Annotated in this window: 32 protein-coding genes (2 of these 32 only partly in view); 31 read left to right on the top strand and 1 reads right to left on the bottom strand. The window is 36.3% G+C overall.

What is annotated here, in order from left to right:
- The 3 genes in view from ACY0M5_RS10855 to ACY0M5_RS10865 are tightly spaced (at most 44 nt apart) and all read left to right on the top strand, a layout consistent with a single transcriptional unit that may run on beyond the window.
- Positions 1-1,140, top strand: partial view of a RagB/SusD family nutrient uptake outer membrane protein gene (locus tag ACY0M5_RS10855; protein WP_461629116.1) — the 3' portion only. 267 nt of this gene lie to the left of the window's left edge; only the last 1,140 of its 1,407 coding nucleotides appear in the window; its start codon lies beyond the left edge, outside the window; the stop codon is at positions 1,138-1,140.
- 44 nt (positions 1,141-1,184) lie between these two features.
- Positions 1,185-3,149, top strand: coding sequence for a TlpA family protein disulfide reductase (locus tag ACY0M5_RS10860; RefSeq protein ID WP_461629117.1), 1,965 nt, complete (start codon positions 1,185-1,187; stop codon positions 3,147-3,149).
- Positions 3,146-4,246 (top strand): alpha/beta hydrolase family protein, encoded by a 1,101-nt coding sequence (locus tag ACY0M5_RS10865; protein ID WP_461629118.1) that lies wholly within the window; start codon positions 3,146-3,148, stop codon positions 4,244-4,246. Before ACY0M5_RS10860 ends, ACY0M5_RS10865 begins: the two co-directional genes overlap by 4 nt.
- A gap of 232 nt (positions 4,247-4,478) precedes the next feature.
- Here the strand turns inward: ACY0M5_RS10865 and ACY0M5_RS10870 are convergent, their stop codons facing one another.
- A complete protein-coding gene (locus ACY0M5_RS10870) occupies positions 4,479-5,168 on the bottom strand; it encodes a hypothetical protein (RefSeq protein ID WP_461629119.1) in 690 nt (229 codons plus the stop codon).
- Between the two features lie 1,077 nt (positions 5,169-6,245).
- On the opposite strand from ACY0M5_RS10870, the gene ACY0M5_RS10875 reads away from it, so the two are divergent.
- The 28 genes from ACY0M5_RS10875 to ACY0M5_RS11010 all read left to right on the top strand — a co-directional run.
- A complete protein-coding gene (locus ACY0M5_RS10875; RefSeq protein ID WP_461629120.1) occupies positions 6,246-6,800 on the top strand; it encodes an RNA polymerase sigma-70 factor in 555 nt (184 codons plus the stop codon).
- 276 nt (positions 6,801-7,076) lie between these two features.
- Positions 7,077-8,249, top strand: a complete 1,173-nt coding sequence (locus ACY0M5_RS10880; RefSeq protein ID WP_461629121.1) for a FecR family protein — start codon at positions 7,077-7,079, stop codon at positions 8,247-8,249.
- A gap of 98 nt (positions 8,250-8,347) precedes the next feature.
- Positions 8,348-11,947, top strand: coding sequence for a SusC/RagA family TonB-linked outer membrane protein (locus tag ACY0M5_RS10885; RefSeq protein WP_461629122.1), 3,600 nt, complete (start codon positions 8,348-8,350; stop codon positions 11,945-11,947).
- Positions 11,948-12,089: 142 nt separating this feature from the next.
- A complete protein-coding gene (locus tag ACY0M5_RS10890) occupies positions 12,090-13,439 on the top strand; it encodes a RagB/SusD family nutrient uptake outer membrane protein (RefSeq protein WP_461629123.1) in 1,350 nt (449 codons plus the stop codon).
- Positions 13,440-13,607: 168 nt separating this feature from the next.
- Complete coding sequence (locus ACY0M5_RS10895; protein WP_461629124.1) at positions 13,608-15,611, top strand: TlpA family protein disulfide reductase; 2,004 nt, start codon at positions 13,608-13,610, stop codon at positions 15,609-15,611.
- A 1-nt stretch (position 15,612) separates the two neighbouring features.
- A complete protein-coding gene (locus ACY0M5_RS10900) occupies positions 15,613-17,199 on the top strand; it encodes a S41 family peptidase (protein WP_461629125.1) in 1,587 nt (528 codons plus the stop codon).
- A 5-nt stretch (positions 17,200-17,204) separates the two neighbouring features.
- Positions 17,205-18,344 carry a redoxin domain-containing protein gene (locus tag ACY0M5_RS10905; protein ID WP_461629126.1) on the top strand — a complete coding sequence of 380 codons (1,140 nt, stop codon included), beginning with the start codon at positions 17,205-17,207 and terminating at the stop codon, positions 18,342-18,344.
- A gap of 302 nt (positions 18,345-18,646) precedes the next feature.
- Positions 18,647-19,120: a protein-disulfide reductase DsbD domain-containing protein gene (locus ACY0M5_RS10910; protein WP_160463394.1), complete on the top strand. Its 474-nt coding sequence runs from the start codon at positions 18,647-18,649 to the stop codon at positions 19,118-19,120.
- Positions 19,121-19,724: 604 nt separating this feature from the next.
- Positions 19,725-21,728, top strand: coding sequence for a protein-disulfide reductase DsbD family protein (locus ACY0M5_RS10915; protein ID WP_461629127.1), 2,004 nt, complete (start codon positions 19,725-19,727; stop codon positions 21,726-21,728).
- Positions 21,729-22,160: 432 nt separating this feature from the next.
- Positions 22,161-24,959: a M16 family metallopeptidase gene (locus ACY0M5_RS10920; protein ID WP_461629128.1), complete on the top strand. Its 2,799-nt coding sequence runs from the start codon at positions 22,161-22,163 to the stop codon at positions 24,957-24,959.
- 146 nt (positions 24,960-25,105) lie between these two features.
- Positions 25,106-26,386, top strand: coding sequence for an L-cysteine desulfidase family protein (locus tag ACY0M5_RS10925; RefSeq protein WP_124991384.1), 1,281 nt, complete (start codon positions 25,106-25,108; stop codon positions 26,384-26,386).
- Between the two features lie 21 nt (positions 26,387-26,407).
- Positions 26,408-27,361, top strand: a complete 954-nt coding sequence (gene trxB / locus ACY0M5_RS10930) for a thioredoxin-disulfide reductase (RefSeq protein ID WP_124991385.1) — start codon at positions 26,408-26,410, stop codon at positions 27,359-27,361.
- A gap of 358 nt (positions 27,362-27,719) precedes the next feature.
- A complete protein-coding gene (locus ACY0M5_RS10935) occupies positions 27,720-30,650 on the top strand; it encodes a helix-turn-helix and ligand-binding sensor domain-containing protein (protein WP_461629129.1) in 2,931 nt (976 codons plus the stop codon).
- Between the two features lie 352 nt (positions 30,651-31,002).
- On the top strand, positions 31,003-34,002 hold the full coding sequence (locus ACY0M5_RS10940; RefSeq protein ID WP_461629130.1) for a SusC/RagA family TonB-linked outer membrane protein: 3,000 nt from the start codon (positions 31,003-31,005) through the stop codon (positions 34,000-34,002).
- Between the two features lie 27 nt (positions 34,003-34,029).
- On the top strand, positions 34,030-35,592 hold the full coding sequence (locus tag ACY0M5_RS10945) for a RagB/SusD family nutrient uptake outer membrane protein (protein WP_461629131.1): 1,563 nt from the start codon (positions 34,030-34,032) through the stop codon (positions 35,590-35,592).
- A 74-nt stretch (positions 35,593-35,666) separates the two neighbouring features.
- Entirely contained in the window at positions 35,667-37,073 is a 1,407-nt protein-coding gene (locus tag ACY0M5_RS10950) for a PKD domain-containing protein (RefSeq protein ID WP_461629132.1), read from the top strand.
- A 71-nt stretch (positions 37,074-37,144) separates the two neighbouring features.
- A complete protein-coding gene (locus ACY0M5_RS10955) occupies positions 37,145-38,485 on the top strand; it encodes a family 16 glycosylhydrolase (RefSeq protein ID WP_461629133.1) in 1,341 nt (446 codons plus the stop codon).
- A gap of 18 nt (positions 38,486-38,503) precedes the next feature.
- On the top strand, positions 38,504-39,340 hold the full coding sequence (locus ACY0M5_RS10960; protein WP_461629134.1) for a glycoside hydrolase family 16 protein: 837 nt from the start codon (positions 38,504-38,506) through the stop codon (positions 39,338-39,340).
- Positions 39,341-39,479: 139 nt separating this feature from the next.
- The gene (locus tag ACY0M5_RS10965) at positions 39,480-42,941 is read left to right on the top strand and encodes a hypothetical protein (protein ID WP_461629135.1); all 3,462 of its coding nucleotides are present in this window, start codon (positions 39,480-39,482) and stop codon (positions 42,939-42,941) included.
- 77 nt (positions 42,942-43,018) lie between these two features.
- Positions 43,019-43,909, top strand: a complete 891-nt coding sequence (locus tag ACY0M5_RS10970; protein ID WP_461629136.1) for a glycoside hydrolase family 17 protein — start codon at positions 43,019-43,021, stop codon at positions 43,907-43,909.
- Positions 43,910-43,932: 23 nt separating this feature from the next.
- Positions 43,933-44,886 carry a glycoside hydrolase family 17 protein gene (locus ACY0M5_RS10975; RefSeq protein WP_461629137.1) on the top strand — a complete coding sequence of 318 codons (954 nt, stop codon included), beginning with the start codon at positions 43,933-43,935 and terminating at the stop codon, positions 44,884-44,886.
- 26 nt (positions 44,887-44,912) lie between these two features.
- A complete protein-coding gene (locus tag ACY0M5_RS10980; protein ID WP_461629138.1) occupies positions 44,913-45,986 on the top strand; it encodes a glycosyl hydrolase family 17 protein in 1,074 nt (357 codons plus the stop codon).
- Positions 45,987-46,031: 45 nt separating this feature from the next.
- A complete protein-coding gene (locus tag ACY0M5_RS10985; RefSeq protein WP_461629139.1) occupies positions 46,032-47,516 on the top strand; it encodes an MFS transporter in 1,485 nt (494 codons plus the stop codon).
- A 62-nt stretch (positions 47,517-47,578) separates the two neighbouring features.
- A complete protein-coding gene (locus tag ACY0M5_RS10990) occupies positions 47,579-48,541 on the top strand; it encodes a hypothetical protein (protein ID WP_461629140.1) in 963 nt (320 codons plus the stop codon).
- Between the two features lie 264 nt (positions 48,542-48,805).
- Positions 48,806-50,167, top strand: a complete 1,362-nt coding sequence (locus ACY0M5_RS10995) for an MFS transporter (protein WP_461629141.1) — start codon at positions 48,806-48,808, stop codon at positions 50,165-50,167.
- Positions 50,168-50,405: 238 nt separating this feature from the next.
- On the top strand, positions 50,406-53,366 hold the full coding sequence (locus ACY0M5_RS11000) for a two-component regulator propeller domain-containing protein (RefSeq protein ID WP_461629142.1): 2,961 nt from the start codon (positions 50,406-50,408) through the stop codon (positions 53,364-53,366).
- 206 nt (positions 53,367-53,572) lie between these two features.
- Positions 53,573-55,075, top strand: coding sequence for a glycoside hydrolase family 30 protein (locus tag ACY0M5_RS11005; protein WP_461629143.1), 1,503 nt, complete (start codon positions 53,573-53,575; stop codon positions 55,073-55,075).
- Between the two features lie 58 nt (positions 55,076-55,133).
- A protein-coding gene (locus ACY0M5_RS11010) for a carbohydrate-binding protein (protein WP_461629144.1) crosses the window boundary here: on the top strand, positions 55,134-57,671 show its 5' portion. 219 nt of this gene lie beyond the right edge of the window; the window shows 2,538 of its 2,757 coding nt (coding positions 1-2,538); it begins with the start codon at positions 55,134-55,136; its stop codon lies beyond the right edge, outside the window.

A 57,671-nucleotide genomic window follows, 5' to 3' on the forward strand; every position in this document is an offset into this window, starting at 1 on the left:
ACCTGGCAGTCAGAAATTTATCCGTTAGGCAGATATCAGACAGATTACAGTTGGAATGCTATGTATAATAGCATTGCCTACGCCAATATCGTTATTGGTGAAGTTATGGGCAGCAAAGGTGATGAAGCAGAAAAGCGTGCCTTGCGAGCCGAAGCCTATGTGCACCGTGCCGATGCATATTTGATGTTGGTGAATACCTACGCCAAACCTTATGATGGATCTACAGCCCATGTCGATTTGGGAGTTCCGTTGGTTTTAAATCAAAGCTCTGCTCAATCGCTGAAGAGAGCAAGTGTTGAAACTGTTTATGCACAAATCATTAAGGATTTGAAAGAGGCAATTCCCGACTTGCCGGAATCTCAGTTGTTCAACACTTTACCATCTTTACCTTCGGCTTATGGCGAATTGGCGCGAACCTATTTGTATATGAATGACTTCTCCAATGCCAATGCCTATGCAGATTCGGTTTTGATGTATCGAAGCACCTTAAATGATTTAGGCGCAATCAGCTACATTTCTACATCTACTTATCCACTGCGTATTAATGATCCGGAGATCCTGCTTTCAAAAATTGCTTATGGCAGTGTTCTTTATTCTCCGACTTCGTTTCGTTTGAGCGATGATTTATTGGCGGTACTTGGAACAACTGATCAACGTTATAACCTGTTTACAGCCCCGGGCGATGTGGTTTCATGGTCTTATTCGGCTGAGGATGGCCGATATTTCTATCGCGACTATGCCGTGTATGAAGGGCGTAATCTGGGACCGAATGTTCCGGAAATGTACTTGATCAAAGCGGAATATTATGCCCGGAACAATAATCCTTCAGAAGCCATGCTGTGGGTGAACAAATTACGTGAAAAACGTTTCAAGCCGGAAGACTATACTGCAATGACAGCTACGGATGTTCGGGATGCTCTTGAGAAAGTTATTGATGAACGCAGGCGCGAATTCTTTGGACGTATGCTTCGTTGGTGGGATATGCGCCGTCTTGCGTTGGAAGGATTGTATACCAAAACGATCACCCGTACTTTTGGTGGAGAAACTTTTACGTTGTCGCCAAACAGCAATCGTTACGTGTTTCCTATTCCAGCCTATCAAATTCAGTTAAACCCTGAAATTTCACAAAACCCGAAATAACAATTGAAAATATAATGATGCACTCTTTAAGATTCCTTTTGATTATGGGTTTAGTCTTCGGACTAAACCTGCTTTCTATTGCTCAGGATACTAAAACGATTACTGTAACACCTGAAAAACCGGTGCAGGGAGAGATAATTCAGATTAAATATAATGCTCCTAAAATTACTACAGATAATTGGCCTGAAGCTGTAATTTATCTGTTTCGAGATTACCAATGGACTGTAGATGACCTTCAGTTTAAAAAAGAGAGTAACAGTTGGATTTCAAATTATAAACTACCAGAGGATTGTGGCTTTTTTGCATTGAAGTTTTCGGAAGACAGCTTGCTTAATACAGACAAATTAATGGATAGGGTGAGATTTGTTATGGACAAAAACGGAGGTCCTGCCAGTGGAGCTTATGCGGCATGGGGGCTGATGAGATCGCCTGATTATGGTTACATTATTCCCAGTTATATAGATTTGTCAACGGAATCAATTAAAGATACGGTTACCTATTACTGGATCAGTCAGGAAATCTCTTATCACCAAAAAGAAGCAGCACCAGTACTTGCCTACGTTTATGCAAAATCATTAAAAAAAGCACAGATGGCTGATGCTGATGTGAAAATTCAGCGCTGTTTAAAATTTTTAATGAATAATCCTTCAGAGCAAAATTTACTCAAAGCTGAAGCAATTTGCCGGGTGGTTTTAGGAGAGATGGCAAAGGCTGATTCCATTCGCAGCATTAATAGTGAAAAATATCCATCAGGTGCAATTAATCGTTTAAAGGCTTATCGCAGCATAACAACAGAAAGAGATCAGGAAGTTAGCATAAAAAGGACAAAAGATTTTTTAATAGATTTTCCGCAAAAATCTGAAGATGACTTATTCAATGTCAGGAATACGATTTCATATGATATGCTTTATCAAAATCTTCTGATCTATGAGATTATGAAGGATCATTACGATGCTTTGTTCGAATATCTGCACAAATTTTCATTTGCGGGATTAAATACCATTTATTATAAAATCATTGAGATTCCACATAGCAGAAAAGATAAAACCGATGATTTTTTGTATCCCTATGCTAAAAATATTGTAGAAAGGATTTTAGCAAAAAAAGAAAACAGACCCGCACAATACAAGTTGTTGTCGCCAAAAGAATGGGATCGTGAATTCGAACATCTGATGGCGCGTACAATTTGGGTTCCTCAGGCAAACTTACTACGTAACTCGGGCCATCCTAACGAAGCTATGGAATTTGCTGTCAGGGCTCAAAAAACACTGAACTTTACAGTTGCAGATCTAAATGAAGATCTTTGTCATTTACTGCAGGATGCTGGTAATATAGAAGAGCTGGATGAAGTGCTTCGCAAAAGTATCTATAACAATCAGGTTAGTGTATGGATGATTGATCTGTTGAAAAAACGATATGTTGAGAAAGTTGGTTCAGAAGATGGTTTTCAGGTTTATTTCGAATCGTTGAAGAAACCGAAACAACAAGGTAACATTTTGGAGAAAATTCAGAAGGACAAACGGCAAGGTAAAATGCCGGAATGGGAAATGACGGATGCTGCCGGCAAAAAAATTAATTCAAAAGAATTGCGTGGCAAAACTTATGTACTGGATTTCTGGGCCAGCTGGTGTGGCCCTTGTAAAGCTTCATTTCCAGGTATGCAATTGGCCGTGGAGCGTTTTAAGAATGATACTGATGTTGCTTTCTTTTTTGTTGATACAGGTGAATGGAGCGCTAATTATAAGGAACGGGTCAATAAATATATTACCGACAAGAATTATCCGTTTTATATTTTATTCGATAATAAAGTTGAAGGAGCCAAGACGAATGATGAAGTTTTTAGTCGAATCTGCAAGCAGTTTACCATTTCAGGTATTCCGCAGAAAATATTTGTTGATAAAAACGGAAATATTCAATTTATTTCTGTTGGGTACAATGGAAGTGCCAGCGAGTTGGCCGACGACATCTCACTTTTAGTTGAAGAAACTAAAAAAGCAGGAGAGGAATGAAAAATGTATTAATAGTGATAATTTTTTTATTTCTTGGTGGTTGTGTGGCTCGTAAGCATTCTGTTACAGATGCTCAAACAGCGGAAACGACAGCAGATAGTGTTCATTTTTGTAATGCAGATTTCAGCATCTGTTTTGGTGGAACATTGTTGATTCCGCAAACGGAAAAACCAAATCCTGTTGTCATTTTTGTATCCGGCTCTGGGAAACAGGATAGAGACGGCACTATGGCCGGACACAAGATGTTTAAAACCATTGCCGATTATCTGGCGCAAATCGGAATTGCTTCTTTGCGAATAGACGACCGTGGGGTTGGCGAAACTGGTGGTATTTATGAAGAATCAACAACGGCTGATTTCGCAGCCGATGTGTTGACAGCTATTAATTACTTGAAAAGCCGGAAGGATATTGACTCAAAGCACATTGGATTAATCGGTCATAGCGAAGGAGGAGCAGTAATTTCCATTGCTGCCACTCAATCAAGCGATGTTGCATTTTTAGTAAGTCTAGCTGGTTTAGCCTCTGATGGTTTGGATGCTTTGAAAAAACAAAATCGTGATCTTGTGGAACAATCAGAACTACCTGATTACGATAAAAAGCGTTCCAATGAAATTAACGGGCTAATGTTTGAAACCGCTTACCGTTACGCAGATTCAGATAGTATGGAATATAAATTGAATTCAACTTATGATGAATGGAAAATTAAAGATGATAAATATTTTAAAAGCTTAAATATCGAATTTGATCATTTTCGCTTTCCGGTTTATTCGTATGTTAGAACAGCTGTCAGTCCTTGGTACCGGTATTTTTTGCGTTATAATCCCGAAGAATTTTTAAGTCAGATAAAAGTTCCGGTACTTGCTCTTAACGGAGACAAAGATATAATGGTTTCGTATAAGGACAATTTGACTAATATTGAAAATGGTTTAAAAGAAGCCGGAAATACTGATGTTACAGTAGTTGTGTTGCCAGGTTTGAATCATCTCTTTTTGCATTGTAAAACAGGTGCCAGACGGGAATATTCGGAATTAAAAGAAGAATTTGCACCTGAAGTTCTTCAGTTGATTGGAGACTGGATTTCCAAGCGAATTGAATAAACAAGAATTAGTTTCCTATTCAGAAATATTACCTGTTGAAGCCATCAGGTTTCCAATTGGCTGCCACTTTTTGCCAATTGGGCACCAATTGTTGCCTCGGGAAGCCATCAGATTACTAATTGACGGGTACAACTTGCCAATTGGACGCCACAAGCTGCCGATTGAAAGCAAAAAAGTCCTGAGGGAAGGGTGAGACCTGCCTCGGGACTAATAAAATCGGGTGTTTCAGAATTTAATCATTTAAGTATTTATTCCTTCGCTCCTCATTTTTCCAAAATACATAGCGGCCACACTCACGAATTGAGCTTACCCGCTCCATAAGTAAAGTATAAGCTTTATCGCGTAATAATTTATTCGGACTGCTTTCATCTTTTGAACCATTTGAAACAGCCAGTAATTCAGACATTGCATACGAAGTTGCACGGGCATTCTGTAAAGAGGTAAGATCGAAACCAATCTTAGTTAAAGGATCTTGATTTTTCTCACCTAAAACGGCCAATTCAAGCAAATCCTGAATCATATCGGCATGTCCGCCACCTTCACGAATTCGCATAACTTTCTTTTTAACAGCAGCATTGTTACGAAATGCAAAACTGAAATGATGCAGCATTTCATCTCTTAGATCATATGCGGCAGGAGATTGTTCCAGCCACTCTTTTTGAGCTTCCTGCCTGGCCTGGTATTCACTCATCCAATTAGCCTGACAGTATCTTGTTGCTCCGGAAAGAGAAGGGATCTCATCAATAAATGTTACGTTCAGTCCGGCCTTTGCAAGTTCTTCTCTGTCTTTAAGAGACTCTACGGCGAGAGTTTCCGCGCTGGCAGTTATCTTGTCGATAGGTTGGTTTGGCAATTTCACTTTCGAAAGCGACAGTGCTTTAATTTTTTCTTTCCATGTTTCAAAATCGTTTTGATAGTCCACGATATTAATGTATTAATTGTATATTTCAGAGCCCATCGGCCTCCTCTTCCAAACTCGCGTCTCAAAACGATCCGGTTGATGATCAGCCGATGGGTTGTCTGTTTTTACCCGAAACAGATCTTTTCCATTTCAACAAGTGTGAAATTAAGTAAAATCTGTATTTTAATAAAGTGTCAAGTTTGCCATGTTTTACCGATTCAGTGAAATTAATGAAATTTAACAAATGGTTCGGGAGACTGTTAATGGAATTTATTTGGTTTGTGCGCAGATGTAAGCTGCCTGTGTGTATGTTTGTTTTTATTAGAGGTTGAACTAATAATATGCATTTGCAGATGTGCTGGCAGCAGGGGATGTAAAATAGGGTAAATTTCAGAACTGAATTCAGTTTGTATAAATGTTTAATAGGTTGAGCCAGGTTTAAGCCAATTGAGAATAAATTATTTTGTAGAAATCTGTATATACAGAGCAAAATCTTTCTAAGTCTTATACCAATTTAATTTCAAAACAGACTTTAAATAAAATGAATTAATTTTTAGCTGTATCGAGGCAAAAAAGTAAAGCACAGCCATGTTGCGATGCATCTTTTTTAACGAAGATATAATTGAAAAGAAACATTTTATAAGGCATGTTTTGATGTTAATTTGGTATTGCCGGTAAAGTTTTCCAGGTTCTCAATTTTTCGGGTGATTTGCTTATTGAATGTTTCGGCGAAAAATTTGAAACGTAATCGTGTTGTAAATCAATCCAATATTTCATGTCTGATATTCAGCGATCTATTGCATGAAGCATGTGCCTGTAAATTTTTCATGAAATTATCTATGCCTTATCAACCCTGTGTTTTTAGCTGTTTTTTGAAGTGCTTGCAGCTAAATTTCAAGATGGAGTGAAATTTACGGCTGCAATTAATAATGATTGACTCATATTTAACCAGGCGAGTGTTTTTTTTGATTATTACTGTCCTTGTAAACTCATTTTATTTGCAGCTTTTAAGCGACATGCGATCCAGTTTCAATTTTGGAAATATCATTTCTATTTTTACTTTTGAAAAATCTTAACCACAGCCCATACCCACAATCCATGACCACAAAAAGCCAATTTCAAAAAATAAAATCGGGAGATTCCAAAGCATTCGAAGCATTATTTAATCAGTTGTATCCTTCGATGTGCGTGCTGGCCCGCGAATATGTGAAGGACGATGGAATGGCTGAAGATATAGCTCAGGAAGCTTTTGTTAAATTGTGGAATGCCCGTGACCGATACGAAGATATCACCTCTGTTAAATCATTTTTGTACGTGATGGTTAAAAATTTGAGTCTTAACTCTTTAAAAAGAGATAAGTTGGGCAGCAAATTTACAGAAAGTCTCGACAAAGAAGATTATTATTATTTCAATAACCGTATTGTAGAAGAAGAAACATACAGGATTTTGCAGCAAGCTATCGATGAATTGCCTCATAGGAGTGCTGCTATTATGAATCTAAGCTTGCTGGGGGTGCGAAATCATGAAATTGCCGAACGCCTCGGAATATCGGTTAATACTGTAAAAACGCTGAAATATAATTCGATGAAAACTCTTAGAGTTAAATTAGAAAACTACTTTTTTATCCTTCTTCTTTTACTCGGGGAAATTTAATTTATTCAAAGGAATAATTCTCACGAAGTAAATTTCTAATTTGTTTATTTGTAATAAACAGGTTTAAATTCAGATTTACAGCTTGCTGCAACAGCCGTTTGTTTATCTTCTCTACACTCTATAGAGTAAATAATTCTCTATCCATTTCTTTAAGCGATATTATTACAACCATTATGCTCATGGTATTTGAATGTGATATAGCTAATATTTTTTTTAATCCCATTCATCTACTTTTAAACCCCGATTGTTTTTATAATTAGAAATGAAACCTTAAACATGAAAGAATTGCACCGTGAATATCAAATTGCTCAATTGATCTCGAAAGAGATTGTTGATGAACTTTCTGCTGATGAAGTGAAAAAACTTGAGACGTGGAAGTCCGAATCAAAGGCAAACAAAGAACTATACGAAATTATTAAAAGGGGAGAAAAAAGAGTTGAAAGAAATAATTACGCCGCAAATCTGAATGTGAAGTCGGCTTTTGGAAAGGTAAAAGATAAAATTAAACCCCAACAAAAAATCATTCGTTTGAAGGAGTGGGGATTGAGGATTGCCGCTGTTTTGGTAATTGGCGTATTGGTTGGAACACTTTATCATATTTCAACGAAAGATCTAAAATATGAATCTGAATTGGTCTCTTCGACCATTGAGCCAGGATCTTCAAAAGCTGTATTGCAGCTCTATAACGGTGAAACGTTGCAGTTAGAGAATAAAAGTAATGACAGTATTGTGGAAAAAGATGGAACCTTCATTAGTAATTTAAATGGAAAGTTATCCTATACCGCAAATGAAGATGTTGCATTGCAAACAATTTATAATACGGTTAAGGTTCCGGTTGGAGGAGAGTATCAATTGACACTTTCAGATGGAACTAAAGTAATGCTGAATTCGGAGTCGGAAATTAAGTTTCCTGTTCAGTTTAATCAGAATAAGAGAAAAGTCTGGATTGCAGGGGAGGTATTTTTCGATGTGGCGCACAATAGAAACAAGCCGTTTATTGTGGATGTTAAGAATGTTGAAATTGAGGTTTTGGGAACCGAATTTAATGTAGAAGCATACCATGATCAGAAATCGGTGGTGACCACACTGGTTCGGGGAAGTGTAGAGGTAAGAAAAGGACAGGAAAGTGTCATTATTAAGCCCGATCAGCAAGCCTTTATTTCGGATGGGGGAGAACAGTTTGCAGTGAAAAATGTAGTTGCTGAAAATTACGTACTATGGAAAGATGGAGTGTTCTATTTTGAAGAAGCTGACTTGGGAACAATAATGCAAAAATTGGAAAGATGGTACGGAATAAAAGTATTCTATATGAATCAAACAATAAAGATGAAACGCTTTTCTGTTGAAGTGAAAAGGTACGAAGAAATTGAGGATGTGCTGAACATGTTGGCGAGAACAAACAAAGTAAATTTCGAGATAAATAAGAATGTAGTAACTGTTAAAAATTAAAATAAAAAAAGAGCAAAAGTTAGTGAGATAACTTTTGCCCGGTGAGTAGTAACCCAATTCCCGCACGGAATTAAATTATTAACCCTAAATGCAAATTTATGAAAAAATGTGAAACCCGGAGTTTTTGGCGCAAGAAACTCTACAAACCTTTATTAGCAATGAAAATTACCCTGATGCTAATAGTGTTGAATGTTATGCAGGTGTCTGCAAGTGTCTATTCGCAAAACACAAAACTCGATTTGAATATGACCAATCAATCATTGGTTGAAGTATTTAAAGAGATCAGAAACAATAGTGATTTTACTTTTGTGTATGATTTGGAAGATGTAGAAACAGTTAACAACCTGGATATCGACCAAAGGGGGGCTACTGTTGAAGAGATTCTTGATAACTGTTTTCTGAATACGAACTTAAGCTACGAAATTGTCGATAAAGTAGTAATCGTTAAACAGAAACCAATTGTTGCACCTAAGCCGGTTCAGCAAGAAAAAAAAGAGATTAAAGGAAAGGTTACCGATAGAAACGGGGTGTTAATGCCTGGAGTTTCGGTGGTAATTAAAGGAAGCTATTCTGGTGTTGCAACAAATATTGATGGAGAGTATTCCATTGAAGTATGGGATGGTGCCATTTTAGAATTCTCATTCGTGGGTAAAGAGACTCAGGAATTTGAGTACAACGGACAATACATTCTGAATGTTGTATTGGAAGACAATGTTGAGATTTTGGGAGATGTTGTAGTGACTGGTTATCAGAGTATATCTAAAAATGAGGCAACGGGTTCATTTGGAACTATAAAGGCCTCAGAGATTGAAAAATCACCTGCGCTAAATATAATGGAACGTTTAGCAGGAAAGATTCCGGGTGTAGATTTTGATGCTCGAAATAATAAAATTGCTATTCGCGGACAAAATACATATGGAGTAAACCCCGGGCCACTAATTGTTGTTGATGGATTTCCATTAATGGAAGAACAAGACGGAACTCAGAAGTTGACTAAATTCACCAATGGCCAATCTTCCGGATACAGTCTTATTTCCAGAGTAAATCCGAATGACATAAAATCCATCACTTTTTTAAAAGATGCAGGATCTGCCTCTGTGTGGGGATCGAGAGCCGCCAATGGAGTTATTGTAATTGAAACTAAAAAAGGAAAAAAGAGAGCTCCAACCATTACATTTAATACCAGTATTGGAGTTTCTTCACCGACGGATCTGTCTAAGATTAAGACAATGAATAGTGCTCAGTACGTTGATTTTGAAAAGGAGCTATTTGAAAAAGGATTTATAAACGATCCTGCAACATGGTATCCCGGGTATTATACTTTTAACACCAATCCTAATACAAGTGAAGCATTGGAATGGATGTTTCGGGTGAACCGTGGAAGCGCAACAGAAACTCAACGGGATTCTGCATTGTTGGTTCTTTCGGGTCGGGATAATAAAAATCAGATAAAAGATTATTTGATGCAAAAAGCGATTTCTCAACAATATAATTTGTCTGTAGCAGGAGGTGGTGAGAACAGTACTTATTATATTTCGGCCAATGCTACTGATGATCGTTCAGTTTATAAAAATAACAATGCAAAAAGCTATAGTTTTACGGCCAATACAACCAGCGATCTTTTTAACAATCGTATAAGTTTAAGTACTGGTGTAAACTATACTAAAACTTCAAGCAGGAATAATACTGCCGCTAATAATGCTATAGGGGCTTCTACATTGGGGCTTAGGCCTTATGAAATGTTGAAGGATGGGAATGGGAACAATGTTAACAGATATCTTAGATTTCGACCTGAAGTAATAGATGATTTTACCGATAAAGGATATTTGCCCTGGACATATAATGCTATTGATGAGCTTAATTACTCCAATGTTTTGAATAATGAAAATTTAATCCGACTTAATGCTTCGCTTAAGGCCCGGATATTAGATTGGTTGTCTTTTGATTTATCGGGTACCTATCAAACGAATATTAGTGATGTTGAAAACGAAGATGAATTACAGAGTTATGCAACACGTGACAGACTGAACAGAGCTACAAGTATATCATCTAACGGACGTTTAGTGCATGGTATCCCTTTGGGAGGTATTTATAGAACATCCGATGCTAAAAGTAAGGATTACTCTGTGCGTGGACAGATTAACGTGAATAAAATCTGGAATAATATTCATTCTTTAAGCATTATTGCAGGATCGGAAATGCGGGAGACAAAAAGTAAAAATTATTCGAATACCTTGTATGGTTTCGATGATGACACCTATTTATCTCAGGTTGTAAATCCAACAGAATACTACCAAACTGTTTTCCCATGGGAAGAACAGATTGGGAGCTACGATAATGCGGTCAGAAATTCTAAAAAAAGATATCTTTCTTATTATTCAAATGCAGGATATACTTTTCTTAATCGATATACAGCAAGTGCATCAATTAGGTACGATGATAACAGTATACAAGGAGCCAAAAGAAAGGATAGAGCAAGACCATTTTGGTCTGCAGGGTTAAGATGGAACATAAAAAAAGAAGCTTTTCTTGAGGCTGTAAAAGTAATAAGTAATTTAAATCTTCGATTTAGCTATGGTATTGGAGGTTCTATTCCTACAACATCAGGTGCTTTTAATTCAACTATTATTACAATTACAGGAAATGATAATGTAACAAATAGAACCCTTGCTTCTATTATTAGACCTGCAAATGACAAGTTAAGCTGGGAAACCACGAAGCAATTTAATGCAGGAGTAGATTTAGGATTATTTAAAAATAGTGTAAATCTTAATTTTGATATCTATACCAAAAAGTCGTCAGGCATTTTGTATAATATGCCTTTTAATGGTACTTATGGTTATTCCAATTTAATGTATAATGCAGCAAGCTTGTATAATCACGGGGTTGAGTTGGGAATTCAGACGGCACTTTCTAAAAATAATTTTAGTTGGAATTCTAATTTTACTTTTGCTTATAATACCAATCAGGTAAAAGATACTCGTTTCCCCAAAAATGAGTACCTCGGATCTGTAATTGGTGGTGGTTCTCCAATTAGCGGACATTCGTTGGATTATCTTTACGTTTATCGTTGGGCCGGCTTGGATGAGACAGGTCAATCGCAGATATACAACAAAGATGGAGATGTTATTAAATCAACGGATTGGACTGCAAAATTAACTTCGGATGATTTGATTTACGCCGGACGAAGAACAGCGCCTTTTGTAGGTGGATGGAGCAACGATTTTTCTTATAAGAATTTCAGTTTAAATGTACACATGTCTTATTATTTGGGACATAAATTCTTGAAATCTTCTGTTGAGAATTATCCTGATTATGCAGGTTATAATGGGGTGATAGGCTCGCAGGAAGATATAGCAAAAAGATGGAGAACGCCTGGTGATGAAATGACTACCAATGTTCCTGGTTTGAGTGATATCAACTATAATAGTTTAAATCGATATAAATTTTCTGATTTACTTGTTAGAAGTGCCAGTCATGTTCGTTTGCAACAGATTGCATTATCATATATTGTACCTCAAGCCTTTCTTAAAACATCATTAATAAAAAGTCTTTCTGTAGGTATAAGCGCTCGTAATCTTGGAATTTTATGGAAGAAAAATAAGGATGGAATAGATCCTCAATATGTAAGAACAAATACATACAATAATCTGGCACCGGCCAAAACTTTTGTATTTAGTCTGAATGCGACTTTTTAAAGAAATATTTGTTGTGCTGGCATATAGCTTAGCTTTTTAAAAAAATATAATAGTATGAAACGTCCATATATAAAGCTTTCTACACACAGAGAGATGATTATATGGTAAGTTTCATCTGACAAAAATTTTAAATTATAAACAGATGAAAAAATATACAATTGTCTTGCTTGTAATATCGGCCTTGTTTGTCATATCATGCAGTGATTATGTCGATATAGAAGACCAAACAGGAACGCGGATACTGAAGTACACCTCAGATTATCAATACTTACTAAACAATACTTCCACATTTGAGTTTTCTTATGGTTATCCACTGCTTACCAGCGATGATGCAGGAATAGAGGATCCAACTTATCAGGAAAGCGTTGTTGCACAATGGGGTTTGGCTTACACATGGAGTGAAACTTTTGTTTTAGATGAGCAGGAAGATTCGGATTGGAATCGTTTTTACAAGCAAATAAATGTTTGCAATCAAATAACAGATGGGGTTAGTGATAGCGAAAAGGGAACAGTAGAAGAAAAAAAGTCAATTCTTGCTCAGGCAAAAGTACATCGTGCATATGCCTATCTAAAGTTGGTTAATTTATATGCTCCGCCATATAATGAAGCAACAGCATCTAATGATCTGGGACTTCCGTTACTTACCACAGCGTATTTGTTTAGTAGTTTGAAAAGGGTTTCTGTAGAAACCATTTATCAACAAATCATTGCAGACCTTACGTCGGCTTTACCAAATTTGCCTGATTTGCCTGATTACAACTCAGACCCGTCGAAGGTTGCAGTATATGCTCTTTTGTCCGAAACAAATCTTGAAATGAGAAATTTCACTAAAGCAAGTTTATATGCTGATTCTACCTTATCGCTGCAAAATACGATAATAGATCTTAACGATTATGCCAGCTCACCTCAAAGCTTACCAAAAAAACTACAAGATCCGGAAACTATATTTTCAAAGCTTGTAGGGGGGAATTTTTACTCTGTTATTTTAAGTAGTGATTTAATAGATTTTTTGGGAACAAAAGATTTACGTTATCAATTATTTACAGAAGAAAATTATAATGGATATGGTCGTTCGTATTCTCGTCAGAATTACACCTACGAGGGGGTATATATTGGGCCTAATGTTCCAGAAATAATGCTGATTAAAGCTGAATGTTTAGCAAGGGGCGGTGATTATACTGCTTCAGTTGATTTACTCAATAATTTGAGAACAAAACGATTTAGGTCTGAGGATTATGAAGATCTTACAGTTTCCTCAGCCGAAGAGGCACTTGCGCTGGTTATTAATGAGCGTCGCAGGGAATTGTTTGGACGTGGATTTCGCTGGTTCGATATGCGTAGGTTAAATCAGGACAGTGCATTTGCAAAAGAATATACCAGAACCTTTAAAGGAACTAAATATACTTTGCCTGTAAATAGTAATCGTTACACCTATGCCATAGGCGGAAAATATATTTCATTGAATCCTGAAATAGAACAAAATCCAAGATAATAAATAAGCTTTATTGGTTATCGTATTTATCATCTCAAACTTCTATAGGAAATTAATCTTCAATCTGTGCCAATGTATTTATTGGGGAAGATTTTGACAGAAGTTTGGGATGATTAAATATCGATGTGACAATATGTTATTGCTATTACTTAAATAAACACACTAATAATGAAAAGAATCGTATTGCTTTTTTGCCTGTTTTGTTGGGTGCTAACTACTACAGCTCAAGAGTTTTCCGGAACGTTAAAGTTGCAGCCCGAAAAACTGATTGCAGGCAAATCAATTGATATTACATATAATCCGGCAGGAAGCAACTTTACACGGGGTAAAGCTATTTCTGCAGCAATTTATTTGTATAATAATTATCACTGGTCTGTAGAGGGTGTTACTTTAGAAAATAATGGTGAAATATGGCAGGCAAAATTTAATTTACCAAAGACATGCGCCTTTGTTGCTTTAAAATTTTATCAGGGTTTATACGAGAATCCTGATGCATTTGATAACAACAATGAGACAGGATATAAGTTTTCGACTTTGAATGATCAGGGTGAAAAATTGCCTGGAGGAGCTATTGCATTGGCTCTATTCGATATGCCGTCGTTATATTTCGGGTTAAATTATTATCAGAATACTGATAAAAAGCTTTCTAATGAAGTTTTATCGCAGTTATTAAAAGAAGAGGAGAAGATCAAACAGTCTGATCCAAAATACTATATCGAATCGTATGTTGCAATTCAAAAGATTCTTAAAGGGGATCGCTTTAAAGTTGCCATTACCCGATGGCTTGATAAATTGGCTAAAGATCCTTCTTTAAATGAGCGACAATATCTGAGCATAAAGAATATCTATCAATTTGAATTCAAGGATAACGCAAAAGCAGATTTTTTGGAAAAGATAATACTTAAAAAATATCCTAAAGGTGCACATTCACGTTTTTTGACTTTTCATAAAAAAATGAATGAAGTATCAGGAACTAAACAATCAGAAGTTAATGCGATAGAATCATACGAAGATTTTTTAAAAAGTTTTCCAATAACAGAATGGAAACAATCACCACAAGAGCAAGGGTATATTTATTATCAAGTTCATTGTTATCTTGCGACAGCTTATTTTAATGCAAAAAAAACAAACTCCTTTTTAAGTCTTGTTTCTGGGTTAGATTTCAAAACTCTTAATGAAGTATCTCGATGGAATATTGGGCGGGCTTATGCATTTAAAACCATGGGATTAGATACTTTGGAGAGCATTAGTGCGCCTATAATTAAAAACCTGATTAAAAAAGTTACTGATGGTTCTTACAAGGAAGAATTTTTTTCGAAGAAAAGAGCCGAAAGTAATGCATATGTGCAGCTTGATAATAGATTGGCTACATATATTGCCATACTGTTTGATTTAAAACAATATGATGAAGCATTAAAATATTTTGAAAACCTATCAAACAAAGGCAAATTAGGCAATCCGGAGCTGAATGAACTTCACATGCGTATTCTGGAAAAAACGAATAATAGTAAATTAATAAAACCATTTCTTGAATCTTGTGTTTTGGTAAATTCCATTACCCCAAAAATGTTTGATAAAATTAAAGATTTATATCTCGGGCAGCATGAAGATTTATCAGGTTACGATGCGTATTTGACTGCATTGAAATCAAGTACCGAACAGGAAGAATTAAAGGCAGAGATTAAACAAAATCTGACGAATAAGGAGTACATGCCATTTGCATTACGTGGTATGGATGGTAAATTGGTACGTTCGAGCGATTGGGAAGGTAAAATTGTAGTTCTTGATTTTTGGGCAACTTGGTGTAAACCATGCATAAATGCTCTTCCTAGTATGCAGGTAGCTGTAGATAAGTATGCAAATGATTCTACTGTAGATTTTTATTTTATAGGAACCATGCAAAATGGAGATTATAAAGAAAAATCTGAAGCTTTTGTTAAAAGGAAAGGCTTTCGTCTTAAGTTTCTTCACGATAATATAAATCCCAAGTCAGGAGCTCAGAGTGCTGTGTTTTCAAGTTTTGTTCCATTTTTTAATTCTTCAGCAATTCCCCGAAAGGTTATTTTAAAAGATGGTTTTATGCGCTACACTTCAGAGGGATTTTCAGGAAGTACCGGTAAACTTGTTGACGAAATCTCATATGTAATAGAATTATTAAAAGCAGAAAAATAAAATGAGTTTAAAAAGATGTTGGGTATTGGGAATTGTTTTGGCTGGTTTTATATCCATTGCAACAGCTCAGGTAAATCCAAAAGAGAAATTTAGTGCGGTATTAAAAGCCCTTCAAGACAACTATGTTGACGATATTGATGATGAGCAGATGGTTGATGCGGCAATTAATGCAATGTTGCAAAATCTTGATCCTCATTCGAAATATTTTAGCGGAAGGGAATCCGAGCAGATGAGAAAATCTATGCACGGAAGTTTTGTGGGTGTAGGTATTCAGTTTGTTAAGCAAAACGATACCGTTTGTATTACACAGGTAATTTCTGATGGACCTGCTGATAAATGCGGTTTGCTTTCGGGAGATCGTATTTTAAAACTAGACAAGGAACCGGTTAGTGGTGTTAGCATGGCTAGTATTGATATCGTGAACAAAATGAAAGGGGAAAAGAACTCCACTGTTGATTTTGAGATTTTACGACAAAACAAACCAACTCCTGTATCAGTAAAAGTAACAAGAGGTGATGTGCCTGATAAATCGGTTAAAGCAACTTATATGCTAACGAATAAGATTGGGTATATTTCTTTAGGTATTTTTAATGAAACAACGCGTAAAGAAATAGATGCAGCCTTGATTCAGCTAAAGAAGGAAGGGATGAAGGATTTAATTCTGGATCTTCAAGGCAATGGGGGAGGATATGTTCAAGCGGCCATTGGTGCAGCAGATGAATTCTTGAAGAAAAAGCAAATGGTTTACTGCAGTATTGGTAAGGATCGTGGCAAAGATTATTATTATACTGCAGGACTGGGACAATTTATGGAGGGACGTTTAGTTGTTCTTATCGATCAAAATACAGCTTCGGCGAGTGAGATTCTTACAGGAGCTTTACAGGATTGGGACAGAGCCGTTATTGTCGGTCGAAGAAGTTTCGGGAAAGGGGTGATGCAGCGTCCGGTGCCTTTGTTCGATGGTTCTGTTTTACAGTTAACCATGGCGCGTTACTATACTCCTTCCGGACGATCTTTACAGAAACCCTATAAAAATTTAAATTATCACGAGGAAATTAACAATCGATTTAAAACCGGTGAAATGTTTGATGAATCATTCATTGTAAAACCCGATTCATTAAAATATACCACACTCATTAACAAACGCACCGTTTATGGTGGAGGAGGCATTATTCCAGATCTGTATGTTCCTATAGATACCACTAAATCTAATGAATGGCTGCAGATTGTTTTTAACTTAGGTTTGGTTAATATGTCGTCTTTCGGGTATGTTAATGATCATCGGGAAGAACTGAAAGAAAAGTATTCAGATATTAAGAAGTTTGTTAAAAAGTTTGTTGTGCCGGAACAGATCATTAATAATATTATTGATGAAGCAGATCGGAGTGGAATAATTATGTCCGCTGAAAATAAAACAAATGAAATAAATATGCTCTCGTTACAAATTAAGGCTCAAATTGCCAGTCAACTATTTGAGGGGAATTCATCCTACTTACAAATCATTAATCAGGACAATCAATGTTTGCTAAAAGGGATTGATGTACTTGAAAGATCGTCTCTGTATAATCAACTACTAAATAAAAAATAAATCAGATGAAATTTATAAAAATCGTATTATTCGTTATGTGCTTAATGCCATTATTGAGTGTTGCACAAGTAGGATATAACATTAAGTGTAAGGTTGGAAAGTTAAATTCACCAGCAAAGGCATTCCTTAAATATAAAATTGCAGGAGAAGAATTCTTAGATTCAACTTTAATTAAAAATGGGAAATTCGAATTCATAGGGAAAGTAGGAGCGCCGCATGAGGCTCACATTATGGTTCAGCATGATGGTCTTGCTAATGATCCAACAATGTTAAGAACTTTTGATGTTCTTGGTTTTTTCATTGAGGATTCAAATATTACCATAACAAGTAAAGATTCAATTTGTAATGCTAAAATTTCGGGGTCGGAATTAAATGAACAGAATACACAGGTAACAGCTCTTTTGAAGCCTCTCTACGAGAAGTTGGATGTACTGAATAAAGAATTTGAGGCTCAACCTGAAAGTAAGCAATGGGATCCAATTTATATAAAATCGCTGGAAGATCGGGCAAGCGTTATTCAAGAGGAAATTGTAGGTGCAAAATTCAAATATGCCGAGACTCACCCGAACTCTTATATGGCTATAGTAGCACTAAACTCAACTATGGGACCAGAGTTTGATGCTGTCGCTGCAGAAAAGATTTTCAACCAATTATCCTTGGAAGTTAAGAATACGGAACTGGGACAAGCATCACTTGAGAAAATTTTAAGTGTTAAAAGTACTCAGAAAGGTGTTAAAGCACCTGATTTTACTCAGAATGATGCAAATGGAAATCCCGTGAAACTTTCTGATTTTAGAGGTAAATATGTGTTGTTAGATTTTTGGGCTTCTTGGTGTTCTCCTTGTCGACGCGAAAATCCAAATTTGGTAAAGACTTATAAAACTTATAAAGATAAAGGATTTGAAATTTTAGCTGTTTCACTAGATAAACCAGGTGATAAGGATAAGTGGTTAAAAGCAGTTGAGCATGACGGATTGTTATGGACTCAGGTTTCTGACCTTAAGGGATGGGATAATGAAGTTTCGGCATTATATGATGTAAAAGCAATTCCTATGAATTTTTTGATTGATCCTAATGGAATAATAATTGCTAAATATTTACGAGGAGAGGAGCTTGATGCTAAACTAAAAGAACTTTTTAAATAAATCGCGTCGTATTATTTTATTTTTTAAGGAACTGTTTTTTACAAGCAGTTCCTTTTTAATTTTCCAAAAAGACTGGTAGTAATAGCGAAAGCTTTAGAGAACCTCAATACTTTTCTGACTAAGAATGCAAATGTTCGTGTAGACAAATTGAAAGCAGATATTGATAGTATATAATCGTTTGTTGAATAGGAATTTTTTTATGCCTGCAAATTCACCCTATTTACACTTTAGATTGTCTTTAAGGTAAGAAGAAGGCTTAAAAGTAGTCTGAGAGTAAAAATCACGTTTAAATACAAATGAAAATGAATAGAAAAATTACACTTGCTGCACTCTTACTTATGATGCTAAGCAGCATTTCGTTCGGACAAATTTTAACTCCATCGAAATGGAAAGTAGAGTTATCAAAGCAAGATATTAAGGTGGGCGACAAAATTGACATTGTTTTTAAGGCGACAATTGATAAAACATGGCATTTGTATTCAAATGATTTTGACCCTGACTTAGGACCTATTTTGATTGAATTTGATTTTGAAGAGGATGCAAGTTATGAGCGTATTGGTAAGGTGAAACCTATCAACGCAAAAAAGCATTTCGATGAGATTTGGGATGGGGAAGTGAGCTATTTTGAAAATACGGCTGAAATGCGTCAGCAAATAAAGGTGAAGAGCCTGCCATTAAAAGTGGAGGGAACCTTTGACTTCCAAACCTGTTCCGATGTAAGTGGACAGTGTGTAATGGGAGATGATGAGTTTGATATTACATATCCGGCTAAATAAAATAGAATTATTGTCAAAATTTTTAATCACACCAATACTTTAGCAAGAGTTTAATTAATTAGCATATCGATTAAGTTCTGAATTTAAAGCCACCTCAGGTGGCTTTTTCTTTTGCACATAAGCTTGAATATGGAATTCAGTAGGAAATTATTTTTTTTTGGTAAAAACAGAGATGATCATTTTAAAATCAGGAAGAAGTTAGTTTCACAAGCAAAGCGCAGGCATATTTAATTAAAACGAACCAAAATACACCTTTAGTTACGATTCGATTAAAAATATCACTAAAAAGGGGAGTCTTTAATGAATCGTAATTTTTATCTAATCTAGATTGAAAGTATTTTTGATTCGTATAGATTATCAGACTAATTACATTGAATTTAATAAACAAAATAATTGTAAAGATGATAATCCAATGTTTCGTAAAAGCTTAGTAATTAACAAATATTAGCGAATTTTTTCATTCTGTCTTTCACCCTATTGTGTATTTTGGTTGTCTTTACAGTAACAATACAGAATTACAAAGAAGAATCAAATAAACTAAAGCAACTCAATTACATTGGGTAATACTTCTGTGGGAGGACCCAATTAATAAAAAGATTAAAAAATGAAATTGAAATTTACATTTCTTGCCATTCTAGTGGTAGTGTTTAGCGGATTTTCATTTGGACAAGTTTTACAACCAGCCAAATGGAAAGTTGAGTTTTCGAATAAAGAGGTTAAGGTAGGTGATCAGCTGGATGTTGTTTTTAAGGCTGCGATTGATAAAACTTGGCATGTGTACTCAAACGATTTCGACCCTGAGTTGGGGCCGGTATTAATTAAATTTGATTTTACAGAAAATTCCAGTTACGAAAGAATTGGTGAAGTAAAACCAATAAATGCTCATAAGCACCACGATGAAATATGGGGTGGTGAAGTAAGCTATTTCGAAAATGAAGCTGAGATGCGCCAAAGTATTTTGGTGAAGGAACTGCCCTTGCATGTAAAAGGAACATTCGAATACCAGACTTGTTCCGATGCTACGGGACAATGTGTAATGGGGGATGATAATTTCGATTTACAGGTTAAAGGCGGAGCCGTTGCTGTTACACAAAAAGAGAAAGCTGAAGCACCGGCACCGGTAAAAGAATCAAAAGATAAGAAAGGACTTTGGGCAGTATTTATTTTTGCCTTTTTAGGTGGTTTAGCCGCAATTTTTACTCCTTGTGTATTCCCTATGATTCCTATGACGGTTAGTTTTTTTATGCACAGCAGTGAAAACAAGGCCAAAGGCAGAATGCAGGCTTTCTTCTATGGATTTTCTATTATTGCGATATATACTTTTATTGGTACTTTACTTGCCGTTGTTATGGGGCCGGGTTTTGCCAACTTCCTTTCAACACATTGGGTTCCTAATGTTTTTTTCTTCTTAATTTTCATGGTGTTTGCTGCATCCTTCTTTGGAATGTTCGAAATTACCATGCCAAGCTGGATGGTGAATAAGTCCGTATCAAACGAAGATAAAGGTGGATTGTTGGGTGCTTTCTTTATGGCATTTACTTTGGTTTTGGTTTCGTTCTCATGCACAGGACCTATTGTGGGTGCCATTTTAGTTGCCTCGGCAGGAGGAGAAGTATTAATGCCAATTGTTGGAATGTTAGGATTTTCAATAGCATTTGCGATGCCGTTTACATTGTTTGCCATTTTTCCTGGATGGTTGAATAAAATGCCTAAGTCCGGTGGATGGTTAAATTCAGTAAAAGTGGTTTTGGGATTTATTGAGCTGGCTTTAGGTCTTAAATTCTTGAGTATTGCTGATCAAACTTACCATTGGGGAATTTTAGATCGTGAGGTTTACCTTGCCGTTTGGATCGTTGTATTTGCCTTATTGGGATTGTATTTATTAGGTAAACTCAAATTCTCCCATGATAGTGAGTTGAAATTTGTTAGTGTTCCTCGTCTTTTGATGGCGGTTGCGACCTTCTCGTTTGTAGTTTATATGATTCCTGGAATGTTTGGAGCTCCTTTAAAAGCTCTTTCAGGATATATTCCGCCACAAGCAACACAGGATTTTGATATCAATCAGATTGTACGAAATAATGCGGGTAATGGCAGTGCTGTTCATCAGGAAGCCCATACTGCTATGTATTCAGACTTTTTACATTTACCTCATGGCTTAAACGGATATTTCGATTACAAGGAAGGAATGGCTGCTGCTAAAAAGCAAAACAAACCAGTATTTATGGACTTTACAGGTCACGGTTGTGTTAACTGCCGGGAAATGGAAGCCAATGTATGGTCAGATCCACAAGTGTTGAAGCGCTTGCGTGAAGACTATGTGGTAATTGCAATGTATGTTGATGATAAAACAAAATTGCCTAAAGAAGAATGGATTGTTTCCAGTTATGATGGTAAAAAGAAGAAGACTTTAGGAAAGAAAAATGCCGATTTCCAAATTTCAAATTATAATATTAATGCTCAGCCTTACTATTGTTTACTTAATTCGGATGGTGAAGATATTGCTTCACCAAGAGCCTATGATTTGGATGCAGGTAAATTTGTTGAATTCCTTGATGAAGGAATTAAAAACTTCAAGCAAAAAAAAACAGTAGCAGTAAGAGTTAATTAAATTAAGAGAGAAATTATTTTGTTTTAACAAGACGGCAGGAAGATATTTAAGAAGAACATTAGTTAGTGAGTTTTCATGTGTAAGGTATGAAAACGTGGTTAGTAGGGAAGATGTAGATGGCAGGGCCGGCAATCCCTGTCATCTCATCATCAAACCTGAATATTTTTTTTAGTGGTTAAAACAAAATCAAGATAAACAACAACAAACTTTAGTTAGTGGTGAAAAGGGCAGGGATGTCAAGTTATTTACCCCAATATCTGATCTGAAAAACTCCCTGCTCTTTTTTTCGAAATTTAATTTTATGCTATGAAGACCACCATCGATTCCCAATTGAACACCACAAGTTTTATCAATTAGGAATTAATGGCAACCTGAGAACACTTTTCTCTCGGATTTTTTAATGAGAAGAAATTATAAAGTAAAATTTAACGTATGAATAAAATTGTTACACTGCTCTTTGCGAGTATTTTATTTTCTGGTTTGGTTTCCCAAGCTCAGAATACTACAACAATACCTTTGGATTCGAAGGTTAAGCACGGTAAGTTATCTAATGGTTTAACTTATTATGTGATGCATAATGAGGAGCCAAAAGACCGTGCCAGTTTTTATTTTGTACAAAACGTTGGAGGGATTCTTGAAGAAGATTCTCAAAATGGTTTGGCTCACTTTCTAGAGCACATGGCGTTTAATGGTTTGGAAAATTTTCCAGGTAAGAACATGCTTGATTATTTGGAGAAAAATGGTATTCTTTTTGGACGTGATATTAATGCTTATACTGCTCAGGACCAAACTGTTTATAATATCAGTAATATTCCTACAGGGAGTAAAGGGTTGATGGATTCGGCTTTATTGGTTTTGCATGACTGGTCAGGAGGATTATTGCTGGAAGGCAAAGAAATTGAGTCGGAGCGTGGTGTTATTCATGAAGAGTGGCGTACCAGAAGAAATGTTCGTAAGCGTTTGGGAGATCAAACATCATCGGTGATGTATAATAATTCGAAGTATGCAGAGCGTGATGTGATCGGTTCTTTGGATGTGATTGATCATTTTGAACATTCAGCACTTCGCGAATATTACGACAAGTGGTATCGTCCGGATTTACAGGCTGTAGTTATTGTTGGAGATGTAGATGCAGAAGATATTGAGAAGAAAGTAAAGGATTTATTTTCAAAAATTCCAATGAAAAAAAATGCTGCAGAGCGCACTTATACTAAGATTGAGGATTCAAAAGAAGTTGGTTATGTTGCCGCTAAAGACAAGGAAGCTAAAAATCTTAGTATTATGTGGCTATTCCGTCGCGATTTGGATGCTGTTAAGAATGAAACCACTCAAAGAAACGATTTAGCCAAAGGTATGTTCAATCAGATGCTTGCTGCCCGTATCTCTGAAAAAACCAAGAAATTGGAATGTTCGGCTATGGGTATTGAGTTTGGAGGATATGACTTAGCGCGTACCAAAGGTGCTGACTATATTTACCTTGTGCCAAAATCTGGTAAAGAACTGGAAGCTTTTACTGAAGCATTAACAGAGTTGGAACGTGTTAAACGTTATGGTTTTACTGCTTCGGAGCTTGAGAGAACCAAGGTGCAATACATGAGATCATATGAGTCATATGCTGCAAATTACAGCAAAATTACAAATGATAAGTGGGCTGAGCAATTAGCAGACTTGTTCTTAAAAGCAGAACCATTTCCTTCGTTGGAGTGGGAAATGGAATTTGCAGCTAAAACAATTCCAGCCATCACACTCGATGAGGTGAATGCGTTTGTAAAGTCTTATTCTAATGCTGATAATTCAGCATTAATATTACAAGGTCCTGATAACGAAACACAAGTTTACCCAACTAAAGAAGAATTATTAGCTGTTGCAGCTAAAGTGAAATCTTCGGATGTGGAAGCTTATATTGATGAAGCAGGCAATCAGCCTCTTGTTGCTAAGAAGTTGAAGCCGGTTAAGATTTTAAGCCAATTCGGAGTTGAGGGAACTGATGCTAAAGGTTATGTTCTTGAGAATGGAGCAAAAGTAGTTATTCTTCCTACTGAATACAGTAAGGATGAAATTTCAATGTCTTCTTTTAGTTTTGGAGGAACATCATTAATTGCTGATAAAGATCTTACTTCCGCTGATATGGCGACAAGTATTGTTGAAATGTCAGGTGTTGGGGAGTTTGATGCAACTCAGTTACAGAAAAAATTAGCTGGTAAAATTGTTGGTTTGAATGCAAGTTTAGGAGAATTGACAGAAGGATTTTCAGGTTCTGCTTCTCCTCAGGATTTTGAGACTTTACTACAATTGCTTTACCTGAATTTTGAAGCACCTCGTTTCGAAGAAGCTCCTTTTAGTGCACAGATGGCACGTATGAGAGATTATGTTGCAAACATAAAAGTAGACAATAATAAAGCACTTCAGGATACTATAGCTTTATTATCGACAAATTATTCTCCACGTACTTTGCTTTTTGGAGAAGATTTTATTAATAAGATCGACTTTAACAGAGCCTCGGAAATTTACCGTGAGCGTTTCTCTGATGCCAGTGATTTTACCTTCATTTTTGTTGGTAATATTAACGAGAAGGAACATTTACCAATGATTCGAAAGTATATTGGTAACATCAGCTCTACGAACAAAAATGAAACATATTTAGATCATAAAGTGGGTCCTGCCAAAGGAAAAACAAGCAGAATTTTTGATCGTGAAATGGCAGTTCCTAAAACAACTGTGAATTATGCTTTGCAGGGCGATTTCGATTATACTTTAGAGAACAGAGTGATGCTTAGTGTAGTGTCTCAGCTTCTGTCTAAAAGATACATGACAACTATTCGTGAAGAGGAAGGTGGATCTTATGGAGTTGGAGTTAGTCCTTCATCATCTAAACTACCAACACCGGAATTCTCATTGAATATCAGTTTCGATTGTAATCCTGAAAAGCGTGATCGTTTGGTTGAAATTGTTAAGGAGGAAATTGTTAAAATTCAAAATGAAGCTTGTGATGCTGTTGACTTAAATGAGATTAAGAACAATTTCATTAAAAGCAGAGAAGAAGCTGAATTACAAAACTCTTTCTGGATGAGCAGTATTCAAAAGAACCTGATGCTGGGTTCGGAACTGACGTCTAAAGAAGATTACATAAAAATGATTGAAAATATCGATGCAGACTCGATTCAGAATTTTGCAAAAGAAATATTAAAAAACGTGAATACTGTTGAAGTGATCATGAATCCTAAAAAATAGTAAAACAAAATCATTAGTCTGTTTTGATTTAGTTAGGACCGGTTGGTGAGAATGATTGACCGGTCCGCTCTTTTGTCTTAAACTATTAACCAACCACTAGTAAATTATCGAAAAGCATACAGTTTGTTTTTCTTGAAAAATCAGTAATGAAGGAACTTTATCTGCAAAAACTAAAAGAAGAATTTGTTCCGGCACTTGGGTGTACAGAACCAGTCGCAGTTGCTTATGCGGCAGCAAAAGCAAGGGAAATTTTGAATCAATCACCAGATCGGATTGAATTTCATGTAAGTGGAAATATTTTTAAGAATGGAATGGGAGTTGGAATTCCAGGTTCAGGTATGGTCGGCTTAACCATTGCCGGAGCTTTGGGTGCTTTGGGAGGCAATCCTATGGCAGGATTAGAAGTTTTGGATGGAATTAGTCCTGATATTGTTGAATTGGCGCAAACCTTTGTGAACCAAGGAAAAGTTCAGGTAGATGTAAAATATGGTGTAGCTAAACTGTACATTGAATGCATCTGCTTTAAGGGTGAAAATTCAGGTCGGGTTATTATTCAGGATCGACATACAAATATTCTTCTAGCCGAACGAAATGGTTTTGTTATCTACCAAAATACTTCAAAATCAGCAACCGATGCTGTCCTTAATATGAAAGACTGGAGCTTCCGTAGTATTTATGAATTTATTAATACTGTTGACATAGCCGATATCGCTTTCATTGAAAAAGGAGTAAAGCTTAATAAGTCCATTGCGGAGGAAGGTTTAAAGGGGAATTACGGACTTCAGGTGGGTAAATCGATGATGATTAATATCCGGAAAGGAATTCTTAAAGAGGATTTAATGAATCGATCTATAATGCTTACAGCAGCCGCTTCAGATGCAAGAATGGCCGGAAGCGCAATGCCTGTAATGTCTAATTGTGGCAGTGGAAACCAAGGAATAAGCGTTACTTTGCCTGTGGTAGTTGCAGCAGAGGAATTTAAAGTGAGTAATGAAACATTACTAAGAGCATTGGCTTTGGCATTGTTGGTTACTATTTATATGAAATCTTTCGTTGGTCAACTATCTGCACTTTGCGGCGTTTTATTGTCTACTGCCGGTGCAGGATGCGGAATTACTTACATTATGGGAGGCGATTTCAAACAAATGGGGATGACATTGCAGAATATGACAGGGGGTGTAACCGGTATGATTTGCGATGGAGCAAAATATGGTTGTTCTCATAAGATTGCTGCAAGTGTAAGTGCCGCAATTCAATCATCATTATTAGCTATGAATCACAATTGTTTAAATGGAATGAATGGTATTATTGATGATGATGTGGAAGCTACTATTCGGAATATTGGTCGTTTGGCAAATGAGGGAATGGAAGTAACCGACGAGGTTATTCTTAAGACCATGTTGGAAAAGATGAAGAAAGTTTCTTGAGAATAAAGAAAAAGAAAAAAGATGAAAAATAAAGAGAATATTGAAAGAGTAAAGTGTTTGATAATTGGTTCGGGACCAGCAGGGTATACGGCCGGAATTTACGCATCAAGAGCAAATTTAAATCCAGTTGTTTATGAAGGTTTGCAGCCAGGCGGACAATTAACTACAACTACTGAAATTGACAATTTCCCGGGATATCCTGAAGGAGTTACAGGAAATGTTATGATGGGTGAACTAAAGAAACAAGCTGAACGATTTGGCTGCGATTGCCGTTGGGGTATTGTTACCGAAGTAAATTTGAACGAAAGACCGTTTAAATTAAAGGTAGATGGGAATAAGGATATTGAAGCCGATTCGGTAATTATTGCAACAGGAGCTACGGCAAAATATTTAGGTTTAGAGAGCGAAGAAAAATATAGAGGATCGGGTGTTTCGGCCTGTGCAACCTGCGATGGGTTTTTCTACAGAGGAAAAGATGTTGCTGTTGTAGGTGGTGGCGATACTGCCTGCGAAGAAGCTTCATACTTAGCTGGTTTGTGTAATAAGGTTTACTTAATTGTTCGTAAGGATTTTTTAAGAGCTTCGAAAGCAATGCAGGAAAGAGTATTTAAAACTGCGAACATTGAAATTTTATTCGAACACACTACAAAGGAATTAACAGGAGAAAATGGGGTAGAGGGATGCACATTGATTAAAAATGCAGGTACCTCTTCGCCAGAAGAAGTAAAAATTGCTATTGATGGGTTCTTTTTGGCAATTGGTCATCACCCAAATTCAGATGTGTTTTCTGATTACGTTGATACCGATGAACAAGGTTATATCCTGACTCAGGCAGGCACTCCGATGACAAATATTAAAGGCGTTTTTGCTTGTGGAGATGTTCAGGATCCGAATTACCGACAAGCAATAACATCAGCAGCTTCAGGATGTCAGGCGGCCATCGAGGCAGAAAGATATCTTGCAGAAATGAATTGAAAAAACATAGTCAAAGGCACCTTTTCGGCTAAATAAATAACTTCCATTATTTATAGTGCAAATTTCAGTAAAGCAGGCAATCCATTGTATTTCAGATATGTATGCGTTTTAGGTCAACGGTTGGGATTGCCTCTTTTTCGTAAACAGTAAAAATTAAAATAATTTATTCGCTCATCAATATTTTTTTGATGGGCGTTTTATCCTTAGTAAAGGAAATAAGTGACATAATGCCTGATTTGTTTTAGTTGAAGCATTAAAATTGAGAAGATTGAATATAGAATAAAAAGAACCAATTTTCTTTTAGTTTGGATATTTCTTAGAATCATCTTAAATTTCAGCGAAACAAACAGATCCTATCTTGAAAAGAATTTCAATTATTTTCCTTTTAATTTCCATTAGCAGTTTTTTTGCTTTCTCAAAAGTGAAGAACAATGGAATTCCTTTTATAAAAAATTTTCCCCGAAGCCATTATAAAGGAGGAACCCAGAATTGGGACATTACACAAGCACCCAATGGGTTGCTTTATTTTGCTAATAATGAGGGGGTATTGGAATTTGATGGAAACAATTGGCGTGTGATTCCAATGCCGAATAATTCAGTTGTTCGTTCGTTGGCAGTAGATAGTCTGGGACAGATATTTGTTGGTGCATATAACGAATTTGGATATCTAAAGCCCGATAATCAAGGGAAGTTGAGCTATCATTCTCTCGTTGATCTTTTGCCTGATAATGATCGGAAATTTGATGAAGTTTGGCAAATTTTTCCTTATAAAAAGGGTATTCTGTTTCATTCGTTTCAAAAGATATTCTATTATAGGGATGGTGCAATTTCACAAATTCAGAATGAAAATGAATTTCATTTTGGTTTTCTTGTTCATGATCAGTTTTTTGTAAGAGAACAAAGAAAAGGACTTTGTGTGCTTGACGGCAGGTCTGTAGATGTAGTGAAAGGTGGTGAAATATTTGCGGATAAAGAAATTGTTAGTTTGCTTCCCTTGTCAAATCATTTGCTTCTCATTGCTACTGCATTAGATGGTTTGTTTTTGTATGATGGTACTCAGATTACCACATGGAACAATGATTTGAGTCAAAAATTCAAAACTGATCAGGTATATACAGGAATATCACTTGGGAATTCAAAATTTGCTTTTGGTACGGTTCGGAATGGTGTTTATATCATTAACAAGGATGGACAAATAATTCAAAATATTAATACTGAAAAAGGTTTACAGAACAATACAGTACTAAGTCTGTTTTTGGATCGAAGGGAAAATTTGTGGGTTGGATTGGACAATGGAATCGATTATCTGGAAATTAGTTCTCCTCTTTCCATTTTTCCAAAAGAAAAAGATCTTGGAGCAGGTTATGCATCAATATATCATGATGGGTATTTGTATCTGGGAACAAACACTGGATTATTTGCGCGGAAGTATGATTTTTCGAAGGGTCTAAGGAATGGAGAAGAGGCCTTCGAATTGGTTAAGAATACTTCGGGGCAGGTATGGCATTTACAAGTAGTAGACGGGGAGCTGATTTGCGGACACAATAAAGGAACATTTAGTATTGATAAAAAGGTTGGAAAGTTGATTTCTGACATAGCCGGGGGATGGAATTACATTTATAAAAAAGAAATTCCGAATGTAATGATTGGTGGAACCTATACTGGTTTAGTACTTTATGAGAAATCGAAACAAACGAATAATAAGTGGAAATTTAGCAAAAGAATTGAAGGTTTCAATGAATCATGCAGAGAAATGGTTTGGAACGACGACAATTCGATTTGGATGTGTCATGGTTACAAAGGTGTATATCGTCTGCTCTTAAATGAAGGATTTGATGAATGTACAAAGTATAGGTTTTATGGAGTGGAAGATGGCTTTCAGTCAAATCTGGGTATAGATGTACACAAACTCCGGGATGAAATTGTTTTTTCAACCAGTAATGGTTTTTATAAATATGTGGCTGAATCGGATCGATTTGAAGTTCATCAGTCTTTAAATAATATATTTGACAGCGAAGAGCCTGTTAATAAATTGTTTGAACAAAAGAATGGTGATGTCTGGTTTTTTCAAGCTGAAAATATAGGTTTATTAAAGTCACAAGTAGACAATTCATATGAAATACTGAAAAAGCCATTCGCCCCCCTAAAATCTTCCTTTATCGGAGCTTTTGAGAATGTTACGGTTATTGACAAGGAAAATGTTTTATTTGGGAATGAGGATGGATTTGTACATTACGATCCTACTGTTGAAAAAAAATACAACGATACTTTTCAGACTATCATTAGAGAAGTTCGTATCAGTGGGAAAACAGATTCTGTTATTTATTACGGAACTTATTCCAATGCTAATGAAATTCAATTTAATTCGGATAATGAAAATAGGATTGAGCTGCCTTATAAGAGCAATGCCATCCGATTTAAATATTCTGCGCCTCAATTTAGCAATCCGGAATTAATTCGATATCAGTGTCAATTAATAGGGTTTGATGAAATTCCGTCACCATGGGCAAATAATTCCCAAAAAGAGTATACTAATCTTCCGGAGGGAGAATATGTATTTGAAGTGGTTTCAGAGAATCAATATGGAGTTAAATCTGCTAAGGATACATTTCATTTTACTATTTTACCTCCTTGGTATAGATCTCACACAGCGCTTGTTATGTATGTTTTACTTGTATTGTTCTGCATTTACGTTGCTGTTAGTATTATAAGATATAGAATTAAGTATTTGCAAAACCAGTTAAAAAAGAAGCAGGAGGAAGAGCTGAGACTAAAGGAACAAAAGTTTAGGGAAGAGGCACTTATTGCAGAAAAGGAGATTGTGCAGCTAAGGAATGATAAATTACGCAGTGAAGTTGAATTTAAAACCCGTGAGTTGGCCGGATCTACTATGAATATCATCCATAAAAATGAGGTGCTTTCCTATTCGGTTGGAGAATTGAAAAAAGCTCTGAAAAAAATTAAAGATCCAACAGCTCTTGTTCAGGTAAGGCAATTAATGAAAACTATCGATGCTGAATTCAACAGCGATCAGGATTGGGAACAGTTCGAAGTGCATTTTGATCAGGTACACGAAGATTTCCTGAAAAGGTTACGATTACTGCATCCGCAATTAACACCAAAAGATTTACGAATTTGTGCTTATTTAAGAATGAACCTGTCCTCAAAAGAAATTGCGCCACTGATGAATATCTCTGTTCGGGGAGTAGAAATAAGTCGGTATCGTTTGCGTAAAAAATTTAATATTGCACGGGAAGAAAACCTGATTGATTTTATATTGAACATTTAATCAATAAAATTTATTCTGTCTAAAAAGGGGCTAATGATGAAAATCATTAGCCCCTTTTTAAATTTGATGTATGGTATATTTGAAAAATATTGAATTGTTAAAGAAAGTTAAAAACGTGAAAGATAGAACTTTATAAAAGATTATGTGCACAGTGATGTAGTAATGATGTATTGGTGTTTTAGAGCTGGTGAGTTTGTGATGTATTCGTTTTTTTGATTAAGCTTAAGCATGAGCCTATATTGCAAACGTTGAAGGTGTAAGCTGTGTGACAGAGCATCCAACTAATTTTCTAATCTTAACTAACTAATTTATGAAAAAAACGGTCTTGTTTTTATTTCTCACATTCTTTTGCATGACAACCTTTGCGCAAAAGCATGCTGTGACTGGTGTCGTTTCCTCGGCAGAGGATGGCACACCTATACCATTTGCTTCGGTAGTGGTAAAAGGAACAACTATTGGAACTTCAACTGATTTTGATGGGAACTATTCCATAGAGCTTGGTGAAGATGATATTATTGTGTTTTCTATGGTTGGGTTTTCGACTCAGGAATTTAAAGTAGGAACACAAGAGGTGATCAATGTAATAATGGTTACAGATAATATGGGTTTGGATGAAGTGGTAGTGATTGGTTATGGTGTTCAGAAGAAGAGCTCTGTAACAGGTTCTATATCATCCGTTAAGGCAGAAGACATTCAAAAGATGCCAATTCAACGTGCCGAGCAAGCTCTTCAGGGGCAGGTTTCAGGAGTTCAGGTGACAATGGATTCAGGTCAGCCAGGTGCAAACTTATCTGTAAATATCAGAGGTATTGGTACTACCGGAAATTCACAGCCACTTTTTATTATTGATGGCAATCCTGTTGGGGATATTTCTTACTTAGCTTCTACTGATATTGGAAGTATGGAAGTGTTGAAAGACGCATCTGCTTCAGCTATTTATGGTGCAAGGGGTGCGAATGGAGTTGTAATTATTACAACAAAACAAGGAACTCAAGGAGCTGCAAAGCTTTCTTACGATGGTTATTATGGTATTCAGAATGCATGGAGACAAATGGATGTTTTGAATGCACAGGATTACGCCATGATTATTAATGAATCATTATTGAATGCTGGTAAAAACAGTTCTTCACCTGATTGGATTCAGGATTCTGAAATTGCAGGTATTGGTTCAGGAACAGACTGGCAAGATCAAATATTCAGAAAAAATGCGCCAATACAAAGTCATACCTTGTCTTTGAACGGTGGTACTGATAAAATTTTGTATTCAACTGCTCTATCTTACTTTAGTCAGGATGGTATTGTATCAGAAGATAAATCGAGCTATGAACGTGTTAACTTCCGTGTAAAGGGTGATTATACCTCTTACGATAAGAAGTTAAAAGTCGGAACATCAATGGTGTATTCTCATTACACTTCTCAAGGAGTAGATCCTAACAATGTTTATAATTCGCCATTGGCTCGAGCTATAAATATTGATCCTATCGCTGTGGTTAAGAATGAAAATGGAGAATTTGGAAGACCTATTCGTAACATGCAGGAAATTGTTAATCCTGTTGCCGGAATGTACTATTTAAATGATGAATACAAAACGGACAAAATTGTAGGTAATCTTTATGCAGAATACAAAGTTGTTGATCATGTAAAAGTGAAAACATCATTAGGTATTGATTACGCGTACCAATGGCATGATGTTTATACTCCAATTTACGAATTGAGTACAATCACCAAGAACGATAAAACCATGGTGAGTAAAACCATGAACAACTGGTACAGCACCAACTGGGAAACAACAATCAATTACAACAATACTTTCGGAGAGCACGAGATTGATGTAATTGCAGGAACTACAGCAATGACAAGCAATTATGAGAATCTAAGTGGTAGTGGAAGCGAATTGATTATTGGTGGTCTTGATTATGCTTACATTGATAATGTTGGAAATATAGAAAGTAAATCGTCGGGAGGAACGTTTGATTCAAATTCTTTATTGTCTTTGTTCGGGCGTGCCAATTATAGTTTCAAAGATCGATATATGGCATCGATTACTGTTCGTCGTGATGGTTCATCCCGATTCGGACCAAATGATCGTTATGCTGTTTTCCCTTCAATTTCTACCGGTTGGATCATGTCTGAAGAGGATTTCTTAAAGGACAAATTAGGTCCGGTTACCTTTGTTAAAATAAGAGCAAGTTGGGGACAAAATGGAAACGAGAATATCGGTAATTTCAGGTATCTATCATCAATAGCAAACAATCACAACTACAATTTTAATGCAGGTACTGTAGTTAATGGTTCTTCTCCTTCGAAGATTGCAAATCCTGATTTGAAGTGGGAAACTTCAGAACAAACTGACATAGGACTTGATATCCGATTGGGTTCATATTTTTACATGAACCTGGACTATTACGATAAAAGAACAAAAGATCTTTTGATTGATGCGCCAATTCCAGGATATGTTGGAAATAGTGCTCCTACCGTTAACGGAGGAACTGTACAAAACAAAGGTTTCGAAGCATTATTAGGCTACAATGGTAATTCTAATGATTTTTCATACGGAGGGACTCTTAACTTTTCGATGAACAAAAACGAAATGTTGAAGATTAACAACGATGAAGGGATTATTTACGGGAATGTAAATATTGGTCCTTCAGGAATGAAAAATTTAACCATTGCAAAAGAAGGTGAACCCATTGGTTACTTCTGGGGATGGGAAACAAATGGGATCTACCAAAACCAAGCTCAAATTGATGCAAGTGGTGCGCATCAGCCAAGTGCTACCCCTGGTGATTTGATTTATGTTGACCAAAATAAGGATGGTAAAATGGATGATGCGGATAGAATCAATTTAGGTGATCCACATCCTGATTTCACTCTAGGTTTAAATCTAAATTTTGCATACAGGAATTTCGATTTAAGTATGTTTTGGTACGGTGTTTTTGGCAATCAGATTGTTGATGCTACCCGTCGTTACGATTTACCGAATGCCAATTACCAAACATCAGTATTGGACCGCTGGACTGGAGAGGGGTCTACAAATTCGACACCTAAAGTGTCTTGGAACGATAATAACAATAATCAAGGTAATTTCTCCGACTACATGGTTGAAGATGCAGATTATTTGAGACTTAAAAATCTTCAGATTGGATACTCTTTACCAAAGTCTGTATTGGATAAACTTCATATTGAGAAATTTAGAATTTATGTTTCAGGTGATAATCTATTAACATTCACTGAGTATTCTGGATTGGAGCCAGAAATTGGAAATAATGGAAATGTGTTTTACACAGGTATAGATCAGGGAATTTATCCTCAAGCCAGAGTTTTTTCAATAGGTGCTAATATTACTTTCTAAGATATTTTAACAGATAAAACAAAAACAATGAAAAAGATAATATATATACTTCTTTTTGCTGTTACTTTCATGGGCTGTGAAGACTATCTCGATAAGAGCCCTGTAACCGAGCAGACAGAAGAAAGTTTCTATCGTACAGAAGACGACATGTTTAGAGCATTAATTGCAGCATATGAACCCTTGCAAAGAAACTGGGGCGAGAGCTTGCAAATAACCATGGATATTGTTTCGGATGATGCTTATGGCGGAGGTGGTTCAGCAACTGATGGTGTTTCGGGAAAGAAAGCAGACAGAGGAACAACAACAGCTTCGGAGGGAATGTGGAGTGCCATGTGGAACGATCATTATGCTGGTGTTTATGGCGCAAATATCTTTCTGGAGAAAGTTGATGCTTCGGAAATGTCGGAAGAATTAAAGACACAATTCAAGGGTGAGGCGCTTTTCTTACGAGCTTACTATTATTCCAATTTAGTTCGTCTGTTTGAGAATATTCCTTTAATAACCAAAACTCTTTCAACTTCGCAGTATTCGCAAGCTGCAGCTCCTGTTGATGATGTGTATGCTCAAATTGCCAGTGATTTGGAAACATCGATTGCTTATTTAAAAGATGTAACCTACAGTGATGACGAAAAAGGAAGAATTACTGAATGGGCTCCAAGAGCTTTATTAGCCAGAATGTACCTTTTTTATGACGGTGTATATGGCAGTAAAAATGCAAGCTCTACTATGCCTGGTGATGTTACCGGTTCGGATGTTTTAAACTATTTAAATGAAATTATCACGAATAGCGGTGCTGATCTTTTACCTGATTTTGGAAATCTTTGGGGACATGCTGATGTCACTAATTCATGGGTAGAAAATTCCATAGAAGGTATTTTTGAGGTACAATTCTCAAACCAGGGTGAAGGATGGCAATGGTATAACGCTCCTTTTGATATTGGTAATAAAATGGTTGTATTTGTAGGTCCTCGAGGAACTAATGCTGATTCTGAATATTATTCTGGATGGGGATTTTCTCCAGCAACACAGCAACTTTATGATTCTTACCAAGATGGTGATCTTCGACGCGATTTCACACTCCTTGATATGATAGAAGAATTGGGCGCAGGTAATTTTGAAGAAGCTGATCAGTATACAGGCTATTTGAACAAAAAGTATGCAGGCCTTAAAAGTCAGGTGCCTGATGTCGGACAAGAGCAACTGAATTTTCCTCAGAATTACATTTCAATACGTTATGCTGATGTTTTACTGATGGCTGCTGAAATGGAATTTCATATCGGATCGAATGCAACAGCTGCAATTCACTACAATAAGGTTAGAGGACGTGCTTTTGAGTCTTATTCTCCTGTTAGCTCGGTAACATTGGATCAAATTTTTGAAGAAAGAAAGTTAGAGTTTGCTTTGGAAGGAATTAGATATTGGGATTTACTTCGAAGAGGTATGCCTGTACTTGAAAGTGCTGTTCAGGCAACAAATTTGGGCGGGATTTATGATTCAGCGGTTAATTCAGCAGCCAGAGGATTTTGGCCAATACCTACAACAGAAATTGCACTTTCGAATTTTGTCTTAGAGCAAAACGATGGTTATTAGAAGGTTATGTTCGAATCATCTTCGGTGATTCATCAGTTTCATGACTTATCAAATGATTATTTAAAATTCAAATTATGAAAAAAATATTATATTTTATTTTGCTTTTAGTGGTGGTAGTGTCCTGTTCTCCTGAGGAGTACAGCACCCCGGAAACACTTATGGCAGAACAGATTGATTGGGGATTTACCCCAACAGATGTAACCAACGAGTACACTCTTTATAACAATACTCCAGGTGTAAGCTCTATTTGGGATTTTGGAAATGGTGTAACCCAAAAGGGGAACTCAGTAACAGCTCAATATACTTTTGCTGGAACTTATACTGTCACACTTACTGTAATATCTCAAGGGGGAGTTACTGTTGTTGAAGATGAGATCACAACAGATGTTGATAATCCTGCTTTCCTTTCCGGATATCCTTACGATCAGTTAATTGGTTCGGGAGCGCAAGTTTGGGCCGTTGATGGTTATTCAAAAGGTGCTTTTGGCTTAGGACCTACCTTGGCTGATCCTTTAGAATGGTGGGCTGATCCTTCTGGCTTGCGAGCTGGAAACAATTTTTATAATGATCGGTTTACTTTTAAAATTACTGAATCAGGTTTATCCTTAAAGACCGAATTACAAGGCTTTGCTTACGCCAATGCAGCTTGGGCTCCTGATTTAGGAGACATTACTGGACATATGGAAACTACAGGTGGTGCAGACTACGTTATGCCTAGGGCAGATGGTGATTATGTTTGTACCATAGCAGGTGATGTTTTGACTGTAGCTGGCGGTGGCTTCTTAGGTTATTATGCAGGTACTTCTGAATATCAAATTATAACACTTACAGATGATTTATTGGAAGTTGCATTTTGGGACACTAAAGCCAATTACTATTGGTTTACAAGATTTGTTCCTGTTGATAAATTAACGCCGGAACCAGAACCTATTGTAAAAGAGTTGGAAAGTAACGACATCTTTGATGATTTTGAGGGAGATGGTAATATTGTTTGGGAGACTAAAGACATTGAAGGATTCGATATCATTGACAATTTTGCTCCTTCAGATGTAAATTCATCGGAGAAGGTTGCAAGATATAAGAAAGGTGCTGGCGAGTGGACAAATGTGCTTACCGTATTGGATTATAAGATTGATTTATCGGTTAGAAATATATTTACCATGCAGGTATTTATCCCTTCTTTTAACGACTATGTTACAGTGTGTAATCCGGGTACAGATTGGCTTACCGAGTGGGTGCTTAAGCCTCAGGTTGATGTGAAACTGCAGAATAGTTCTCTTGAAGGAAATGCCTATACAACTCAAGAAGTTCGCGGTCATACCTTAACTGAAGATCAGTTTGGACAATGGGTTGAATTAACTTTTGATTACAGCGATGTTTCTGATCGTGTTGATTTTGACCAGATTGTAATTCAGCTTGGAGCTGAAGGTCATTGTAATGCAGGACTATTTTATATCGACGATTTTAAATTATTACCCTAATTAAATAATGCCGGAGCACTTTTGTTGCTCCGGCAAAATTATAAACTCACTTTTCTGTACAAATATTCCCTATGAAAATATTACGTTCACTTACACACGTTAAGATATTCTTATCTATACTATTTGTGTCTGCAGTACTGTCTTGCAGCAAAAATGATGATGAAGAAACTTATACGCCCGATTTTACTTTTAGTGAAGATGCGAATGATGCAAATAAAATTGTGTTTTCAAATACAAGTACAGGAGCGTATCTTTTTATGCAGTGGGATTTTGGAAATGGAGAGGTTTCTGAAAAGGAACGTGCAAACACAAAAAATTATACTGTTTTCTACTCCGAGAAAGGAGACTATAATGTAAAGTTAACCCTTTGGGGTCTGGATAATGAGCTGTCGAATAATAAGAGTGCAAGTAAGACTGTCACTATTGTAAATGACGTTTTTGTTGCTGATTTCACCTATTCAATAAATAGTGCAAAACCAAATTATGTCACATTAAAGAACATTACTCAGGGCGATTATGATCGTATTTCATGGACATACAATCACAATGAGATCACTGGAGATAATATCGATGAGACTGAAATTTATTTACCCAAAGCGGGTATTTATGACGTGGAATTGCATGTTTATAAAGATGATTTTGAAAAGGTTTTATTAAAACAGGTAAGTATTGCTCAAGACGATCCAGATTACCTGAACAACATGACCCTTGTATGGTCTGATGAGTTTGATGGAACTTCGGTTAATACAGATTATTGGACTTTTGAAACCGGAGATGGTGGATGGGGAAACAACGAATTACAAAATTACACCAATGGTGATAATGCTGAAGTAACAGATGGCAAGTTGATTATTACAGCAAAAAAAGTGAATGATGATAAAGTTGCCGGTTCATACACTTCAACTCGTTTGATTTCTAAAGGCAAAAAAGAATTTACATACGGACGATATGAAATTCGCGCCAAATTACCTTCCGGTACAGGAATATGGCCTGCCATATGGATGCTGGGAAGTAATCTTAACACAGCAGGCTGGCCTGCATGTGGTGAGATTGATATCATGGAATATGTAGGTTATCAACCTGATGTTGTTCATGCTACAGTTCACACAACTGCCGGTTCAGGTTCTAATGGTGATGGCAGAAGTGTGACACTGACAACTGCCGAAGAAGAATTCCACATTTATGGTTTGTTATGGGATGAAACAGAGATGGTGTTTTATATCGATACTCCTGATAATGTAACTCATACTTATGCACCATCAACTAAAACGGCAAGCAATTGGCCATTTAATGAAGATCAATTCTTCATTTTAAATGTGGCTGTTGGTGGAAACTGGGGAGGTGCTCAGGGAATCGATAATGCCATTTTTCCTCAATCAATGGAAATAGACTACGTGCGTGTATATCAGTAATCGAAAAACAAAACATAAATGATGCTACTAAAACATACCATCCTATCATTAGGGATAATATTTCTCTTGTCTGCTTGTAATTCAAAGAAATCTAAAACTTCGGAAAAAAGTGAAGGCATTTCCGACAATTACCAATTGGTCTGGAGTGATGAATTTGATTATACAGGCCTTCCTGATTCAACAAAATGGATGTACGATACAGAAGGAAATTCAGAGGGTTGGGGAAATAATGAAGCTCAATATTATACAAAAGCAAAGAAGGAAAATGCGTGGGTTCAAAATGGCATTCTTAACATCATTGCATTAAAAGAGCAATGCGAAGGCAAGGATTATACATCTGCCCGTTTAAATTCAAAAGCAAATTGGCTGTACGGAAAAATTGAGGTGAATGCCAAGCTTCCAAAGGGAAGAGGTACCTGGTCTGCTATATGGATGATGCCGAAAGACTGGTCTTTTAAGGATGGAGATTGGCCAAATATTGGTGAAATCGACATCATGGAACATGTGGGACATAATTTAGGTGCAATTCATGCATCCGCTCATTCAACTGATTATCAATGGCAAAAAGGTACACAACAAACAGATACAATTATGATTTCTGATGTGGCTGACAAATTTCATTCTTACATCTGGGAATGGACACCTGAGGTAATGAGAGCCTATGTTGATGATCAACTTTATTTTGAATATAAAAATGAAGGTTTGGGCGAATCTAAATGGCCATATATAAAACCATTTTACTTGATATTAAATGTTGCCGTGGGCGGAGCCTGGGGTAGTGTGGAAGGAATAGATGCTGAAGCATTTCCTCAGACGATGCAGGTTGATTATGTGAGGATCTTTCAGAAAAGATAATTGCTTTCGTTTTAGAGTTGATCCTTGTAAAAGAATAATGAATGCTTACAATCGGAAGAATTTGATTGTGACTTATAAATATAAGAATCAGAAGTTTTTACTATAAAAAGTAATTGAAGTAGAATCAATTAAAATTGGAATGAAGAAGAATAACATTTATTTGGGAGACACGAGTTTGAATTGCAGCAAGTCTGAAGTGGTGGGGGAATTCGTAGAACTACATAATGAAAAGTTTTACAAGATCAGCAATTCTGATCAAATGTCAGACTTCTTTATGAGTATAGTTAGTGATTCGGATCACTGGATGTTCATATCGAGCAATGGTTCTTTGTCGGCAGGAAGAAAAGACAGGAATAGCGCATTGTTCCCTTATTATACCGTTGATAAAATTCACGATTACAGAGATAAAACAGGGAGTAAAACAATTGTATTGGTTGAAAAGGATGAGAAAGCCTTTCTATGGAAACCTTTCTCTGATGGTCTGCGACATATATACAAGATTGAACGGAATTTGTATAAGAGTATTTATGGCAGCAAAGTCATTTTTGAAGAAGTAAATTTCGATTTGGGAATGAGTTTCCAATACGGCTGGAGCAACAGTGAAAAATTTGGTTGGGTAAAAAAATCGAAGGTTAGCAATTTAACCGATGGAGCAGTTAAATTTGAGATACTTGATGGCATTGAGAATATTCTTCCTTGCGGAATTGATTACGATTTTCAGAATGAATACAGTAATCTATTAGACGCGTATAAGAAAAGTGAATTGCTTTCGGAAAGTGGTTTGGGATTATATATGCTAAGTTCAATTCCTGTTGACAGAGCTGAACCAAGTGAATCGTTAAATGCAACTACTGTATGGTCGCATGGATTAAATGACAAAAGGAAAATTCTTTTGTCAAGCAAACAATGTGATCGGTTTAAGGAAGGACTTCAGGTTGAAGCTGAATTTGATGTTAGGGCAACAAAAGGAGCCTATATTTTAAATGCAGAATTGGAATTGACAGCAAAAGATTCGCGCGAGTGGATAATTGTTGCAGAAGTAAATCAAACCAGTGCTGATGTTGCCAATTTGAATCATTTTATAAAAACGGAAAAGAACATCTTTGAATCAGTAGCAAATGATATTGATTTAGGCACAAAAAAATTAATTCAAATTGTTGCAGACGCGGATGGTTTGCAAATGAGTAATGATGATTTGGCTTATGCTCGTCACTTTTCAAATACGCTTTTTAATGTAATGCGGGGAGGTATTTTTACTGATAATTACCTTGTCGGATCAGATGATTTTAAGCTATTCGTTCAGCAAACCAATAAATTGGTTGCTAAGGAATTTGAATCGTGGATTGATCAATTGCCATCAAGAATCACCTATACAGAATTGAATCAACAGGCTGAAAAGACTGGTAATTCTGATTTGATTCGAATCTGTTATGAATATCTTCCGTTAACATTCAGCAGAAGGCATGGTGATCCAAGTCGGCCATGGAACCAGTTTTCTATCGAAACAAAAAATGACGATGGCTCACCAAAATTGAATTATCAGGGAAATTGGCGTGATATCTTTCAAAACTGGGAAGCTCTGGGTTTATCGTATCCTGAATTTATCGAGGGAATGATTGGCAAATTTGTAAATGCATCTACCCCTGATGGTTACAATCCATACCGAATAACACGAGAGGGAATCGATTGGGAATGTCCGGATCCGCATGATCCATGGGCTTATATTGGCTACTGGGGAGATCATCAGATTATTTATCTGCAAAAATTTCTGGAGTTGTCTAATGAATACCACCCACAGAAATTAGATGAGATGCTTTCGAAAGAGAATTTTGTGTATGCAAATGTTCCGTATCGAATTAAATCTTACCAGAGTATTGTAAAAAATCCACAGGATACCATAGAGTTTGATTTTGCTTTAAATGATCAGATTCGAAGCAGGGTAGCACTGATTGGAGCTGATGCCCGCATGCTAACAAATGGAGGCGATCAATTGTATCAGGTGAATCTTACCGAAAAGATTTTGGTAACACTATTGGCCAAATTGAGCAATTTTATTCCTGAAGCGGGTATCTGGTTAAACACACAACGTCCGGAGTGGAACGACGCTAACAATGCCTTGGTGGGTAATGGAGTTTCGATGGTTACTTTGTGTTACCTAAGAAGATTCCTGAAGTTTTGGTCTGTGAAATTTGAGGGTTTAGAAATAAATGAAGTTCAAATTTCTGAAGAAGTGAAAACCTTACTCGATAGCATTTTTAATTTGTTTTCTGAAAATGCATCTCTATTGGAAAACGGATTTTCGGATGAAGACAGACGTCGTTTTGCTGATGTATTGGGAGAAGCCGGAACTACCTACCGAAATGGAATTTATGCCAACTCTTTTTCTGGATTGAAAAAAACAGTGAAAGTGAGCGAATTGCTCGATTTCACCAATTTGGTTTTGGTTTATATGGATCAATCCATTAAAGTAAACAAACGTGAAGATGGTTTGTATCATGCTTACAATCTGATTTCATTTACCGATAAAAGTGTTTCGGTTCGCTATTTATACCAAATGCTCGAAGGACAGGTTGCTGTTTTAAGCTCTGGCTATTTAAACTCTAAAGAAAGTCTCGATATACTCGATGCCTTAAAAGCAAGTGCATTGTTTCGGGAAGATCAATACAGTTATTTTCTTTATCCAAACAGACAGTTACCTCTGTTTATAGAAAAGAATAACATTCCTGCCAATCAGGTGAAAGAATCTAAATTATTATCTCAGCTGCTTGCTGATCAGGATTCTTCAATTCTGAATGTAGATAAATTAGGCGGTTATCATTTTGATGGCACATTTAGGAATGCCCAGGTTTTGGAAAATGCGATCAATAATCTGAATGCAAATAAATACGGACAGCTTGTTAAAGAGGAAAAAAAGAAGGTGCTTGATATTTTCGAAGAGATGTTCGATCATCAGTCATTTACTGGTCGCTCGGGTACTTTTTATGGATTTGAAGGTTTGGGTAGTATCTATTGGCACATGGTTTCAAAACTCCTGCTTGCTGCACAGGAAAGCTATTTTAACGCCATCGAACAGGAAGCAGATCCAGTGGTGATCGGTAAAATAAAGGATCATTATTTCGAAATTAAAGCAGGCATTGGATTGTATAAATCACCAAAGTTATATGGAGCTTTCCCAACGGATGCTTATTCTCATACACCTTCTCATGCCGGTGCTCAACAACCAGGCATGACCGGTCAGGTAAAAGAAGATTTTATATCAAGAATTGCTGAGCTGGGCATCCATGTGAATAATGGCGAAATAGTATTTGGTACCTCTTTGTTTAACGATCAAGAGATATTGAATCATGATGAGCTGTTTGTTTATTACGATGTGAATGGACAGGAGAAACAAATTGCCATCCATCGCGGTCAGTTAGCCTTTACTTTCTGTAAGGTTCCTGTAATCTATTCTTTAGCAGATAAAAATCAAATTACAATTACATTAAAAAATGGAGAAACGAAAGTGATTCCAAACAATACAATAGATGGGGAGACAAGTGCTTTGATTTTTAATCGAAGTGGCGAAGTGGAGAGAATCGATTTTTTAATCGGTAAAAAATAATATTTGATAGAATCTGTACAATCACAAAACAAGATTGTACAGATTAACTTTAAAACTAACCTAATAAGCTTAAACCGATGTCTGTAAGAAGTGAATATTTAATGTCTCTTGCCGGAATGGATCTTTCCGGTAAAACGGAAGATGAATTAGTATCTCTCTATAATCAATTGTTGAATTCTGGAATGCACGGATTGTGTTTTAGTCCTTATGAAGAAGGGCAGGAGCCTGGAACATTGTTGAGTGAGGAACAAATTAGAAGAAGAATTGACATCATCAAGCCACATACTAAATGGGTAAGATCATTTTCTTGTACAGAAGGTAATGAACTCATTCCTAAAATTGCCAAAGAAAATGAGATGAAAACTTTAGTAGGTGCTTGGTTGGGGAAATACAAAAGCATTAACGAAAATGAAATTGCGGGTCTTATTGAAGTAGCTAAAGCCGGTCATGCCGATATTGTTGCTGTTGGTAACGAGGTTTTGTATCGCGAGGATTTAAGCGAAGATGAATTGTTGGATTACATCTATAGGGTGAAAAAAGCACTTCCGGGAATTCCTGTCGGGTATGTTGATGCTTATTATGAATTCGGTAATCGCCCTAGAATAACTACCGCTTGCGATGTGATATTGGCCAATTGTTATCCATTTTGGGAAGGATGCAGCCTCGATTATTCATATCTGTATATGAAAGACATGTACAATCGTGCATTAAAAGCAGGAAATGGTAAAAAAGTAATTATCACTGAAACCGGCTGGCCAAATGTTGGTGAAAAATTTCATGGAGCAAAACCTTCCAAAGCAAATGCTCTTAAATATTTTATAAATACACAATTGTGGTCTAAGGAAGAGGATATCGACATTTTCTATTTTTCATCCTTCGATGAAGCCTGGAAAACCTCTGACGAAGGTGATGTTGGAGCTTATTGGGGAATTTGGGATAAGGATGAGAACTTAAAATTTTCGAAATAGTTGATTCCTTGAATTGAAACTGCATGAACCACTACAGAATGAATCGAAACAAACCACTTACTATAGCACCCGGAAAAGCAATTTGTTATTCGGGTTTCAGAGAAGGACAAAGCCCTGAATCAGGGATTTATCCAACTTGCGAGCAAATAAAAGAGGATCTTTTGATATTAAATAATCATTGGAAATATCTTCGGTTATACGACTGCGATAAGCAAACGGATATTGTGTTGGAGGTGATTCAAAAAGAAAAGCTCGATTTTAAAGTAATGTTAGGCGCCTACATAGGTGCTGAAATGAACAATTTTGGATGCCCTTGGGGAGGTACCTATTCGGAAGAAGAACTGAATAAAAATAAGGAAAGAAACCTGAATCAGATTCAAAAGCTGATTCAATTGGCCAATCAATATCCTGAAATTATTTTTTCATTATCAGCAGGAAATGAAGCATTGGTTCACTGGACTGATCATTATGTGCCGTTAGAAAATGTGATTCGCTATGTTCGAATGATTAAAAAAGGAGCAAAACAGCCCGTTACATTTTGTGAAAATTATGTGCCATGGCTGGATAAATTGAAAGATTTGGTTAAGGAAATTGACTTCATATCCATTCACACTTATCCGGTGTGGGAATATAAAAATATTCATGAGGCAATGGAATACACCAAGCAAAATTACTACAGTGTTGCCGATAAGTATCCTAACAAGCCAGTTGTAATAACTGAAGCCGGTTGGGCAACCAATTCAAACGGTAGAGGCATTTCTATAGGAAATGTAAGTCAGGATTTGCAGGAAATTTATTACAACGATTTGGTGAATTGGAGCGAGGAAGATGACGTACTCACTTTTGTATTTGAAGCTTTTGATGAACCTTGGAAAGGTTCGCAAGAACCATTGGAACCGGAAAAACATTGGGGCCTTTTTACGGTTGACCGAAAACCAAAAAAGGTGATGGCAAAATTATTTGCTGATTCAAAATAGTATGAAACCCCGAAACCTAAAGAACTATGAAAAACTCAGTAAGAAATAGCAGGAACACTGGCATGATGATCACTTTGGTGATTTCAATCAGTCTGTTGTCCTGTAAAAATGAAAAGAAAGTGTCCCAAAAAGAATCAGATTTAACCAAGACAACTAAGATAGAAATCAAGCAAACTACTAAGGACTTATTGAACGGAGTTTCGAAAGCGGTTTGCTATTCTGGATTTAGAACAGGCCAACATCCCGATAGAGGCGAAGGAGCCGTTAATCCAACGGATGAACAGATTCTCGAAGATCTTCAGATTATCTCTCATGATTCTCTTTTCAATTTAATTCGTTTATACGATTCAGGTGAAAATTCGGAAGCCGTATTGAGAATTATCGAAGAGAATAAGCTAGACATTAAAGTAATGTTGGGTATTTGGTTGAAAGCTGAATTGAGTGCTCATGAAACTTGTGGATGGTTAACTGAACCGATTCCAGCAGCAATTTTAGAGCAAAACTATATTGCAAACCAGAAGGAAATAAAAGAAGGAATTCGTTTGGCCACTCAATATCCCGAAACTGTTATAGCGGTTAATGTTGGCAACGAAGCTTTGGTTGAGTGGAACGATCACAAAGTAGATACAGATTCGATCATCTCTTATGTGCAGAAAGTTCAGAAAGCCATTCAACAACCTGTTACTGTTGCCGATAATTACGAATGGTGGGCTGCAAAGGGTGAAAAACTAGCTAAAGCTGTTGATTTTATATCAATTCATGTATATCCTGTTTGGGAAGGCAAAGATATTGCCGAAGCAATGTCTTACACCATCGAGAATGTGCAAAAAGTTAGAAATGCACTTCCTGATAGCAAAATAGTAATAACAGAAGCAGGATGGGCAACAGTAGCCTCAGAATTTGGAGAAAGAGCCAGCGAAGAAAAGCAAAAACAATATTATAACGACCTGATGAAATGGTCTGCAGACATGAACATTACAAGCTTCTTTTTTGAAGCTTTCGATGAAGATTGGAAAGGAGAAACAGCAAATCCTTTAGGAGCAGAAAAGCACTGGGGGTTATTCACTGTTGATAGAAAACAAAAAAAAGTAATGCAATAATTATTTCTCATATCTAGAATCTCACATCACATAATCTATAAAAACATGACACATTATAAAACAGCAAAGGAAGACATTGTCCCATTTGGACAAAAACTGGCATTTGGATCAGGACATCTGGCAAATCAGTTATTTCCTGCTGCTCTGGGTGTGTTTATGGTCGTACTGGTTATGTCTTTGGGAATGGATCCTATCCTTGCCGGATTATTAGGTGCATTACCCAGACTTTTGGATGCATTAACTGATCCTATTATGGGATTTATTTCAGACAATACAAAATCGAAATGGGGGCGAAGAAAACCTTACATTTTAATAGGGAGCGTTATTTCAGGAGTCACATTTATGATTATGTGGCAATTGAATCCTGAAAATTCTGAGATTTACAATTTCTTTTACTTTTTAGTGATATCCATATTTTTTTATATCGGTTACACCATTTTTGCGACACCTTTAATTGGTTTGGGTTATGAAATGACTCCCGATTACAATGAAAGAACCAGATTGATGGCTGTTTCTCAGTTTATGGGACAAATTGCATGGATGATAGCCCCTTGGTTTTGGGTGATTATATACAATCCATCGATTTTCGATTCCGCGCCTGAAGGGGCACGAATTCTTTCCATTTGGGTAGGTGGTTTGTGCATGGTTCTTGGTATTCTGCCGGCTCTGTTTAACAATGAAATGATCGTTCCCGATCAGGATAAGATGAAAAATTTGTCGGCAAAAGAATTGGCAGCGAACACAAAGGAATTCATAAAAGGGATAAAGTTAACCATTCAAAACAAGCCATTCATGAAGCTTTGCGGGTCTACCTTTCTCATTTTTAATGGCTTTCAGACTATTGCCCAATTTGCCTTCTTTATTATTGTCTATTATCTTTTTCAAGGCGATAAAGTGGCAGCAGGAGGTTGGCCGGCATGGTTTGGAACCATAAGTGCGATGGCTACCGCATTTCTTGTAATCCCTATTGTTACTAAGCTTTCCGAGAACTTTGGAAAAAAGAATGCTTTTATCATAGCTACTCTTTTTTCAGTGGTGGGATATGCATTAAAATGGTGGGGATTTAATCCTGAATACCCTTGGTTGATGTTCATGCCAATTCCGTTTTTGTCATTCGGGATAGGTGGCTTGTTTACTTTAATGATGTCGATGACTGCTGATGTTTGCGATTTGGATGAACTGAATAATGGAGAACGTAGAGAAGCTACATTCGGAGCTATTTACTGGTGGATGGTGAAACTGGGAACAGCTATTGCCATGCTTACCAGTGGTGTTGTTTTGCACTATATTGGCTTCGATGAAAGTGTTGATGTTCAGTCTGCAGAGACCATTACAAACCTCAGGTTAGCAGATATCCTGATTCCAATTACTACAGCATTTCTTGCAATTGTATTGATATGGAAATATGATATTACAGAAACGAGATCTCATGAAATAAGAGAAGCTTTAATCGCACGTCGAGGTAAGGTAAAACATGAAGGTGATGTGATCAGTAATGTAACAGGCGAAATTATACCTGATAAAATATAAACTTCCTTAAATAGTCGAGAATGCATTTGTGGGAATGACCATTTAATTCAATATCCATAAGAATGAAAAAAACAGCATTGTTTTTACTGATAATTTTACCCTTACTAACTATTGGTCAGTCTAAAAAAGATAACAGTATGCCATACATCCTAAAAAATAAGAATCTGGAAATTCATATCGATCTGCCATTGGAAAATTATCAATTTTCCAGATTCGATTGGACAAGTAAAATTACCTCGGTAAAATTCAAAGGAATTCCTGTTTGTACTCAAGAAAAAATAGAAGGGGATGTTGAAAATATTTATGGCAAAGGTTTTTACAATGAATTTGGCATTGAAATACCTGTCGGCTTTGATGAAATAAAAGAGGGAGAATATTTTCCAAAAATAGGTGTAGGAGCATTAAAAAAAGAGGGGGCTGAATACAGTTTCAGCAAGGCTTATGAAACTGAACCTGCCGATTTTAAAATTATTACTGATACAAATAAATTACTCATTGAATGTATCTCTCCGAATGTTAATGGATATTCATATGTGCTGAAAAAGGAAATCGAATTATTGGAAAGCAGTTTTGTTATTCGGTATTACTTACATAACATAGGAGGAAAAATCATTTCTACGAATGAATACTGCCACAATTTTTTAGCCATCAATAAAGAATTAATGGGAAGTAATTACATCTTAAAATTCCCATTTGATATCAAACCGGAATTATTAGGTGCAACAGTCAATCCTGAAGAGAAAGTGGAGCTTGGACAAAACGAAATTACGTTTAAAAATACGCCAAATGAACAATTCTTTTTCAGCAACCTTTCAGGAAGCAAGAATGTGGATGCTCACTGGGAATTAATCAATACCAAAAGTAAAATTGGTGTCAGCGAAACAGGCAGTTTTACAACCAACAAAGTAAATCTTTGGGGATGGAAACATGTTGTGAGTCCTGAATTGTTCTTTGATATAAACCTAAAACCAGATCAGGAAATTGAGTGGAGCAGAAAATACGATATCTATGAGATTGACAATTAATAATGAGTATTGTGAATTGAAGAAAATAATTTTAGTTGAAATAATTAGAGCAGGGACTGCCGATCGGGCGCGATTTGGGTTGCCCCGTTGCCATGAAAAGCCGAACAGCTTCCGAGAGGCTTGATCCTTTTGCTTACTTTTCTCATCTAAGGAGAAAAGTAAGAGCCCATCCGGCTTTAGGATAATAATATAAATAGAGAAACCATTAGATTAATTTTAAAAAAGGCTTGATGTAGAGTCAATAAATTACACAATTATATCACAATGAATACAACGGACTCAAAATTATCATTAAAAGAAAAAATAGGTTACAGCTTAGGCGATACAGCCTCCCATTTTGTTTGGGATATGGTAGGTTTCTGGATTCTGATTTTCTATACCGATACCTTTGGAATCTCTGCCGCCGCCGCAGGAACCATTATGCTGATTGCTCGTTTTTGGGACATGATAAGTGATCCTATTATGGGAATTATTGCTGACAGAACAAATACACGTTGGGGTAAGTTCAGACCTTACATTTTATGGATGGCTTTGCCATATAGTGTTCTTGCCGTTTTAACTTTTACCACTCCTGATCTCGGACCAACGGGTAAAGTGATTTATGCTGGGGTTACTTATATTTTATTAATGAGTGTATTTACAGCTATAAATCTTCCTTATTCATCATTGGGAGCGGTAATTACTTCGGATTCTTACGAAAGAGCGGGGCTCAATTCGTATCGGTTTATTTTTGCATTCGTCGGGCAATTTATTGTTTCAGGTACCGCCCTTTCATTGGCTCTGTATTTTGGGGGCGGCGATAATGCAAAAGGATATCAGTACACGTTAATTCTGTTTTCCATTATCAGTTTTATTTTATTCATGATTACTTTTAAAACGACAAAAGAGCGAGTACAACCGCCTAAAGAGCAGAAAGAAAACTTAAAGGAGGATTTTAGAAATTTGTTTAAGAACAAACCTTGGATGATTCTGTTTTTTGTTGGGATTATTTCGTTCATCATGTTTGCAATGCAGAATTTGTCCATTGCATACTATTTTAAATACTATATAGGCAAGGAAGAAAATGTTCAGTTGTTTAATGTGATTGGTACAGTAGCACTGATTGTTGCTATTCCATTTTCAAAACCATTGGCAAAAAAATTCGGTAAGCGTAATGTGTTTTTGGCTAGTTCATTGCTTTCCGGATTTTTCTTCATCTGCTTGTATCTGCCTGCTGCCAATAATTTGACAATGATTTATGCATTTAATATCCTTGCAAAAATGGCTTATGCTCCTGCCGTGCCTTTACTTTGGACTATGCTTGCCGATACAGCTGATTATTCGGAATGGAAAACCGGACGACGTTCAACCGGCTTGGTCTTTTCTGCAGCTACATTTGCCCAAAAAGCAGGATGGGGAATTGGTGGAGCTTTGGCAGGATGGATGCTTGCCATATTCAAATTCACACCCAATATTGAGCAAACAGCAACTGCCATAACAGGAATAAAACTCATGATATCGGTAATTCCCGGAATCTTATACATGTCATGTGCAATTCTCCTGTACTTCTATACCATCGATCACGAAACTTGTGTTGTTATAAAAACGGATCTGGATCAAAGGAGATTGGCAGAGGCTACTTCTTAAATTGTTTTTGGTTTATGAAGGAAATAGAAGTATTATCTTCATTCATTTTGGTAAAGATCATCTCGAAAAAGGGGTGATCTTTTAAATGTCAACACATTACAGATCTAAATATTAAGATGCTTGTTGTGAATTTTATTCTACCTATTTCTAAAATAGAATATATTGAAAGTAATTGATATTTAGTCTGTTTTTAAAATATGTGAATTATTGTATATTTGAGAATTCATAGCACCTACCGATGATAAAAACTTTAAAGAACAAAAAGCTTTTTTTAAGCGCGTTGTTAATTTTATGCCTTAAATTTTCCTTTGCCCAATACAGTTTTAATAGGATCACAAAGGAACAAGGACTTCCTCATAACAATGTTGAATGCATTTTGCAAAGTGCTTCTGGATTTATGTGGTTTGGTACTCGGGATGGCTTTTGTCGTTTCGACGGTTACGAAGTGAAAGTATATCGAAACACACAAGATACCAATTCTATTTCCGGAAACAGGATATTATCTGTTGCTGAAGATAAAGATGGATTTATTTGGGTGGGAACCTATCAAAATGGAGTTAATAGATTCAATCCAAAAACAAATCAATTCAAAAAATACGGCATCAGGAATGGTATAGGCAATCAGATTTATCGAATAAAAGTTTTAAAAGATGGGACAGTTGTCATAGGCAGCAACAGTGGTCTTGCTTTATTTGATAAAAGCACGGATTCATTTAAAGTATATCATCCTAACGGTGAGCCTCAAAGTATAAACTCTTACGTAGTAAGTGATATTTTGGAGACTCACGATGGACAGTTATTTATTGCAACTTTTGAAAAGGATATTCAGCGTCTGGATAGAAAAACCGGTAAGTTTTTTTCGATATCCTACAACAATTTAGAATTAAATTCAGGGAATTATCGAAAGCGTCTTCTTGAGGACAGAGAAGGTAATTTATGGATATCTGCTGACAAGCACGGTTTATGCAAATACAACCGGAAATCGAAAAAATCAAAATTTTATTTTAAAAAAAATGGTCTGAGTTCTGAAGTTCTGACTGGAGATATGATTGTAAATTCGGATGGTAAAATCTGGATTGCTTCAGATGGGGGAGGAATTAACATATTGGATACCCGAAATGAAACATTTGATTATGTGAATTTTGATGACGAAGATGTTAATAGTTTGCCAAGTAATCAGGTATATACATTATATAAGGACAATGCCAACAGAATTTGGGTAGGAACATACGATAAAGGTGTAGCATATTATGATCCTCTGGCGAAGAAATTTGCAAACAAACTTTTGCCTGATAATATTTGTTCCTTTTTTAAAGGCAAATCGGTGCTTGGCATTTTACAGGATAGTAAAGGAAATGTTTGGATAGGTACAGATGGATCAGGTTTACATGTTATCAGCAAAGAAAATAAATTAACTCATTTTTATTCTAAAATTTCAGATGAAACCAGTATATCGGGTAATGTTATCACTAGTTTGGCAGAGGATGTAAATGGCAATATACTGATAGGTACTTACAACGCGGGCTTAAATATATATGATTATAAAACGAAATCTTTTAAGCATTTTCATCAGAATTCTCAAAACAATTTAAGTTTACACTCCGAAAATGTTTGGACCATTCTGGTGGATAGTCAGGGGAAAAATTGGCTGGGACTTTTGGGCAATGGTGTTGATCTTTTTAATTCAGATACAGAGACATTCAAAAATATAGGACCATCCTCCAGAGAATTGATTAAAATTGATCATTCCAATGTGATGTCTGTTATGGAAGATTCCGATGGAGATATATGGTTTGGTACCGAAGGCAACGGAATATATGTTTACGACAAGCAAGCTAATAATGTATTGAGAATTAGCACAAATTCAAATATTACTACCGAGGGTGTAATTAAAGATTTATTTCAAGATAAGTGGGGAAATATTTGGATTGGAACAGAAGGGAATGGCCTGTTTAAATACAATAAAAAAGAGAAGGAAGGCATTCAATACACATTAAAAAATGGTTTGCCATCTATGATTATTCTTGGTATACAGGAAGATGCAGCCGGTGGAATTTGGGTGACGACCTATGATGGAATTGCCGTGCTAAGTAAGGATTCGAAGGAATTTATGTCTTTTGATAAATCGGATGGCTTATCATCGAATGAGTTTAATGCTCAGGCTTTTATTAAATTACAAGATGGTACTTTTTTAACCGGATCCAAAAATGGGCTGGACATTTTCAATCCTTCTGAATTGTCCTTAAACCTTACGATTCCAAAAGTTTATTTTACGAAACTAAAAATTCAGAATCAGGAAGTTTTACCGGGTGATTCAATCAATCAGCTGGTTAAATTGCAAAATGATATCACACACACCAAAGAGATTGAGTTAACTTATTCCGATAAGGTCTTCTCAATTGAATTTGCGGCCTTGAATTATACACATCCTAAAAAGTGTCAGTACAAATATAAATTGGAAGGGTTTGATGAAAACTGGTACGATTCCGATTCCGAACATCGTTTTGTATCTTATTCAAATTTAAAAAATGGAAATTATACATTTAAAGTTCAAGCTTCAAATAATGATAAAAAGTGGGGGGATAATATAGCAGAGCTTAGCATTCATGTTCTTCCTCCTTTCTGGAAAACCAAATGGTTTAGTTTCTTAGTTGTTGGCTTAATAGTTGGTGTAGCAGCGGCAGCTTATAATTATCGATTGCGTCTTTTAAAAATAAAATTCCTGCAGGAACAGGCTTTAAAGGAAAAAAGAATAACAGAGCTTGAAAAGGAAAATATTGAATCGGAATTGGAAAAACTGACCTTTTACACGGTAAATAGAAACAGGGTACTGATCAATTATAAAAATCGGATGCTTGGTCTTGCGGCCAAAGCAATGCCTGCAGTAAAAAGTGGCTTGCAGATTGTAATTGATGAGATTGATATCGAAATCAACGATGATAAGGAGTGGAAATACCTTGAGCCTCGGTTGGATAAAATGTACAATGAATTTATAAGTAAGTTACGCAATGAATATCCGGATTTAACTTTGTCTGAGGTAAAGGTTGCTTCGTATGTAAGAATGAATCTTTCTTCAAAAGAGATTGCCGAATTTATGCATAAGACGACACGAGCAATCGAAAACGACCGCTATCGCCTTCGAAAAAAATTAGAACTCGATTCCAATGAGTCATTACAGAGATATTTAATGGATTTATAAGTTTTTCGTTTGGTTTATCTCCATTTTTGTCATCAAATTAATGCAATTTATTGTTTTTATAAGAATCAGTTTATAAGATATTTACGACTGTAAGAGTAGTTTTGAGTAGTGTCTGTAAACGTTTGAGGAGTATTTGAGAGGTATCAAACTCATGTTACCCTATTGTGCGCATATATATTTGTTTTGAAAATCAAATAAACAGATAGATGACAAGCACAATATTGAAATATTTTTTATTTGCAGTTACTAGCATAGGCATACTTAATGCATGTAATCCAATTGCAGGACAAAGCAATCAACAGAATGGAGATCAAAATTTGCAGACGAATAGTCGAAGCAGTAATAAGATTACTCTTGAAAAAGCAATTCAATATACTACCGCAAAAGAAGGGGATTTAAGATTCTCAAAATCTGATGGCCTGTTGGTTGGGGATTTTAATCAGCCGGAAGAACATTTTTCCACTCTTATACTAGATGCAAAAAAGCGTTTTCAAATTATTGAAGGTTTTGGTGGTGCACTTACCGATGCTGCCGCAGAAACTTTTTATAAGCTTCCCAAAAACAAACAAAACGAAATTTTAGAGGCTTATTTCGATCGTGAAAAGGGAATTGGCTATAGTTTGTGTCGTACTCATATTCATAGTTGTGATTTTTCAAGTGAAAGCTATTCTTATGCAGAAGTAGGCGGCGACACGGCTTTAGACAATTTCTCCATAGAACACGACAATCAATATAAAATACCTTTCATCAAAGAAGCTTTGGCCAAATCAGGGAATGAAATGAAACTTTTCGCTTCACCCTGGAGTCCTCCTGCGTGGATGAAAACCAACAACAACATGTTGGAAGGAGGAAGTTTAAAACCGGAATATTTTCAGACTTGGGCTGATTATTTCGTTAGATTCTTTGCTGCTTATAAAAAACAGGGGATTGATTTCTGGGGGCTTACAGTTCAAAATGAGCCATTGGCAGTTCAACGCTGGGAATCCTGCGTTTTTACTGCTGAGGAAGAAAGAGATTTTGTAAAAAACTATCTGGGGCCAACTCTTGAAAATAGTTCAATGGGGGACAAGAAAATTATTATCTGGGATCACAACCGAGGATTAATGTACCAGCGTGCTCAGGTTGTTTTAGATGATCCTGAAGCATCAAAATATATTTGGGGTACTGGTTTTCATTGGTATACCGGAGATCATTTTGAAAACGTGAAACTTGTATCCGAGGCATTCCCTGATAAGAAAACCATTTTCACTGAAGGATGTGTATTCCCGTTCGATTACAGTAAGCTGGGTGAATGGAGTTGGGGAGAAAGATATGGAGAGTCAATTATTCATGATCTTAATAATTCGGCTTCGGGCTGGGTTGATTGGAATGTTTTACTCGATGAAAAAGGAGGTCCGAATCATGTTGCCAATTATTGTTACGCTCCAATTATCGGAAATACAAAAACGGGCGAAATCACTTACATGAATTCCTATTACTACCTGGGGCACTTCTCAAAATACATCCGTCCAGGTGCACAGCGTATCATTTGTTCTTCGAATGATGACAATATTCTGGCAACAGCTTTTGTAAATGAAGACAATAGCATTGCTGTTGTGGCAATGAATCAAACCGATAAGCAACTTGAATTTAAAATATGGTTAGAAGGAAGAGGTGCTCTGTCTGTTCTTCCTGCTCATTCAATTGCAACAATTGTTATTAACGAATAACCACAAATCCAACAGGAATAAATCTATACCAATGAAACTGCTGCTAAATAGTAAAAATATGTTACAACGACTTGAATATCAATCAGAAGGAAAATACGGGAATTGGATGATGAAGATTTTTCTCAATCTCTCCTTTTTTATATTCTTGTTCCTTAGTTTTTCCGCTCCTGCTTTTTCGCAGGGATTTGTACATGTTAATGGAACAAGTATTGTTGATGGAAATGGAAACAATTTAATAATCAGAAGTATCGGAACCGGGAATTGGATGATTCAGGAAGGTTACATGATGCAGTCTTCAGATGTAGCTAACACTCAGCATGAGTTCAGAAATAAATTAATTGAAACAGTAGGAGAGACCCGCACCAACGAATTTTATGAGGTTTGGCTTTCAAATCATTTTAGAAAAATTGATGTTGACTCGATGTCTGCATGGGGATTTAATTGTATACGTGTTGCAATGCATTACAAATGGTTTACTCCTGCCATCGAAAACGAACCTGTACAAGGCGAAATAACATGGACAAACAAAGGCTTCGACATGATAGATGATTTGCTTTCGTGGTGTTCCGATAATCAGATGTATTTGATTCTTGATTTGCATGGAGCACCCGGAGGACAAGGGAAAGATGCTGCAATTTCTGACTACGATTCTTCGAAGCCATCTTTATGGGAAAGTGATTTGAACAAAGACAAAACAGTTGCACTCTGGAAAAAAATTGCTGAAAGATATAGTAATGAGCCATGGATTGGAGGTTATGATCTAATTAATGAGATCAATTGGACATTTTCCGAGGGCAACAATTCGAAAATTCGCGATTTGTATGGCAAAATTACCGATGCAATTCGTGAGGTAGATACCAATCACATTTTATTTATTGAAGGGAATTCGTTTGCCAATGATTTTTCTGGTTTGACTCCTGCCTGGGATGATAACATGGTTTACAGTTTTCATAAATATTGGACATACAATGATGTAAATGCACTAAAATGGATAACAGATTTTAGAGAAGAGCAAAATCGTCCGGTTTGGTTGGGTGAAACAGGAGAAAACTCGAATACATGGTTCACAAATTTGGCGGCATTAACAGAAAGCAACAATGTGGGATGGTCGTGGTGGCCGGTGAAAAAATCAGGCATTAATAACATACTAAAGGTTGAAACGAATGCTGATTATTTACAAATGATTGAGATGTGGAAAGGCAATGGTACAATGACTTCGGATGAAGCATTTAGTGCGGTTATGACCTTTGCCAACAATCACAAATTTGAAAATTGTACGATTCAGTACGATGTAATTGATGCCCTTATTCGTCAGCCTCACACAACAGAAACAAAACCATTTAAAACACATACAACAAGTCAAAAAATATTTGCCGTCGATTATGACCTGGGCAGAAACAACTATGCTTACTTCGATACAGATACTGCAAATTATCATCTAAATACCGGTGAATATAAGGCATGGAATCAGGGTTGGGAATACCGCAATGACGGTGTGGATATTGAGAAGTGTAACGATACGGAAACCAATGGTTACAATGTTGGTTTTGTGAAAAGCGGTGAGTGGTTACAGTATACCGTTAATTCGGAAGCTAATGCGGCCTATAAATTAGAAATCAGAACAGCTGGTACCGGGAAAGCCTCTATGCATATTGAGGCAAACGGTCAGATAGTTTCCGAAACGTTTGAACTTCCTTCTACAGGCAGTTGGACCAGCTATATAACCAGCACAATAAATAACATTATTCTGCCAAAAGGCATGGTTAAAATTAAACTTGTGTTTGATGGCGGTGAGCTGAATGTAAACCATTTTTCATTGATTGAACCAGTCGAAATAAGCGCTGTTCCTTTTAAGCTGTTAAAAGCCGGTTCTGCAAAAATTGATAATGAAATATTTCTTGATGTAAATCGGCCAATTACATCGGTTGAAAACGATATTAATATCAATGAATTTGAATTAACGGTTGATGGAGAATCAGTTCCCATTTCAGATTTTATTTTGGATCCGAATAACAGCCGAAAGATGATTCTAATGACTGAGAAGGATTTGTTTTATAATCATGAAATCAAACTTTCCTATACAGGAAACAGTGTAGAATCAGGTTCTAAAGAACTGGAGTCTTTTGCAAATGTAATTGTCGAAAATAATTTCAACAGGCATTTTGAAATACCTGGAAAAATTGAAGCGGAAAATTTCATGATCAATAGTGGCTTTGAGTTGGAAGATTGTACCGACACAGGAAAAGGGAAAAACACTTCCTATGCTTCGGATGGTGATTATTTGGAATATCTGCTGTATGTGCCGGCAGCGGGAACTTTCACTATGAATTTCAGGTTTGCTACAGCAAAAAATGCAAAAATTCTTGTTTTGAACTCAGTGAACGGAGAAATGGTTTCCAATGAATCTGTTTCTTTTGGAAGTACCAATGGATGGCAATCCTGGCAAACAAAATCCATAACAATAGATCTCCCGAAAGGCAAAACAATTTTACGCTTATTGTCTGAATCAGGAGAACACAATCTGAATTGGATTTCTTTTGATGACGGTACAGTTACAGGAATTGAGAATCCAATTCATGAGTCGAAATTTGAAGTA

Origin of the sequence: Labilibaculum euxinicum (assembly GCF_963678175.1) — a bacterium.
Taxonomy (GTDB): domain Bacteria; phylum Bacteroidota; class Bacteroidia; order Bacteroidales; family Marinifilaceae; genus Labilibaculum; species Labilibaculum euxinus.

Bases quoted from the DNA above. Each gene is read 5' to 3' on its own strand.
- ACY0M5_RS10860 (WP_461629117.1), top strand. From the start codon at position 1,185: ATGGGTTTAGTCTTCGGACTAAACCTGCTTTCTATTGCTCAGGATACT.
- ACY0M5_RS10865 (WP_461629118.1), top strand. From the start codon at position 3,146: ATGAAAAATGTATTAATAGTGATAATTTTTTTATTTCTTGGTGGTTGT.
- ACY0M5_RS10875 (WP_461629120.1), top strand. From the start codon at position 6,246: ATGACCACAAAAAGCCAATTTCAAAAAATAAAATCGGGAGATTCCAAA.
- ACY0M5_RS10880 (WP_461629121.1), top strand. From the start codon at position 7,077: ATGAAAGAATTGCACCGTGAATATCAAATTGCTCAATTGATCTCGAAA.
- ACY0M5_RS10885 (WP_461629122.1), top strand. From the start codon at position 8,348: ATGAAAAAATGTGAAACCCGGAGTTTTTGGCGCAAGAAACTCTACAAA.
- ACY0M5_RS10890 (WP_461629123.1), top strand. From the start codon at position 12,090: ATGAAAAAATATACAATTGTCTTGCTTGTAATATCGGCCTTGTTTGTC.
- ACY0M5_RS10895 (WP_461629124.1), top strand. From the start codon at position 13,608: ATGAAAAGAATCGTATTGCTTTTTTGCCTGTTTTGTTGGGTGCTAACT.
- ACY0M5_RS10900 (WP_461629125.1), top strand. From the start codon at position 15,613: ATGAGTTTAAAAAGATGTTGGGTATTGGGAATTGTTTTGGCTGGTTTT.
- ACY0M5_RS10905 (WP_461629126.1), top strand. From the start codon at position 17,205: ATGAAATTTATAAAAATCGTATTATTCGTTATGTGCTTAATGCCATTA.
- ACY0M5_RS10910 (WP_160463394.1), top strand. From the start codon at position 18,647: ATGAATAGAAAAATTACACTTGCTGCACTCTTACTTATGATGCTAAGC.
- ACY0M5_RS10915 (WP_461629127.1), top strand. From the start codon at position 19,725: ATGAAATTGAAATTTACATTTCTTGCCATTCTAGTGGTAGTGTTTAGC.
- ACY0M5_RS10920 (WP_461629128.1), top strand. From the start codon at position 22,161: ATGAATAAAATTGTTACACTGCTCTTTGCGAGTATTTTATTTTCTGGT.
- ACY0M5_RS10925 (WP_124991384.1), top strand. From the start codon at position 25,106: ATGAAGGAACTTTATCTGCAAAAACTAAAAGAAGAATTTGTTCCGGCA.
- trxB (WP_124991385.1), top strand. From the start codon at position 26,408: ATGAAAAATAAAGAGAATATTGAAAGAGTAAAGTGTTTGATAATTGGT.
- ACY0M5_RS10940 (WP_461629130.1), top strand. From the start codon at position 31,003: ATGACAACCTTTGCGCAAAAGCATGCTGTGACTGGTGTCGTTTCCTCG.
- ACY0M5_RS10945 (WP_461629131.1), top strand. From the start codon at position 34,030: ATGAAAAAGATAATATATATACTTCTTTTTGCTGTTACTTTCATGGGC.
- ACY0M5_RS10950 (WP_461629132.1), top strand. From the start codon at position 35,667: ATGAAAAAAATATTATATTTTATTTTGCTTTTAGTGGTGGTAGTGTCC.
- ACY0M5_RS10955 (WP_461629133.1), top strand. From the start codon at position 37,145: ATGAAAATATTACGTTCACTTACACACGTTAAGATATTCTTATCTATA.
- ACY0M5_RS10960 (WP_461629134.1), top strand. From the start codon at position 38,504: ATGATGCTACTAAAACATACCATCCTATCATTAGGGATAATATTTCTC.
- ACY0M5_RS10965 (WP_461629135.1), top strand. From the start codon at position 39,480: ATGAAGAAGAATAACATTTATTTGGGAGACACGAGTTTGAATTGCAGC.
- ACY0M5_RS10970 (WP_461629136.1), top strand. From the start codon at position 43,019: ATGTCTGTAAGAAGTGAATATTTAATGTCTCTTGCCGGAATGGATCTT.
- ACY0M5_RS10975 (WP_461629137.1), top strand. From the start codon at position 43,933: ATGAACCACTACAGAATGAATCGAAACAAACCACTTACTATAGCACCC.
- ACY0M5_RS10980 (WP_461629138.1), top strand. From the start codon at position 44,913: ATGAAAAACTCAGTAAGAAATAGCAGGAACACTGGCATGATGATCACT.
- ACY0M5_RS10985 (WP_461629139.1), top strand. From the start codon at position 46,032: ATGACACATTATAAAACAGCAAAGGAAGACATTGTCCCATTTGGACAA.
- ACY0M5_RS10990 (WP_461629140.1), top strand. From the start codon at position 47,579: ATGAAAAAAACAGCATTGTTTTTACTGATAATTTTACCCTTACTAACT.
- ACY0M5_RS10995 (WP_461629141.1), top strand. From the start codon at position 48,806: ATGAATACAACGGACTCAAAATTATCATTAAAAGAAAAAATAGGTTAC.
- ACY0M5_RS11000 (WP_461629142.1), top strand. From the start codon at position 50,406: ATGATAAAAACTTTAAAGAACAAAAAGCTTTTTTTAAGCGCGTTGTTA.
- ACY0M5_RS11005 (WP_461629143.1), top strand. From the start codon at position 53,573: ATGACAAGCACAATATTGAAATATTTTTTATTTGCAGTTACTAGCATA.